The sequence below is a fragment of the Micromonospora sp. CPCC 206171 genome (genome assembly GCF_036906755.1).
Classification (GTDB): Bacteria; Actinomycetota; Actinomycetes; order Mycobacteriales; family Micromonosporaceae; genus Micromonospora; species Micromonospora purpureochromogenes.
On sequence record NZ_JBAKHT010000002.1, the window covers coordinates 113,516 to 168,685 of the forward strand.

Annotated in this window: 55 protein-coding genes and 2 pseudogenes (1 of these 57 running past the window's edge); 27 read left to right on the top strand and 30 right to left on the bottom strand. The window is 73.9% G+C overall.

Going from position 1 to position 55,170, the window contains the following annotated elements; all coding sequences use genetic code 11:
* The 6 genes from V6U89_RS03235 to V6U89_RS03260 all read right to left on the bottom strand — a co-directional run.
* Positions 1-1,230: the 5' portion of a sensor histidine kinase gene (locus tag V6U89_RS03235; protein WP_334569090.1), read on the bottom strand. 324 nt of this gene lie to the left of the window's left edge; the window shows 1,230 of its 1,554 coding nt (coding positions 1-1,230); it begins with the start codon at positions 1,228-1,230; its stop codon lies off the left edge, out of view.
* Complete coding sequence (locus V6U89_RS03240) at positions 1,227-1,928, bottom strand: response regulator transcription factor (protein ID WP_334569091.1); 702 nt, start codon at positions 1,926-1,928, stop codon at positions 1,227-1,229. Before V6U89_RS03240 ends, V6U89_RS03235 begins: the two co-directional genes overlap by 4 nt.
* A gap of 68 nt (positions 1,929-1,996) precedes the next feature.
* Positions 1,997-2,599, bottom strand: a complete 603-nt coding sequence (locus V6U89_RS03245) for a PadR family transcriptional regulator (protein WP_334569093.1) — start codon at positions 2,597-2,599, stop codon at positions 1,997-1,999.
* Positions 2,596-3,432 carry a DUF4097 family beta strand repeat-containing protein gene (locus V6U89_RS03250; protein ID WP_334569094.1) on the bottom strand — a complete coding sequence of 279 codons (837 nt, stop codon included), beginning with the start codon at positions 3,430-3,432 and terminating at the stop codon, positions 2,596-2,598. The genes V6U89_RS03245 and V6U89_RS03250 overlap by 4 nt, the downstream gene beginning before the upstream one ends.
* A gap of 101 nt (positions 3,433-3,533) precedes the next feature.
* On the bottom strand, positions 3,534-4,469 hold the full coding sequence (locus tag V6U89_RS03255; RefSeq protein ID WP_334569095.1) for a lysophospholipid acyltransferase family protein: 936 nt from the start codon (positions 4,467-4,469) through the stop codon (positions 3,534-3,536).
* Positions 4,466-5,245 carry a GNAT family N-acetyltransferase gene (locus tag V6U89_RS03260; protein ID WP_334569096.1) on the bottom strand — a complete coding sequence of 260 codons (780 nt, stop codon included), beginning with the start codon at positions 5,243-5,245 and terminating at the stop codon, positions 4,466-4,468. The genes V6U89_RS03255 and V6U89_RS03260 overlap by 4 nt, the downstream gene beginning before the upstream one ends.
* 181 nt (positions 5,246-5,426) lie before the next feature.
* Here V6U89_RS03260 and V6U89_RS03265 point away from each other — a divergent pair, with 181 nt between their 5' ends.
* The 7 genes from V6U89_RS03265 to V6U89_RS03295 all read left to right on the top strand — a co-directional run bounded on the left by V6U89_RS03265 (position 5,427) and on the right by V6U89_RS03295 (position 15,522).
* The gene (locus V6U89_RS03265) at positions 5,427-6,098 is read left to right on the top strand and encodes a hypothetical protein (protein ID WP_334569097.1); all 672 of its coding nucleotides are present in this window, start codon (positions 5,427-5,429) and stop codon (positions 6,096-6,098) included.
* Between the two features lie 151 nt (positions 6,099-6,249).
* Positions 6,250-7,188, top strand: coding sequence for an ABC transporter ATP-binding protein (locus V6U89_RS03270; RefSeq protein ID WP_210774495.1), 939 nt, complete (start codon positions 6,250-6,252; stop codon positions 7,186-7,188).
* Entirely contained in the window at positions 7,185-8,018 is an 834-nt protein-coding gene (locus V6U89_RS03275; protein ID WP_334569100.1) for an ABC transporter permease subunit, read from the top strand. The genes V6U89_RS03270 and V6U89_RS03275 overlap by 4 nt, the downstream gene beginning before the upstream one ends.
* Before the next feature lie 257 nt (positions 8,019-8,275).
* Positions 8,276-11,986: a multifunctional oxoglutarate decarboxylase/oxoglutarate dehydrogenase thiamine pyrophosphate-binding subunit/dihydrolipoyllysine-residue succinyltransferase subunit gene (locus V6U89_RS03280; RefSeq protein WP_334569101.1), complete on the top strand. Its 3,711-nt coding sequence runs from the start codon at positions 8,276-8,278 to the stop codon at positions 11,984-11,986.
* A gap of 89 nt (positions 11,987-12,075) precedes the next feature.
* Complete coding sequence (locus V6U89_RS03285) at positions 12,076-12,255, top strand: DUF6104 family protein (RefSeq protein ID WP_088960493.1); 180 nt, start codon at positions 12,076-12,078, stop codon at positions 12,253-12,255.
* An 82-nt stretch (positions 12,256-12,337) separates the two neighbouring features.
* Positions 12,338-14,404, top strand: a complete 2,067-nt coding sequence (gene pta, locus V6U89_RS03290) for a phosphate acetyltransferase (protein WP_334569103.1) — start codon at positions 12,338-12,340, stop codon at positions 14,402-14,404.
* Complete coding sequence (locus V6U89_RS03295; protein WP_334569104.1) at positions 14,401-15,522, top strand: acetate/propionate family kinase; 1,122 nt, start codon at positions 14,401-14,403, stop codon at positions 15,520-15,522. The genes pta and V6U89_RS03295 overlap by 4 nt, the downstream gene beginning before the upstream one ends.
* A gap of 22 nt (positions 15,523-15,544) precedes the next feature.
* On the opposite strand, the gene V6U89_RS03300 is transcribed toward V6U89_RS03295, so the two are convergent.
* Positions 15,545-15,715, bottom strand: coding sequence for a hypothetical protein (locus V6U89_RS03300; RefSeq protein ID WP_334569105.1), 171 nt, complete (start codon positions 15,713-15,715; stop codon positions 15,545-15,547).
* Positions 15,716-15,873: 158 nt separating this feature from the next.
* On the opposite strand from V6U89_RS03300, the gene V6U89_RS03305 reads away from it, so the two are divergent.
* Both V6U89_RS03305 and V6U89_RS03310 read left to right on the top strand, forming a co-directional pair.
* Complete coding sequence (locus V6U89_RS03305; RefSeq protein ID WP_334569106.1) at positions 15,874-16,761, top strand: alpha/beta hydrolase family protein; 888 nt, start codon at positions 15,874-15,876, stop codon at positions 16,759-16,761.
* Between the two features lie 99 nt (positions 16,762-16,860).
* A complete protein-coding gene (locus tag V6U89_RS03310; protein ID WP_334569107.1) occupies positions 16,861-17,829 on the top strand; it encodes an alpha/beta hydrolase family protein in 969 nt (322 codons plus the stop codon).
* Positions 17,830-17,907: 78 nt separating this feature from the next.
* Here the strand turns inward: V6U89_RS03310 and V6U89_RS03315 are convergent, their stop codons facing one another.
* The 3 genes from V6U89_RS03315 to V6U89_RS03325 all read right to left on the bottom strand — a co-directional run bounded on the left by V6U89_RS03315 (position 17,908) and on the right by V6U89_RS03325 (position 20,714).
* Positions 17,908-18,870, bottom strand: a complete 963-nt coding sequence (locus V6U89_RS03315) for a zinc-binding dehydrogenase (RefSeq protein ID WP_334569108.1) — start codon at positions 18,868-18,870, stop codon at positions 17,908-17,910.
* Between the two features lie 173 nt (positions 18,871-19,043).
* Positions 19,044-20,222, bottom strand: a complete 1,179-nt coding sequence (locus tag V6U89_RS03320; protein WP_334569109.1) for an NAD(P)-dependent malic enzyme — start codon at positions 20,220-20,222, stop codon at positions 19,044-19,046.
* 141 nt (positions 20,223-20,363) lie between these two features.
* A complete protein-coding gene (locus V6U89_RS03325; protein ID WP_334569110.1) occupies positions 20,364-20,714 on the bottom strand; it encodes a S26 family signal peptidase in 351 nt (116 codons plus the stop codon).
* An 84-nt stretch (positions 20,715-20,798) separates the two neighbouring features.
* On the opposite strand from V6U89_RS03325, the gene sodN reads away from it, so the two are divergent.
* The 3 genes from sodN to V6U89_RS03340 all read left to right on the top strand — a co-directional run bounded on the left by sodN (position 20,799) and on the right by V6U89_RS03340 (position 22,218).
* Positions 20,799-21,203 carry a superoxide dismutase, Ni gene (gene sodN / locus V6U89_RS03330; protein ID WP_334569111.1) on the top strand — a complete coding sequence of 135 codons (405 nt, stop codon included), beginning with the start codon at positions 20,799-20,801 and terminating at the stop codon, positions 21,201-21,203.
* A 65-nt stretch (positions 21,204-21,268) separates the two neighbouring features.
* On the top strand, positions 21,269-21,778 hold the full coding sequence (locus tag V6U89_RS03335; RefSeq protein ID WP_334569406.1) for a GNAT family N-acetyltransferase: 510 nt from the start codon (positions 21,269-21,271) through the stop codon (positions 21,776-21,778).
* Between the two features lie 32 nt (positions 21,779-21,810).
* A complete protein-coding gene (locus tag V6U89_RS03340) occupies positions 21,811-22,218 on the top strand; it encodes an ATP-binding protein (protein ID WP_154942188.1) in 408 nt (135 codons plus the stop codon).
* Between the two features lie 43 nt (positions 22,219-22,261).
* Here the strand turns inward: V6U89_RS03340 and V6U89_RS03345 are convergent, their stop codons facing one another.
* Positions 22,262-22,651: a hypothetical protein gene (locus V6U89_RS03345; protein WP_334569112.1), complete on the bottom strand. Its 390-nt coding sequence runs from the start codon at positions 22,649-22,651 to the stop codon at positions 22,262-22,264.
* Positions 22,652-22,694: 43 nt separating this feature from the next.
* Between V6U89_RS03345 and V6U89_RS03350 the strand changes: the two genes are divergently transcribed.
* Entirely contained in the window at positions 22,695-23,645 is a 951-nt protein-coding gene (locus V6U89_RS03350; protein ID WP_334569113.1) for a diacylglycerol/lipid kinase family protein, read from the top strand.
* Between the two features lie 441 nt (positions 23,646-24,086).
* A complete protein-coding gene (locus V6U89_RS03355; protein WP_088960482.1) occupies positions 24,087-24,344 on the top strand; it encodes a WhiB family transcriptional regulator in 258 nt (85 codons plus the stop codon).
* A gap of 127 nt (positions 24,345-24,471) precedes the next feature.
* Here the strand turns inward: V6U89_RS03355 and V6U89_RS03360 are convergent, their stop codons facing one another.
* From V6U89_RS03360 to V6U89_RS03375, 4 genes are all read right to left on the bottom strand, one after another.
* A complete protein-coding gene (locus V6U89_RS03360; protein ID WP_334569407.1) occupies positions 24,472-25,230 on the bottom strand; it encodes a sirohydrochlorin chelatase in 759 nt (252 codons plus the stop codon).
* Positions 25,231-25,319: 89 nt separating this feature from the next.
* On the bottom strand, positions 25,320-26,081 hold the full coding sequence (locus tag V6U89_RS03365; RefSeq protein WP_334569114.1) for a phosphoadenylyl-sulfate reductase: 762 nt from the start codon (positions 26,079-26,081) through the stop codon (positions 25,320-25,322).
* Positions 26,078-26,239, bottom strand: a complete 162-nt coding sequence (locus V6U89_RS03370; protein WP_170285433.1) for a hypothetical protein — start codon at positions 26,237-26,239, stop codon at positions 26,078-26,080. Before V6U89_RS03370 ends, V6U89_RS03365 begins: the two co-directional genes overlap by 4 nt.
* Positions 26,236-27,948: a nitrite/sulfite reductase gene (locus tag V6U89_RS03375; RefSeq protein WP_334569115.1), complete on the bottom strand. Its 1,713-nt coding sequence runs from the start codon at positions 27,946-27,948 to the stop codon at positions 26,236-26,238. Before V6U89_RS03375 ends, V6U89_RS03370 begins: the two co-directional genes overlap by 4 nt.
* A 977-nt stretch (positions 27,949-28,925) precedes the next feature.
* Here V6U89_RS03375 and V6U89_RS03380 point away from each other — a divergent pair.
* Positions 28,926-30,566: a glycosyltransferase family 39 protein gene (locus V6U89_RS03380; RefSeq protein ID WP_334569408.1), complete on the top strand. Its 1,641-nt coding sequence runs from the start codon at positions 28,926-28,928 to the stop codon at positions 30,564-30,566.
* Here the strand turns inward: V6U89_RS03380 and V6U89_RS03385 are convergent.
* Positions 30,563-32,098: a histidine kinase N-terminal domain-containing protein gene (locus tag V6U89_RS03385; protein ID WP_334569116.1), complete on the bottom strand. Its 1,536-nt coding sequence runs from the start codon at positions 32,096-32,098 to the stop codon at positions 30,563-30,565. The two genes, V6U89_RS03380 and V6U89_RS03385, sit on opposite strands and share 4 nt — an antisense overlap.
* A gap of 25 nt (positions 32,099-32,123) precedes the next feature.
* Positions 32,124-33,155, bottom strand: coding sequence for an SIS domain-containing protein (locus V6U89_RS03390; protein WP_334569410.1), 1,032 nt, complete (start codon positions 33,153-33,155; stop codon positions 32,124-32,126).
* A gap of 183 nt (positions 33,156-33,338) precedes the next feature.
* Between V6U89_RS03390 and V6U89_RS03395 the strand changes: the two genes are divergently transcribed.
* Complete coding sequence (locus V6U89_RS03395; RefSeq protein ID WP_334569117.1) at positions 33,339-35,174, top strand: tetratricopeptide repeat protein; 1,836 nt, start codon at positions 33,339-33,341, stop codon at positions 35,172-35,174.
* A gap of 112 nt (positions 35,175-35,286) precedes the next feature.
* On the opposite strand, the gene V6U89_RS03400 is transcribed toward V6U89_RS03395, so the two are convergent.
* Positions 35,287-36,873 (bottom strand): MDR family MFS transporter, encoded by a 1,587-nt coding sequence (locus tag V6U89_RS03400; RefSeq protein WP_334569118.1) that lies wholly within the window; start codon positions 36,871-36,873, stop codon positions 35,287-35,289.
* A 106-nt stretch (positions 36,874-36,979) separates the two neighbouring features.
* On the opposite strand from V6U89_RS03400, the gene V6U89_RS03405 reads away from it, so the two are divergent.
* The gene (locus V6U89_RS03405; protein ID WP_334569412.1) at positions 36,980-37,573 is read left to right on the top strand and encodes a TetR/AcrR family transcriptional regulator; all 594 of its coding nucleotides are present in this window, start codon (positions 36,980-36,982) and stop codon (positions 37,571-37,573) included.
* On the opposite strand, the gene V6U89_RS03410 is transcribed toward V6U89_RS03405, so the two are convergent.
* Together V6U89_RS03410 and V6U89_RS03415 are read right to left on the bottom strand one after the other, a co-directional pair.
* Positions 37,564-38,076, bottom strand: a complete 513-nt coding sequence (locus tag V6U89_RS03410; RefSeq protein ID WP_334569119.1) for a GNAT family N-acetyltransferase — start codon at positions 38,074-38,076, stop codon at positions 37,564-37,566. The genes V6U89_RS03405 and V6U89_RS03410 overlap by 10 nt on opposite strands.
* Positions 38,073-38,288: a biotin/lipoyl-binding carrier protein gene (locus V6U89_RS03415; RefSeq protein WP_088973021.1), complete on the bottom strand. Its 216-nt coding sequence runs from the start codon at positions 38,286-38,288 to the stop codon at positions 38,073-38,075. The genes V6U89_RS03410 and V6U89_RS03415 overlap by 4 nt, the downstream gene beginning before the upstream one ends.
* 248 nt (positions 38,289-38,536) lie before the next feature.
* On the opposite strand from V6U89_RS03415, the gene V6U89_RS30155 reads away from it, so the two are divergent.
* On the top strand, positions 38,537-38,611 hold the full coding sequence (locus tag V6U89_RS30155; protein WP_369700219.1) for a 50S ribosomal protein bL37: 75 nt from the start codon (positions 38,537-38,539) through the stop codon (positions 38,609-38,611).
* A gap of 113 nt (positions 38,612-38,724) precedes the next feature.
* Here the strand turns inward: V6U89_RS30155 and rsrA are convergent, their stop codons facing one another.
* From rsrA to V6U89_RS03440, 5 genes are all read right to left on the bottom strand, one after another.
* Positions 38,725-39,012, bottom strand: coding sequence for a mycothiol system anti-sigma-R factor (gene rsrA, locus V6U89_RS03420; protein ID WP_334569120.1), 288 nt, complete (start codon positions 39,010-39,012; stop codon positions 38,725-38,727).
* Between the two features lies 1 nt (position 39,013).
* The gene (locus V6U89_RS03425) at positions 39,014-39,832 is read right to left on the bottom strand and encodes a sigma-70 family RNA polymerase sigma factor (RefSeq protein WP_154942176.1); all 819 of its coding nucleotides are present in this window, start codon (positions 39,830-39,832) and stop codon (positions 39,014-39,016) included.
* A gap of 457 nt (positions 39,833-40,289) precedes the next feature.
* Complete coding sequence (locus tag V6U89_RS03430) at positions 40,290-40,904, bottom strand: alpha/beta hydrolase family protein (protein WP_334569121.1); 615 nt, start codon at positions 40,902-40,904, stop codon at positions 40,290-40,292.
* A gap of 118 nt (positions 40,905-41,022) precedes the next feature.
* A complete protein-coding gene (locus V6U89_RS03435; RefSeq protein WP_088979381.1) occupies positions 41,023-41,415 on the bottom strand; it encodes a WhiB family transcriptional regulator in 393 nt (130 codons plus the stop codon).
* A 200-nt stretch (positions 41,416-41,615) separates the two neighbouring features.
* Positions 41,616-42,314, bottom strand: a complete 699-nt coding sequence (locus V6U89_RS03440) for an SOS response-associated peptidase (RefSeq protein ID WP_334569122.1) — start codon at positions 42,312-42,314, stop codon at positions 41,616-41,618.
* A gap of 103 nt (positions 42,315-42,417) precedes the next feature.
* Between V6U89_RS03440 and aroA the strand changes: the two genes are divergently transcribed.
* From aroA to V6U89_RS03460, 4 genes are read left to right on the top strand one after another with little or no spacing between them, the layout of a single operon-like run.
* Entirely contained in the window at positions 42,418-43,719 is a 1,302-nt protein-coding gene (gene aroA, locus V6U89_RS03445; RefSeq protein WP_334569123.1) for a 3-phosphoshikimate 1-carboxyvinyltransferase, read from the top strand.
* Between the two features lie 18 nt (positions 43,720-43,737).
* Entirely contained in the window at positions 43,738-44,823 is a 1,086-nt protein-coding gene (rsgA, locus tag V6U89_RS03450) for a ribosome small subunit-dependent GTPase A (protein WP_334569414.1), read from the top strand.
* 25 nt (positions 44,824-44,848) lie between these two features.
* The gene (hisN, locus tag V6U89_RS03455; RefSeq protein ID WP_334569124.1) at positions 44,849-45,667 is read left to right on the top strand and encodes a histidinol-phosphatase; all 819 of its coding nucleotides are present in this window, start codon (positions 44,849-44,851) and stop codon (positions 45,665-45,667) included.
* Between the two features lie 60 nt (positions 45,668-45,727).
* Positions 45,728-46,642 carry a hypothetical protein gene (locus V6U89_RS03460; RefSeq protein ID WP_334569415.1) on the top strand — a complete coding sequence of 305 codons (915 nt, stop codon included), beginning with the start codon at positions 45,728-45,730 and terminating at the stop codon, positions 46,640-46,642.
* Here the strand turns inward: V6U89_RS03460 and V6U89_RS03465 are convergent.
* On the bottom strand, positions 46,600-47,799 hold the full coding sequence (locus V6U89_RS03465; protein WP_334569126.1) for a glycosyltransferase: 1,200 nt from the start codon (positions 47,797-47,799) through the stop codon (positions 46,600-46,602). The two genes, V6U89_RS03460 and V6U89_RS03465, sit on opposite strands and share 43 nt — an antisense overlap.
* A 475-nt stretch (positions 47,800-48,274) precedes the next feature.
* Here V6U89_RS03465 and V6U89_RS03470 point away from each other — a divergent pair, with 475 nt between their 5' ends.
* From V6U89_RS03470 to V6U89_RS03480, 3 genes are all read left to right on the top strand, one after another.
* Positions 48,275-49,276, top strand: coding sequence for an SDR family oxidoreductase (locus V6U89_RS03470; protein WP_334569127.1), 1,002 nt, complete (start codon positions 48,275-48,277; stop codon positions 49,274-49,276).
* Complete coding sequence (locus tag V6U89_RS03475; protein WP_334569128.1) at positions 49,273-50,073, top strand: ATP-binding protein; 801 nt, start codon at positions 49,273-49,275, stop codon at positions 50,071-50,073. Before V6U89_RS03470 ends, V6U89_RS03475 begins: the two co-directional genes overlap by 4 nt.
* 72 nt (positions 50,074-50,145) lie before the next feature.
* The gene (locus V6U89_RS03480; RefSeq protein ID WP_334569129.1) at positions 50,146-50,718 is read left to right on the top strand and encodes a DUF5709 domain-containing protein; all 573 of its coding nucleotides are present in this window, start codon (positions 50,146-50,148) and stop codon (positions 50,716-50,718) included.
* A gap of 12 nt (positions 50,719-50,730) precedes the next feature.
* On the opposite strand, the gene V6U89_RS03485 is transcribed toward V6U89_RS03480, so the two are convergent.
* Both V6U89_RS03485 and macS read right to left on the bottom strand, forming a co-directional pair.
* Positions 50,731-51,378 carry a response regulator transcription factor gene (locus tag V6U89_RS03485; RefSeq protein ID WP_334569416.1) on the bottom strand — a complete coding sequence of 216 codons (648 nt, stop codon included), beginning with the start codon at positions 51,376-51,378 and terminating at the stop codon, positions 50,731-50,733.
* A 14-nt stretch (positions 51,379-51,392) separates the two neighbouring features.
* Complete coding sequence (gene macS, locus V6U89_RS03490) at positions 51,393-52,523, bottom strand: MacS family sensor histidine kinase (protein ID WP_334569130.1); 1,131 nt, start codon at positions 52,521-52,523, stop codon at positions 51,393-51,395.
* A 119-nt stretch (positions 52,524-52,642) separates the two neighbouring features.
* On the opposite strand from macS, the gene V6U89_RS03495 reads away from it, so the two are divergent.
* Complete coding sequence (locus tag V6U89_RS03495) at positions 52,643-53,110, top strand: ATP-binding protein (protein WP_334569131.1); 468 nt, start codon at positions 52,643-52,645, stop codon at positions 53,108-53,110.
* 12 nt (positions 53,111-53,122) lie between these two features.
* Here the strand turns inward: V6U89_RS03495 and V6U89_RS03500 are convergent.
* Both V6U89_RS03500 and V6U89_RS03505 read right to left on the bottom strand, forming a co-directional pair.
* Positions 53,123-53,644: pseudogene (locus V6U89_RS03500) on the bottom strand (ribose-phosphate diphosphokinase); the annotation flags it as partial.
* Positions 53,645-53,688: 44 nt separating this feature from the next.
* On the bottom strand, positions 53,689-54,855 hold the full coding sequence (locus V6U89_RS03505; RefSeq protein ID WP_334569132.1) for an RNA-guided endonuclease InsQ/TnpB family protein: 1,167 nt from the start codon (positions 54,853-54,855) through the stop codon (positions 53,689-53,691).
* A gap of 52 nt (positions 54,856-54,907) precedes the next feature.
* Between V6U89_RS03505 and V6U89_RS03510 the strand changes: the two are divergent.
* Positions 54,908-55,087, top strand: a pseudogene (locus tag V6U89_RS03510) (FGGY-family carbohydrate kinase); the annotation flags it as partial.
* Positions 55,088-55,170 lie beyond the last annotated feature (83 nt).

Sequence of the window (55,170 nt, forward strand, 5' to 3'; positions counted from 1 at the left end):
CGCGTTGGTCATCAGGTTGCCGATGACCTGCCGCAACCGGGCGTCGTCGCCGTGCACCACCAGCGGCCCCGAGCCGGGCTCGATCTCCAGCTCGATCCGCCGGTCGGGGGCGACCACCCGGGCGGCCTGCACGGCGTCGGAGGCGAGGACCGGCAGCTCGATCGGGGCCAGCGAGAGGGGCCGTTCCCGGTCCAGCCGGGCGAGCAGCAGCAGGTCCTCCACCAGCAGCCCCATCCGGGCCGCCTCGTCCTCGATGCGACGGAGCAGGTCGGCGGTCTGCTCGGGCGCGCGGGCCGCGCCCTGCCGGTACAGCTCGGCGAAGCCCCGGATGGTGGTCAGCGGGGTACGCAACTCGTGTGAGGCGTCCGCGACGAACTGCCGCATCCGCTCCTCCGAGCGGCGGGCCCGCGCCTCGGAGATCTGCGCGGCGTGTGCCGCGTCCCGGGCGCCGGCCTCGGCCGAGCGGGCGGCGGTCTCCGACGCGGCCCGGGCGGTGAAGGCGGCCTCGATCTGCGCCAGCATCGCGTTCAGCGCGCGGGAGAGCCGGCCCAGCTCGGAGGTCGCGCACTCCTGCCCCTCCTCCGGGTCGGGCACCCGTCTGGTGAGGTCGCCCCCGGCGATCGCGGCGGCGGTGCGCTCGATCTCCACCAGCGGCTTGAGGCTGGTCCGCACGATCGCCGCGCCGATCGAGGCGAGCAGGATCAGCACCGCCCCGCCGACCAGGAGGTCTATCCAGACCAGCCGCTTGACGGCCAGGTCGACGTCGGTGAGGTGCTGCCCGACCGCCAGCACGCTGCCGTCCGGCAGTTCGCGGTAGAGCATCCGCCAGCGGTCGTGGCCGTCCTGGGCCCGGACGGTGAAGGGCTCACCCTCCTCGGCCCGGAAGCCGGCCACGTCGGCCGGGATCGGCGGCAGGTCGTCGCGCTCCAGCACCGGGTCGTACCCGATGATCTCGCCGCCGTCGGCGTTGGCCAGGGCGACCACGTAGTCGGTGGGCAGCGACGCGCGCACCCGCCCGGACTGCAGGTCGGGCAGGACCCGGCCGACCTGGACGCTGGCCGCCTGGAGTTCGGCGTCCACCTGGCCGACCAGGTAGTTGCGGAGGAAGTACGTGGTCAGCGAGCTGATCACGACCAGCGCGGCGGCGACCAGCGCCAGCACCGACGCGACCAGCTTGATCCGCAACGGGACGCTGCGGAGCTTTCCCTTGGCGTCGTGGAGGACGCTCACGCTGCCGGCTTGCGCAGCACGTAGCCCACCCCGCGCAGGGTGTGGATGAGCCGGGGCTGGGTGTTGTCCACCTTGCGGCGCAGGTACGAGATGTAGGACTCGACGATGTTGTCGTCGCCCCGGAAGTCGTAGTTCCAGACGTGGTCGAGGATCTGCGCCTTGCTGAGCACCCGGTTGGCGTTCAGCATCAGGTAGCGCAGCAGCTTGAACTCGGTCGGCGAGAGCTGCACCCGCTGGCCGGCCCGGTGCACCTCGTGGGTCTCCTCGTCCAGCTCCAGGTCGGCGAAGGTGAGCCGGGAGGGGGCGTGCTCGCCGGTGGCCGTACGCCGCAGCACCGCGCGGATCCGGGCGGTCAGCTCCTCCAGGCTGAACGGCTTGGTGACGTAGTCGTCGCCGCCCAGGGTGAGCCCACGGATCTTGTCGTCGGTGGCGTCCCGCGCCGTCAGGAACACCACCGGGGTACGGGTGCCGCCCTCGCGGAGCATCCGGATCACCTCGAAGCCGTCCAGGTCGGGCAGCATCACGTCGAGGACCACGAGGTCGGGACGGTGGTCCTTCGCGGTGCTCAACGCCGCGCTGCCGCTGGTGGCGGTCGCCACGTCGAAGCCGGCGAAGCGCAGGCTGGCGGAGAGCAGTTCGAGGATGTTGGGATCGTCCTCGACGACGAGCAGTCGCGCCTCGGTCTGGGTAGCGGCCATGCCCGCCATCATCCGCGACGCGGCTGCGCCGGCGCTGGACGCTTCCTGAAAAGACCCTGTGAGCCGCGTCAGCGCAGCAGCCGGCGCAGCCCGTCGAGCGCGCCGTCGAGGACCCGGATCGCGGTTCGCAACTGGTTGTCGGAGAGTCGGTGCGCCCGGACCAGCCCGCCGACCTCCATGGTGAAGGCGGCCAGCCGCTGGTCGAACTCGGTCAGCAGCGGTGAGGCCGCGGCGGCGGGAGCCGGCGGCGGCACCGGCCGGTCCCAGCGGGCCTGCCGGGTCTGCCGGGCCGCCTCGCGCAGCTCGCGCTTGAGGTCCCGGACCGAGCCGCGAACCTCGGTCTGGATCTCCCCGGCGAGGGTGGAGAGGTCCTGCACCGAGGTGTTGATGTCGGCCTCCAGGGTGGCCAGCTCGTCGGCGCGCTGCCGCAGCTCCGCCCGGCCGGCCTCGGTGATCTCGTAGACCTTGCGGCCGCCGGCCGCGGTGTGGGTGACCAGCCCCTCCACCTCCAGCCGTTGCAGGCGGGGATAGATGGTGCCGGCGCTCGGGGCGTACAGGCCGAGGAAGCGGTCCTCCAGCAGCCGGATCAGCTCGTAGCCGTGCTTCGGGCCGTCGTCGAGCAGCTTGAGCAGGTAGAGCCGGAGCCGCCCGTGACTGAACACGGCGGTCACGGCTGCTCCTCCTGGTCGTCGTCCACCGGACGGGCGAGCAGCGCGATGCTGCCCGACGTGGCGGAGGCCCAGAGCTTACCTTCGCCCGCCCCGAGGACTCCCTCGCTGTCGCGCACCGCGGCGAGCCCTCGGCTGGCCAGCACCTGGGGGAAGCCGCTGGTGATGCGGCCGGAGGCGGTGTGCAGCCGGACGGCGAGGTCGCTGTCCTCCCGGACCCGGACGGTGATGCTGCCGGAGATGGTGCTCAGCCGGATCTCGCTGCGGCGGGGGTTGTCGAAGTCGCAGGTGATCGCGCCGGAGACGGTGTGCGCGCGGACCTGGCCCGGCGCGCTGTCGGCCAGGATGACCTCGCCGGAGACGGTCTCCAGGGTGACCTCGCCGGCCACCCCGAGCGCCTCCACCGGCCCGGAGACGATCTTCGCGGCGGTGGTGCCACGCAGCCCCATCAGGGTGATCTGGCCGGAGGTCACGTCGGCCCGGGTCCGCCCGCGCAGCCCGGAGGCGACCAGCGAGCCGTCGATCAGGTGGAGGGTGGCCGCCACGTGGGCGGGGACCGCGACGGAGACGTCGACCCGGGGCCAGCGGGCCAGTGGGCCGACCCACCGGAACACCTCCGACCAGCGGAACTTCCGTTCCTGGACGATGCTGAGCCGCCCGTCGCGGTGCTCGACGTGGATCGGCCGACCTTCGCCGCCGGCCTGGGTGATGTCGACCCGGGCCGGGCCGTCGGTGGCGACCACGTTGAGCCGACCGCTGATCAGCCGCACGTCGAGCTCGGTGACCGGGTCGTCCAGGGTGAAGCGGCGCGGCTGCTCGACAGTCCAGCTCGTCATGGCGTCCTCCCCTCGATGCGCCCGGCCGGCGGCCCGCGCTCGGGAGGAGCGTAACGCGATACATCGCGATAGAGCAAGACACGTCGCGAGTCGGGTGGACGTCACGCTGCCAGGTCGAGCTCCCGGCCGACCGCGGGCGCGCGGGTCGGGGCGACCGCGTCGACGAAACCGCCGACTGCCGGCGCGGTCACCGGCCGGAGCCCGACGGGTCGGGCCGGCACCAGGTGGACCGCCGACTCGGCGGCCCGGGCCAGCGCCCGCCGGTCCGCGTCCGGGGCCGGGTGCAGGGCCGCGGCGACCCGGACGGTGACCACCAGGTCGCGGGCGGCGAGCACCCGGCGTACCGACCGCCAGAGGGTGTCGTCGCCGAGGAAGGCGGCCGCCGTGGTGGCCTCGCCGGTCGCGGCGCAGCGGTAGCCGACACGCAACGGCACCACCGGCGCCCCGGCCTCGATCGCCGCCTGGAACACGGCCGGCCGGAACCCCCGCCCCGGCCGGCAGTCGCCGGCAATCAGGGTGCCGCACCAGGTCGTACCCTCCGGGAAGACCGCGACCGGGTCACCGGCCCGCAGCGCCCCGGCGATCCGGGCGACGGTCGCCGGCAGCTCGCGAGGCCGGGCCCGGTCGACGAAGAGCGCGCCGCCCGCGCGGGCCAGCACCCCGACCAGCGGCCAGGCCCGGACCTCCCGCTTGGCCAGCATCCGGGCCGGTGCGACGGCCAGCACCGCCAGCGCGTCCAGCCAGGAGACGTGGTTGGCGACCAGCAGCGCGCGCCGGCGCGGCGGCCGGCCCCGCACCTCCAGCCGCGCCCCGAGGGCGCGCGCCGTCGCCCGCGCCCAGCCGCGCAGCGCGGCCGCGCGCGACGCCGCCGGCAGCACCGGCAGCAGCCCGGCCAGGCCGGCCCCCACCAGCAGCATCCCGAGTACGCCCAGCAGCCGGGCCACCCGCCGGGCGACGGGTACGGCGGGCACCTGCCCGGGCACCGGCAGGCAGTCCGGGCCGCAGCCTGAGGTGGGCCGCCACAGCTCGGCGCTCATTCCGGCGCCCCGCCCAGGAAGTGCCGCAGGTAGCGCGGGTTCATCCGGTCCAGGGAGAAGAGCACGTAGAAGTCGGCCACCCGGAAGTCCGGGTCGTACGCCGGCTCCCCGGCGACCCAGGCGCCCAGCCGGAGGTAGCCGCGCAGCAGCGGCGGGATCAGCGCCTGCCCGGCGGCGCCGCCCTCGGCGGTGTCCAGCGGGACCGCCCCCGGCTCGGCGAACCAGGGCCGCAACGGACGGACCCGCAGCAGCGGCGGGGCCAGGTGCCGGGCGCGCGCCCGGGCCCACACCTCGGCGGCGGCCCGGCCCCCGTCGCCGACCGGCACCGAGGCGCAGCCACCCAGCCAGCGGGAGCCGCGCAGGTGCAGGTAGCGGGTGATGCCTGCCCACATCAGGTTGATCACGGCGCCCGAGCGGTGGTCGGGGTGGACGCAGGAACGGCCGGCCTCCACCAGGACGTCGCGCAGCGGGTCCAGGGCGGTCAGGTCGAACTCGCTCTCGGCGTACCGGCGGTCGGTGCGTCCCGGCGGCAGCAGCCGGTACGTGCCGACCACCGCTCCGGTGCGCTCCTCGCGCACGATCAGGTGGTCGCAGTGGGTGTCGAGGTCGTCGACGTCCAGCCCGGCCCCGCCCGGGCGCAGGGTCGCGCCCAACTCGGTGGCGAATACCTCGTGGCGCAGGCGTTGCGCGGCCGCGACCTGGGTGGGGTCGTCGGCGATCAGCAGGGTGTATCCGCTGGTCGTCAGAGGTGCGCCAGCGGCGTGCAGAACGGCCATGGGACCTGTGTAGGTGGCCGGGGTTGCCGGCCGCCCCGGCGAAGGATGTCGATCCGGTGAACGGCTGTCGGCGGTCCGCCCCGAACCGCCGACACCGGGCTACCTGACCGTCCGCCGGGTCGGCGTGGCAGGCTGCCCGGGCGGACCCGGCGGCGGCGCCGGGCACGACGGAGGTGCGTCGATGATCATCGAGTCCCGGTTCAACGGGCCGCCCGGCTCGGGCAACGGCGGGTGGAGCGCCGGGGTCTTCGCCGAGGCGTACGGGGGCGACCGGCCGGTCGAGGTGACGCTGCGCCGCCCGCCCCCGCTGGCGACCCCGCTGACGCTGGCCGACGGCGACGTCCTCGGCCCGGACGGACAACTCGTCGCCCAGGTCCGCCCGACCGACGACCCGCCCACGGCGGTCGCCCCGGTCGACCCGGCGACGGCGGCGGCCGCCTCGGCGGCGTACCCCGGCCTGCGGGACCACCCCTTCCCCGGCTGCTACGTCTGCGGCCCGGACCGCCCGGACGGGCTGCGGATCTTCCCCGGTCGGCTGCCGGACGGCCGGACCGCCGCGCCGTTCCGCGCCCCCAACCGGGTGGTGCCCGCCACGGTCTGGGCGGCGCTGGACTGCCCGGGCGGCTGGGCCGTCATCGCCCCGGGCCGGCCGTACGTCCTCGGCCGGGTCGCCGCGGTCGTCGACGCGCTGCCCCGGCCCGGCGACGAGTGCGTGGTGACCGGCGAGCTGGTCAGCGGCGAGGGGCGCAAGGCGGTCGTGCGCACCAGCCTGTACGGCCCGACCGGCGTGCTGCTCGGCCGGGCCCGGGCCACCTGGATCGCGCTGCCCTCGGAACCCGCCTCTCGTCCCTGAGGACGACCGCCTCCTGCGTGAGGTGGAGGCCGGACTACGGACCGCGCCCGATTGACCGGGTTGCACGCCCTTGCCAGGCTGTGCCCCGGCGCTCTCCGCAACGGCGCCGCACACCGCGGCGCGTGACGCGCCGCCGCACGGAAGGAGCACGATGTCCGACGGGCAGTGGAGCCCCAGCACCGGGACCGGCCAGATCGTGGTGTCCGGACTGACGAAGCACTACAAGAACGTCCGGGCGGTGGACAACCTGTCCTTCACCGTCGAACCGGGGCGGGTGACCGGCTTCCTCGGCCCGAACGGCGCCGGCAAGACCACCACCCTGCGCATGCTGCTGAACCTGGTCACTCCGACGAGCGGCGACGCCACCGTGGACGGGGTCCGCTACGCCGACCTGACCGACCCGCTGCGGCACGTGGGCGCGGTGCTGGAGGCGTCCAGCGCGCACAAGGGCCGGACCGGCCTCAACCACCTCCGGGTGATCTGCGCCGCGGCCGGGCTGCCCCGGCAGCGCGCCGACGAGGCGCTGGCCCTGGTCGGGTTGACCCCGGCCGCCCGGCGCAAGTTCAAGGGCTACTCGCTGGGCATGAAGCAGCGGCTCGGCATCGCCGCCGCGATGCTCGGTGACCCGCGGGTTCTGATCCTGGACGAGCCGGCCAACGGGTTGGACCCGGAGGGCATCCGGTGGATGCGCGGGTTCCTCAAGAGCCTGGCCCAGGAGGGCCGCACCGTGCTGGTCTCCAGCCACCTGCTCTCCGAGATGCAGCTGCTCGCCGACGACGTGGTGATCATCGCCGCCGGCCAGCTGGTCCGGCAGGGGCCGGTCGAGCAGGTGATCGGCTCGATGGCCCAGGGCGTGCGGGTGCGGGTACGCACCCCGCAGGCCGACGAGCTCGTCGCCGCGCTGAAGGCGCAGTCGGCCACCGTCACCCCGGACGAGCACGGCGTCCTGCTGGTGGACGGGGCGGACGCCCCGACCGTCGGCCGGGTCGCCCTGGCCGCCGGGGTGGAACTGCACGAACTCACCACGGAACGACCCGACCTGGAACGGGTCTTCCTGGAGCTGACGGCCGGGAAGGCGGGCATCCGATGAACCTGGTCCGAGCCGAACTGCTCAAGATCCGTACGACCAACACGTGGTGGCTGTTCGGCCTCGGCGCGCTGGTCACCCTGGCCCTGGCGTTCCTGGTCAACGCGCTCAACGCGAACCTCACCCTCAGCGGCCCGCAGGACGTGGAGGGCCTGCCGCGGGAGCAGGCCGAGCAGGTCCTCGCCTCGGCCGACGAGGTCTACCAGGCGGCGAACCTGTTCACCTCGGGGCAGTACTTCGGGCTGCTCTTCGTGCTGCTGCTCGGCATCATCGTGGTGACGAACGAGTTCTACCACCAGACCGCGACGACCACCTTCCTCACCACCCCGCACCGCACGGTGGTGGTCACCGCCAAGTTGGTCGCGGCGGCGCTGATCGGCGCGGTCTTCTGGCTGGTCACCACCGTGCTGACCGTGCCGGCGACGCTGATCTTCTTCGCGGCCAAGGGGTGGGACGCGCACCTGGGCGACTGGGACATCACCCGCGCGATCCTGCTCAACCTGCTGGCGTACGTGCTCTGGGGCGTCTTCGGCGTCGGCTTCGGCGTGCTGATCCGCAGCCAGATCGGGGCGACCATCACCGCCGTGGTGCTCTACCTGGTCGGTACGACCGCGGCGAACCTGGTCTTCTTCCTGCTTCAGCAGTGGCTGGAGCAGGACTGGATCAGCAAGCTGGCGGTGATCGTGCCGTCCACCGCGTCCTCGCTGATGATCAGCGGCACCGAACTGCCGGGCAACCCGCCGCAGTGGGTGGGCGCGGTGGTCCTGATCGCGTACGCCGTGGTGACCTCGGCGGCCGGCAGCCTCATCATGCGGCGCCGCGACATCGCCTGAGGCGGACCCGGGCGGACGGCCCCGGCGGTGGCGGCGACGTCACCGTCCGGGGCCGTCGTGCCTACCAGGAGTCGACGCGACACGCAGGGTTTGGCGAACTTCTGGCATCTTCTGTGAAACGGGCCACCCGTCGGAGGCGGAAATGCCTGCGGCATTCCTACGGCGTAGCCTGGGAGCCGTCTCCCGTGCGCCCGTAACCGGGCACGGGTGCCGACCGCGTGACATACGAACCCGCGTGAAAGAGGCGATTACCGGCCGTGTCGACCCAGCAGACTTCGCAGGAGAACCCACTGGCGGGTTTCGGCCCGAACGAGTGGATCGTCGAGGAGATGTACCAGCGCTACCTCGCCGACCCGTCGAGCGTCGACTCGGCCTGGCACGACTTCTTCGCCGACTACCGGCCGGCCCCGGGCGCCGCGACCCCGCGCCCCGCCGAGGAGAAGGCCCCGGCCAAGGCCGCCCCCGCCGAGCCGGCCGGGCAGCAGGAGGCCGCCGCGACCGTGACCCAGCCGGCCGCGCCCGCCAAGCCGGCCCCCGCCGCCAAGGCCCCCGCCAAGCCGGCGCCGGCCAAGGCCGCCCCGGCCAAGCCGGCCGCCAAGGCGCCGGCCGTGAGCGGCGCGGGCACCACCCCGCTGCGCGGCGTGGCCGCCAAGATCGTGCAGAACATGGACGCCTCGCTGGCCGTGCCGACCGCGACCAGCGTGCGCGCCGTCCCGGCCAAGCTGCTGGTGGACAACCGCATCGTGATCAACAACCACCTCGCCCGCGGGCGCGGTGGCAAGGTCAGTTTCACCCACCTGATCGGGTACGCGCTGGTCCGGGCGCTGGTCGAGCACCCCGAGATGAACAACTCCTTCGCCGAGGTCGACGGCAAGCCGGCGATGGTCCGCCCGGAGCACGTCAACCTGGGCATCGCCATCGACCTGGCCAAGCCGGACGGCTCCCGCAACCTGGTGGTGCCGTCCATCAAGGCCTGCGAGCAGATGGACTTCCGGCAGTTCTGGCAGGCGTACGAGGACGTGGTCCGGCGCGCCCGCCGCAGCGAGCTGACCATGGAGGACTACGCCGGCACCACCATCTCGCTGACCAACCCGGGCGGCATCGGCACGGTGCACTCGATCCCCCGCCTGATGCAGGGGCAGAGCGCGATCATCGGCGTCGGCGCGATGGAGTACCCGGCGCCGTACCAGGGCATGAGCGAGACCACCCTGGCCGAGCTGGCGGTCAGCAAGATCATCACGTTGACCAGCACGTACGACCACCGGATCATCCAGGGCGCGCAGTCCGGCGAGTTCCTCAAGGTGATGCACGAGCTGCTGCTCGGCGAGCGCGGCTTCTACGACCAGATCTTCACCTCGCTGCGCATCCCGTACGAGCCGGTGCGCTGGATGCGGGACGTCGCGGTCGACTCCGAGGGCCAGATCAACAAGACCGCGCGGGTGCACGAGCTGATCCACGCGTACCGGGTGCGCGGCCACCTGATGGCCGACACCGACCCGCTGGAGTTCAAGATCCGGAAGCACCCGGACCTGGACGTCCTCCAGCACGGGCTGACCCTGTGGGACCTCGACCGGGTCTTCCCGGTCAACGGCTTCGCCGGCCGGCAGCGGATGAAGCTGCGCGAGATCCTCGGCGTGCTGCGCGACTCGTACTGCCGCCGGGTCGGCATCGAGTACATGCACATCCAGGACCCGGAGGAGCGGCGCTGGATCCAGGAGCGGATCGAGCGCAAGTACGAGAAGCCCGCCGCCGACGAGCAGAAGCACGTGCTCAACCGGCTCAACGCCGCCGAGGCGTTCGAGACCTTCCTGCAGACCAAGTACGTCGGGCAGAAGCGCTTCTCGCTGGAGGGTGGCGAGTCGCTGATCCCGCTGCTCGGCGAGGTGCTGGAGGCCTCCGCCGAGGGCGGGCTGGACGAGGTCGTCATCGGCATGGCCCACCGTGGTCGGCTGAACGTGCTGGCCAACATCGTCGGCAAGCCGTACGAGAAGATCTTCTCGGAGTTCGAGGGCCACCTGGACCCGCGGTCGACCCAGGGCTCCGGCGACGTGAAGTACCACCTGGGTCAGAACGGCAAGTTCACCACCCCGGACGGCGACCACGCGGTCAAGGTCTCGCTGGTGGCGAACCCGTCGCACCTGGAGGCCGTGGACCCGGTGCTGGAGGGCATCGTCCGGGCCAAGCAGGACCGGATCGACCTGAAGCTGGAGGGCTACACCGTGCTGCCGCTGGCGGTGCACGGTGACGCCGCCTTCGCCGGCCAGGGCGTGGTCGCCGAGACGCTCAACCTCTCCCAGCTGCGCGGCTACCGCACCGGCGGCACCGTGCACGTGGTGGTCAACAACCAGGTCGGCTTCACCACCGCCCCGGAGTACAGCCGCTCCAGCCTCTACAGCACCGACGTGGCCCGGATGATCCAGGCACCGATCTTCCACGTCAACGGCGACGACCCCGAGGCCGTGGTCCGGGTCGCCCGACTGGCCTTCGAGTACCGGCAGGCGTTCAACAAGGACGTCGTGATCGACATGGTCTGCTACCGCCGGCGCGGGCACAACGAGGGCGACGACCCCTCGATGTCCAACCCGGAGATGTACAAGATCATCGACTCGAAGCGCTCGGTCCGCAAGCTCTACACCGAGGAGCTGATCGGCCGGGGTGACATCACCGTGGAGGACGCGGAGGAGCTGCTGCGCGACTACCAGGGGCAGCTGGAGCGGGTCTTCAAGGCCACCCGCGACGCCGCCACCACCCCGCGCAAGCTCAGCCGGCCGCGCCGCGAGGAGGAGCCGGAGCCGCAGGTGGAGACCGCCACCGACGCCGCCGTGGTCAAGGCGATCGGCGAGGCGCACGTCAACCTCCCCGAGGGCTTCACCCCGCACAAGCGGATCCAGCAGCTGCTCGACCGGCGGGCCAAGATGTCCGTCGAGGGCAACATCGACTGGGGCTACGGCGAGATCATCGCGTTCGGCGCGCTGCTGCACGACGGGGTCACCGTCCGGCTCGCCGGGCAGGACTCCCGCCGCGGTACCTTCGTCCAGCGGCACGCCTCGATCGTGGACGCCAAGACCGGCGACGACTACCTGCCGCTGAAGTCGCTCACCGGCGACGGCGAGCGGTCCCGGTTCTTCGTGCACGACTCGCTGCTGTCCGAGTACGCCGCGATGGGCTTCGAGTACGGCTACTCGGTGGAGAACGTCAACGCGCTGGTCTGCTGGGAGGCCCAGTTCGGTGACTTCGTCAACGGCGCCCAGTCGGTGATCGACGAGTTCATCTCCTCCGGCGAGGTGAAGTGGGGCCAGCGCTCCGCGGTCACCCTGCTGCTGCCGCACGGCCACGAGGGCCAGGGCCCGGACCACACGTCGGGTCGCCCGGAGCGGTTCCTCCAGCTCTGCGCGGAGGACAACATGCGGGTGTCCATCCCGACCACCCCGGCGAACTACTTCCACCTGCTGCGTCGCCAGGCCCTGTCGCCGAAGCGCAAGCCGCTGGTGGTGTTCACGCCGAAGTCGCTGCTGCGGCACAAGCTCTGCGTCTCCTCGGTGGAGGACTTCACCACCGGCACCTTCCAGCCGGTGCTGGCCGACACCGCCGCCCCGGCGCCGGAGCAGGTGAAGCGGGTGCTGCTCTGCTCGGGCAAGGTCTACTACGACCTGTTCCAGGCCCGGGCCGAGCGCGGCGTCACCGACACCGTGATCCTGCGGATGGAGCAGCTCTACCCGCTGCCGACCGACGAGATCCGGGCCGCGCTGGCGCAGTACCCGAACGCCGAGGACTTCGCCTGGGTGCAGGAGGAGCCGGCCAACCAGGGTGCCTGGTCGTTCGTCGCGCTCAACCTGCTGGAGCACCTGACCGACGTCCGGCTGCGGCGGATCTCCCGCCCGGCCGCGGCGGCCCCGGCGGTCGGCTCGGCCAAGATGCACGAGGTCGAGCAGACCGCGCTGATCGAGGCGGCCCTCCCCCGCCCGTGACCTGACCGCACCGCCGAGACCCGGGGCAGCGCCGTCCGCCGACGGCACTGCCCCGGTTCCGTCGGCACCCTCCCGACAAGGACGTACGGATGTACTTCACCGACCGTGGCATCGAGGAACTCGTCGAGCGCCGGGCCGACGAGCAGGTCAGCATCGAGTGGCTCGCCGAGCGCCTGCGCGACTTCGTCGACCTGAACCCCGAGTTCGAGACCCCGATCGAACGCTTCGCCACCTACCTGGCCCGCCTCGACGACGAGGACGACGAGTAACCCCGGGACCATCGGCGTCCGGCCCGGGTGGGTGGGACGGAGGTCCCGGGCGCGGGAGCGCGTGATCTCCTAGGGTGGGGGCGTGGCCCGCAGCGTCTACCTGACCAGCGTGGGGTCCGGCGGGGGGAAGTCGACCATCGCCCTCGGCCTCGCGGAACTCCTCTCCCGACAGGTCGAGCGGATCGGCGCGTTCCGGCCGCTGGTCGCCGACACCGGCGCCGACCCGATCCTCGCCCTGCTGGTCGACCGCTACCGGGTGGACCTGCCGCAGCATGAGCTGACCGGCGCGACCTACGCCGAGGCGAGCGCGCTGGTCGCCGACGGCCGCCGGGAGGAGCTGATCTCCCGGATCGTCGAGCGCTACCGCAGCGTCGAGCGACGCTGCCCGGCCGTGGTCGTGGTGGGCAGCGACTTCGCCGACGGCGGCGACGGCGCGGGCCCCCGCGAGCTGGCCTTCAACGCCCGACTGGCCACCGAGTTCGGCAGCGTGGTGGTGCCGGTGATCGACGGCTTCGGGCAGGAGCCGGAGGCGATCGCGGCGGCGGCGCGTGGGGCGTACCACGATCTGGAGGACCTGGGCGCGACGGTGCTGGCGGTGATCGCCAACCGGGTGCCCGGACCGATGACCCTGCCGGAGCTGCCCGTCCCCGCGTACGCCATCCCGGAGGTGCCGACCGTTTCGGCGCCGACGGTGGCCGAGGTGGCGGCGGCGCTCGGCGCCACCCTGCTCGCCGGGGACGACGCCGCGCTGGACCGCGACGTGCTCGACTACGTGGTGGGCGCCGCGCACGTGCCCACCCTGCTCGACCATCTCACCGAGGGGGCGCTGGTGATCACCCCGGGCGACCGGGCGGACCTGCTGGTCGCGGCCAGCGCCGCGCACGTCGCCGGGCAGGTCTCGGTGGCCGGGTTGGTGCTCACCCTGGGCGAGCAGCCCGATCCCCGGGCGATGCGGCTGGTTGAGGGGCTCAACACCGGGCTGGCGGTGCTCTCGGTGTCCAGCGACAGCTACGACACGGTGGCCGCGTCCAGCCGGATCGAGGGGCGCCCGAGCCCGGCCAACCCGCGCAAGGTGGAGGCGGCGCTCGGCGCGTTCGAGGGCAACGTGGACACCGTCGACCTGGCCCGCCGGCTGCGGGTCAGCCGGTCCGAGCGGGTCACGCCGCTGATGTTCGAGTACGACCTGATCGACCGGGCCCGGGCCACCCGCCGCCGGCTGGTGCTGCCCGAGGGGGCGGAGGAGCGCATCCTGCGGGCGGCGGAGGTGCTGCTCCGGCGGGGCGTGGCCGACCTGACCCTGCTCGGCCGCCCGGACGACATCGCCCGCCGCACCCGGGAGCTCGGCATCGACATCACCGGCGCCGACGTCGTCGACCCCGTCACCAACGCGTGGCGCGACGAGTTCGCCGTCGAGTACGCGCGGCTGCGCGCCCACCGCGGCGTCACGGTCGAGCTGGCGCACGACGTCGTGGCCCGGCCCAACTACTTCGGCACGATGATGGTGGCCACCGGCCACGCCGACGGCATGGTCTCCGGGGCCACCCACACCACGGCGGCGACCATCCGCCCGGCGTTCGAGATCATCCGGACGGTGCCCGGGGTCTCGGTGGCCTCCAGCGTCTTCTTCATGCTGCTCGCCGACCGGGTGCTGGTCTACGGCGACTGCGCGGTCAACCCCGACCCGGACGCCGCCCAGCTCGCCGACATCGCCATGTCGTCGGCCGACACCGCCGCCCGGTTCGGCATCGAGCCCCGGGTGGCGATGCTGTCGTACTCCACCGGCGACTCGGGGGCCGGCGCGGACGTGGAGAAGGTCGCGGCGGCCACCAAGCTGGTCCGCGAGCGCCGCCCGGAGCTGCTGGTGGAGGGCCCGATCCAGTACGACGCGGCGATCGATCCGCAGGTCGCGGCGACGAAGCTGCCGCAGAGCACGGTGGCCGGCCGGGCGACGGTCTTCATCTTCCCGGACCTGAACACCGGCAACAACACGTACAAGGCGGTGCAGCGCTCGGCGGGCGCGGTCGCGGTCGGCCCGGTGATGCAGGGACTGCGCCGGCCGGTCAACGACCTGTCCCGGGGCGCGACGGTCGCCGACATCGTCAACACCGTGGCGATCACCGCCATCCAGGCCGCCGCGGAGGCGTCATGACCGACCGGGTACTGGTTCTCAACTGCGGTTCCTCGTCGGTGAAGTACCGGCTCTACGACGGCGAGACGGTCCGGGACTCCGGCACCGTGGAGCGGGTCGGCGAGCCCGGGGGCGGGCCGGTCGACCACGCCACCGCCGTCCGGCAGATCGTGGACCGACTCGAGCTGGCCGGGCTGGGCGCGGTCGGGCACCGGGTGGTGCACGGCGGCCGGCGGTTCAGCGAACCGGTGCTGATCGACGACGCGGTCCTCGCCGCGATCCGGGAGCTGGTGCCGCTCGCGCCGCTGCACAACCCGGCCAACCTGGCCGGGATCGAGGTGGCCCGGGAGGTGCTGCCCGACGTGCCCCAGGTCGCCGTCTTCGACACCGCCTTCCACCATTCGCTGCCCGAGGCCGCCGCCACCTACGCCATCGACCGGGACGTCGCCGAGCGCTACGGGGTCCGCCGGTACGGCTTCCACGGCACCTCGCACGCGTACGTCTCGCGGCGCACGGCGGAGCTGCTCGGCCGGCCGTACGAGGCGCTGCACACGATCACCCTGCACCTGGGCAACGGGGCCAGCGCCTGCGCGGTCTCCGGCGGGCGCAGCGTGGCCACCTCGATGGGGATGTCGCCGCTGGAGGGCCTGGTGATGGGCACCCGCAGCGGTGACCTGGACCCGACGGTCATCTTCCACCTGCGCCGGGAGGGCGGGTTGGGGGTGGACGAGATCGACGACCTGCTCAACCACCGCAGCGGCCTGCTCGGCCTGACCGGCGCGAACGACATGCGCGAGGTGCTCCACCGGCGGGCCGCCGGGGACTCGGCCGCCGCGCTGGCCTTCGACGTCTACTGCCGCCGGATCACCGGGTACGTCGGGGCCTACTACGCCCTGCTCGGCCGGGTCGACGCGGTCACCTTCACCGCCGGTGTGGGAGAGCACTCCGCCGACGTCCGGGCCGCGGCGCTGGCCGGGCTGGACCGGCTGGGCATCGCCGTGGACCCGGCGCGCAACGCCGGCGCCGGCGACCGGGTGATCTCGCCCGACGGCGCCGAGGTCAGCGTCTGCGTGATCGGCACCGACGAGGAGCGGGAGATCGCCCGGGAGGCCCGCGTGGTGGCGGCGACCGCCGGCTGAGGGGAACCGGGTCGGCGGCGGCTCAGCCCAGGGCCAGCCAGCCGGCGACGGCGACCAGCAGCACCGCGACCGCGGCCGCGCCGGCGATCAGCGGCAGGCGGGACGCCACCTCGACGGGCGCGGCGGCCTCCGAGTGGGCGAAGGCGCGGAACTGCTCGGTGTTGCCGCTGGGGTCCACGTACTCGTCAGACATGCCGCAGACCCTAGCGAAACCGCGCACCCCGCACGGTCCCGCCGAGCCCAGGGTGACGCTTGCGAACCGAGCGGTGGACGGGAACCGGCCGGGCGGCGGGCGGCCCCCGGTCCGGACGGTGGGGCCGGGGTGGGTCGCCGGCCCCCTACCGTCAAGGGATGGGGGTGCCGAGGTCGGTCGTCGCGCTGATCACGGCGCTGCTGGCGGGCTGCGCACCGGCCACCGCCGCGGTCGGCGGGCCGCCGCCGGCCGGGCACGCCCCGGACCGGCTCCACCCGGTCGCGGTACGCACCCTCACCATCGACCCGACCGGGCCCCGGCCGCTGCCCGTGACGCTCTGGTACCCGGCCGAGAACGGGCGGGTCGCCCCGGGACGGTTCCCGGTGGTGGTCTACAGCCACGGCCTGCGGAGCCTGCCCGAGCTGCACGCCGGGCTGACCACCCGCTGGGCGGCGGCCGGCTTCGTGGTGGCCGCGCCGACGTACCCGCACACCAACCTGCGGGCCCGGACGTTCACCCGGGCCGACGTCAGGAACCAGCCGGCGGACGGTTGGCGACTGGTGCGGCACCTGGCGCGGCTCGACGCGGGGCGGGCGGACCCGCTCGCCGGGCACCTGGACGTCGGCCGGGTCGCCGCCGCCGGCCACTCGGCGGGCGGCTTCACCACCGCCGGCATGTTCACCTCGGGACACTCCGCCCGGCTCCGCGCCGGAATCGTGATCGCCGGCGGCGGGCTGGCCGGCAGCTTCGCCGGGCCGGCAGCTCCCCTGCTCTTCGTGCACGGCACCGCGGACCCGGTGGTGCCGCTGGGCGTCGGTCGGGCCGCGTACGACCGGGCCGGCGCGCCGGCGGCCTTCCTGAGCGTGCTCGGGCAGGGGCACGGCGAGTACCTGACCCCGGGCCGCCCCGGCTTCGACCAGGTGCTCGCCACCACCACGGACTTCCTCCGCTGGACGCTCTACGACGACCGGGAGGCCGCCCGACGCCTGCCGGCCGACGCCCTCCGGCCGGGCGTCACCGCCCTCGACGACCGCCTGCGTCCCTGAGCGCCGGTGCCCGGTGGTCCGGCCACCGACGGTCCACCGCAGGTCACACTGCGTCCAACGGTGGCCGGACACCCTGGTGACCGGGGCACAATCGGATTCATGTCCCGTCGCCCCACCCCGGTCCTGCTCGCCACCGCGCTGCTCTCCGTCGGCCTCGCCGGCTGCTCGGCGGCGCCCGCCCCGACCGCCCGGCCGGCCGCCCCGCCGGCGCCGCCGAAGACCACCACCCCGGCACCTCGGGTACCCGCCGGCACCGCGCCGGCGCAGACCTTCGCCGTCGGCGTACGCCAGGTGAAGCTGAACCGGGACGGTGACCGCCCGCTGCCGGTGACCCTCTGGTACCCGGCCCGGGGTGCGACCGGTGGCGCGCCGGAGCGGGGGGCGGACGTGGCGGACGGGCGGTTCCCGGTGGTGATGTTCAGCCACGGCCTGAACGGCCGGCCGGACGACTACGCGGAGCTGCTCACCCGCTGGGCGGCGGCCGGGTTCGTGGTGGCCGCGCCGACCTTCCCGCACACCAGCCGGGGCGCCGACGGCAACGTGCTCGACGTGCTCAACCAACCCGCCGACGTCTCGTACGCGCTGGACAAGGTGCTCGCGCTGGACGGCAGGGCGGGCGACCCGCTGCGCGGCCGGCTCGCCACCGACCGGGTGGCCGCGGCCGGGCACTCGGCCGGCGGGGTGACCACCATCGGCCTCTTCACCGCCGGCCGGGACGAGCGCCTCGACGCCGGGGTGGTCTTCGCCGGGACCGCGCTCGGGGTCGGCACCGCCTTCGCCGGGGCCGCCGCGCCGCAGCTCTTCGTGCACGGCGAGGCCGACGAGGTGGTCGACTACGCCGCCGGCAAGGCGGTGTACGACGCGGTCCCCTGGCCGAAGGCGATGCTGAGCCTGCCGAAGGGCGACCACGGCCGGGCCCTGCTCAGCGACGGCGCGGCGCTGCGGGTGGTCTCCGACACGACGCTGGAGTTCCTCCGCTGGACCCTCTACGGCGACCCGGCGGCCCGTAACCGCCTCCCCGCCGACGCCGCCCGCGGCAACCTCGCCACCCTCGACGACCACCTCTGAGGCACTTTCAGAGAAAGAGTGGCCATCCGACGCGGAATGGCCACTCTTTCTCGGAAAGTGCCGAAAGCTTTGGGGGGGTCAGGCGGTGTGGTCGATGACGACCTTGCCGAAGACGTCGCCGGAGTGCAGGCGGGCGAAGGCGTCCTCGACCTTGCTGAACGGCACCACGCTGTCCACCACCGGGCGCACCTCGTGCTCGGCGCAGAAGGCCAGCAGGTCGGTCAGCTCGTCCGGAGTGCCCATGGAGGTGCCGAGGATCTCCAGCTGCATGGCGAAGACGCGGCGCAGGTTGATCTTCGGCTCGTGCCCGGCGGTCGCCCCGGAGACCACGATCCGGGCCAGCGGGGCGGCGGACTTCAGCGAGTGGTCGAAGGTGGCCGCGCCGACCGTCTCGATCACCACGTCGACCCGCTCGGGCAGGCGTGCGCCGGGTTCCAGCGCGGTCGCCCCGAGCGCCGCGATCCGCTCCCGCTTGCCGGCGTCCCGGCTGGTCGCGTACACCCGTTTGCCGTGCCCCACGGCGAGCGCGACGGCCGCGGTGGCCACGCCACCGCCCGCGCCCTGGACCAGCACCGACTCGGCGTCGTCGATCCGGCCCTTGGTGGTCAGCATCCGCCACGCGGTCAGCCAGGCCGTCGGCAGGCAGGCCGCGTCGGTCGCCGACAGCCCCGTCGGCAGCGGGATCAGGTTCACCCGGGGTACGGCCACCCGCTCGGCGAGGGTGCCGGCGAAGTGCTCGGAGAGGATGGAGACGCCGCGCGGGTCACCGGGGGTGGGCACCACCGGGTAGATGACCACCTCGTTGCCGTCCGGGTCCGCGCCGACCGCGTCGCAGCCCAGGATCATCGGCAGCTGGTCGGGGCCCAGGCCCACCCCGCGCAGGGACCACAGGTCGTGGTGGTTGAGCGAGCTGGCCCGCACCTGCACGGTCACCCAGTCTTCCTCCGGGTGGGTCGGCTCGGGACGCTCGCCGACGGTCAACGCGGCGAGCGGATTGTCGGTGTCGAAGCTCGAGGCATAGGCGGCACGCATGGTCGGCACCGTAACAAGGAGAACCACCCCCGACCCAGGACCTACCCCACAACCCGGCCCCCCGGTCACGCCCCCGGCGCACATTCCGAGAAGGCGCACATTCAGAGAAAGAGTCGCCTCCCGGCGTCGGGAGGCCACTCTTTCTCGGAAACTGCGTGTCCCGCCCGGTGGGCGGAGCGCGGTCAGGCGCGGGTGACGCCGTCGCGGCGGGCCGCCTCGGCGACGGCCGCCGCCACGGCGGGAGCCACCCGGGGGTCGAGCGGGGAGGGCACGATCGCGTCGGCGGTGAGCGACTCGGCCACCACCCCGGCGATCGCGTCCGCCGCGGCCACCTTCATCCCCTCGGTGATCCGGGTGGCCCGGGCGTCCAGCGCGCCCCGGAACACGCCGGGGAAGGCCAGCACGTTGTTGATCTGGTTGGGGTAGTCGCTGCGGCCGGTCGCCACCACCGCGACGTGCCGGGCGGCCACCTCGGGGTGCACCTCGGGGGTGGGATTGGCCAGCGCGAAGACGATGCCGCCGGGCGCCATGCCGGCGATCGCCGCCTCGGGGATCTGCCCACCGGAGACGCCGACCAGCACGTCCGCGCCGCGCAGCGCCTCGGTGATGTCACCCTGGCGGCCCTCGGCGTTGGTGGACTCCGCCAGCTCCGCCTTGGTCCCGGTCAGCCCGTCGCGGTGCCGGCCGATGATGCCCTTGGAGTCGCAGACCACCACCTGGTCGGGGTTCACGCCGCCGGCGACCAGCATCTTCGTCACCGCCACCCCGGCCGCACCGGCGCCGCTGACCGCCACCCGCAGGTCGCCCAGCTTGCGGTTGAGTAGCGCCGCCGCGTTGCGCAGCGCGGCCAGCACGACGATCGCGGTGCCGTGCTGGTCGTCGTGGAAGACCGGGATGGCCAGCGCCTCGTCCAGCCGGCGCTCCACCTCGAAGCAGCGGGGGGCGCTGATGTCCTCCAGGTTGATCCCGCCGAAGGAGGGGGCGAGCGCCGTCACCGTCGCCACGATCTCGTCCACGTCCTGGGTGTCCAGGCAGATCGGTACCGCGTCCACGCCGGCGAACTGCTTGAACAGCACCGCCTTGCCCTCCATCACCGGCAACGCGGCGCGCGGGCCGATGTTGCCGAGGCCGAGTACGGCCGAGCCGTCGGTGACGACCGCGACGGTGTGCGACACCCACGTGTAGTCGTCGGCCAGGGCCGGGTTGGCGGCGATCGCCTCGCAGACCCGGGCGACGCCCGGGGTGTAGGCGAGGGAGAGGTCCTCCCGGCTGGTCAGCGGGACCGTCGAGGTGACGGCCATCTTGCCGCCGACGTGCAACCGGAAGACGGGATCAGCGGGATCCACGGTGGACGCAGACATGGTGACTCCAGGATCTGTCGAGCAGACGGAGCGGCCGGCGCGGGCGCGAGGTGAGGCGCCTGGCGGCGGCACGCGGTGCGGGGGGTCACCCGGGCACTTTCCGAGCATAGTCACGCCGGGGGTGCACCGATGTGAGCAGGGTCATAACGGGTCGCGTGGCAGCCGGCCGGGGCGGGGCCAGTACCGGCACACCACCCGCCCGAGCACGTCGGCCACCCCGTACGCCCGGGAGTCGTCGGTGACGAGTTCGTTGTCGCCGCGTACCCACCAGCCGCCGTCCTGCCGACGGACCGCGCGCTTGACCACCAGCAGCTCCGGCCGGGTCCGGAAGACCGCGACCACGACGTCGCCCGGCCGGACCGGCCGGCCGCCCCGACGGACCAGTACGGCGTCCCCGTGCCGCAACGTGGGCGCCATGGACGGACCGCTCACGCCGACGGCGGTGAGCCACCGGCGCAGCCGCGCCGGCGGATCGACCCGCTCGACCGTCACCAGGTTTCCCCTCCGTCCCTGCCGGGGACGCCCCCAGGAGTAATGTCGGCTTGGATCATCGCAAACATCCCGTGGAGGACCCAGATGCGACTTCCCCGCATCCTTACGCCCCGTCTGACCGCCAGCGCCCACTGCGACCTGCCGTGCGGCGTCTACGACCCGGCGCAGGCCCGGATCGAGGCCGAGTCGGTCAAAATGATCTGCGAGAAGTACCAGGCGAACACCGACCCGGAGTTCCGCACCCGGGCCATCATCATCAAGGAGCAGCGCGCCGAGCTGGTCAAGCACCACCTCTGGGTGCTGTGGACCGACTACTTCAAGCCGGCCCATTTCGAGAAGTACCCGCACCTGCACCAGCTCTTCAACGAGGCCACCAAGATGGCCGGCGCGGCCGGCGCCAAGGGCGGGACCGACCCGAGCAAGGCCGACGAGCTGCTGCAGAAGATCGACGAGATCTCGAAGATCTTCTGGGAGACCAAGAAGGCGTGACCCTGGCCTCCCCGGCACCGACGATCCGGCCGGCGCGTCCCGAGGACGTGCCGGCCGTCGTCGCGATGGTGCACGAACTCGCCGACTACGAGCGCGCCGCCGACCAGTGTCGGCTGACCGAGGAACAGCTCACCGCCGCCCTGTTTGCGACTGCTCCAGGTCGCGGCGCGGCGTCAGACGCGCCGAGCTGGAGTAGTCGTAGCCCCGCGCCGGCGCTGTTCGGGCACGTCGCGGTGGACGACCGGGACGAGCCGGTCGGGTTCGCGCTCTGGTTCCTCAACTTCTCCACCTGGGCCGGCGTGCACGGCGTCTACCTGGAGGACCTGTACGTCCGCCCCGAGCACCGGGGCACCGGCGCGGGCCGGCTGCTGCTCGCCGCGCTCGCCGCGATCTGCGTGGAGCGGGGCTACGAGCGGCTGGAGTGGTGGATGATCAACTGGAATCCGGCGGCCCGCTTCTACGCCTCCATCGGCGCGGTGCAGCTCGACGAGTGGGTGCCGTACCGGCTCAGCGGGCCGGCGCTGCACGGGCTCGCCGCCCAGTCGACCTCGGCCCCCGCCCGGCCGGAGGCCTGAGGGGGTAGAGTCCCCGACCGGGGGGATGAGGCGTGACTCAACTGACCGGCCAGCCGACGACCGACGACGACGTCGTGCACCTCACGGTGCCCGCCGACGGCGGCTACCTCGGCGTGCTGCGCACCGCCACGGCGGGGCTCGCGGCCCGCCTCCAGTTCGCCCTCGACGAGATCGAGGATCTGCGCATCGCCGTCGACGAGGCCTGCGCCATGCTGCTCGCCATCGCCACCCGCGACGCCGAGCTGGAGTGCCGCTTCTCGGTCACCGAGGACGCGCTCACCGTCGAGGTGACCGTGCCGACCGTGCGGGGCGCCACGCTGCCGTCGGAGTCCTCGTTCGCCTGGAAGGTGCTCACCGCGCTGACCACCGCCGCCTTCGCGGACGCGGCCGACGGCCGGGCCACCATCTCGCTGCTGACCCGCCGCTCCTCCGGCTACTGAGCCGCCGGGCGGCGCCGGCCACCCGCCGGACGGCCCGCAGCGGTCACTGGAAGCCCAGGGCGCGCGTCGTGGGCGGGCTGACCAGCAGCGCGCAGACACCGACCCCGAGGACCATCAGCGGTACGCCGAGCCATCCCAGGCCGCCGGAGATCATGAACCAGCCGACCGGCAGCAGCATCAACTGGAGCACCATCGCCGGCGCCCTGGCACCGGCCCGACGACGGGCCAGCGCCGCGCCGAGCGCCCAGAGGGCGGCGGCGCCGGCGAACGCGAACCCGGTCACGAAGAGTGCCGACACCAGATCGGTCTTGGTGGCGGTCAGGTCCGCCCAGATCAGCCAGACGGCCAGCAGCGCCAGCGCGACCGCCTCGCCGCGCAGCAGCCGTACCGCCCAGCGCAGCGTGTCGGGCACCGGGCCGGAGTCGATGGTCACGCGCGCCACGATACCCGTGACGGATCGGGGTACAGTGCCGCCCATGCGGGCCGTCCTGGTGGTCAATCCGAAGGCCACCACCACCAGCGAGCGCAGCCGGGACGTCCTGGTCCGGGCCCTGCGCAGCGAAGTAGACCTGTCGGTGCGGTACACCCGGCGACGGGGTCACGCGATGGACATCGCCCGGGAGGCGGTCGCCGAAGGGGTCGACGTCGTCGTCACGCTGGGTGGCGACGGGACGGTCAACGAGGTGGTGAACGGCCTGATGACGGCCGCGCCGCCGGCCACCCGCCCCGGCGGTACGCCCGCCGAGCGACTGCCCGCGCTGGCCACCGTGCCGGGCGGCTCGACAAACGTCTTCGCCCGCGCCCTGGGGCTGCCCCGGGAGTGGCCGGAGGGCGCCAGCATGATCCTCGAAGGGCTGCGGCTGGGCCGCTCGCGCACGATCGGGCTGGGCCGCGCCGACGACCGCTACTTCACCTTCTGCGCCGGCTTCGGAGTGGACGCGGCGGTGATCCACCGGGTGGAGCAGGCCCGCAAACGCGGTCGCGTCTCCACCCCGGCGCTCTACTTCCGCTCCACGCTCAGTCAGTACTTCCTCGGCTCCGACCGGCGGCACCCGGCGATCATCCTGGAGCGCCCCGGTGAGGCGGCCGAGGCCGAGCTGGCGACGGTGATAATCCAGAACTGCGCCCCGTGGACGTACCTGGGCGAGCGGGAGATCAACCCGAATCCGGAGGCCTCGTTCGACCTGGGGCTCGACGTGATGGCACTGCGTCAGCTCCGGGTGGCCAGCACGACACGCACCGTGACGCAGTTTCTGTCCCGGCACCCCGATCCGCGCGGCAAGCAGGTGCTCCGGCTGCACGACGTGCCCGAGTTCACGCTGATCAGCGCTCGCCCGCAGGCGTTCCAGCTCGACGGCGACTACCTTGGCGAACGGGAGAAAGTTAGATTCACATCCGTTCCCGACGCACTGAGAGTAATCTGCTAGGTCTCGGGTAACGCCCTAGGTTGACGGTCGTTACACCGCACGACGCGGTGGCCGCCACAACGAGGGGTTGGTGCCGGAAATGTCAGCAATGTCACGCGCAGTGTACTATATTGATCCTCGACTGTGGTACGCCGGGTAACCAGGGACGCCTAAAATCCGGACAAAGGGGTCGTGAGCTTGCTCACCGTGCGGAGTTTTTCCTCGCGGCACCCTTGACATCGACAGCGTTCGTGAAAGTATTCACAAGCGAACTTGAGTTACCGGGACATTGCCTGGATATGCTCGGCAGGTTGAGCTGTTCCAGCAGGTCCAGGGACTGCACAAGCCTGCTCACGCACTGCCGAATAGTCGGACGCGAACCGTCACGACCGGCACTGCGGACGCATATAGAAAAGCACCAGCGTTATCTGCCACCCATCCAGAATGAGGAGTGTTGCCGCCATGGACTGGCGCCACGATGCCGTCTGCCGCGACGAGGACCCGGAGCTGTTCTTCCCGATCGGGACGTCCGGTCCGGCCCTCCTGCAGGTGGAGCAGGCCAAGGCCGTCTGCCGGCGCTGCCCGGTGACCGACCACTGCCTGCAGTGGGCGCTGGAGTCCGGTCAGGACGCCGGCGTCTGGGGCGGGATGAGCGAAGAGGAGCGCCGCGCGGTGAAGCGCCGCGGCGGCATCCGGGTGCTGCGCGCTCACTCCGCCTGACCGATCACACAGCCGTACGCCCCGGCCGGGTTCCACCGGCCGGGGCGTTCTGCTGTCCGGACGCCGCACGGCTGCCCCGGTACCCGGACGGCGCCCGGTTCGATCATCAACGGACCGGTGAACCCGATCACCACCGCTGCACCGCGTCGACCCGCCGCAGCACCAGCTCGGCCAGCTCGGGCGCGTCGGTCAGCGGCCCGCTGACCGCCACCGCGCCGGCCCGGCGGGCCGCCGTCACCACCCCGTCGTGGAAGAGCCCCGGCGCCAGGAAGTACGCCGCCACGGCCACCCGCCGGGCGCCGGCGGCGCGCAGCCGGGCCACCGCCACGTCGGTCGTCGGCGGCGCCGCCGAGGCGTACGAGACGGTGCAGGGGACCCGCAGTTCGGCGGCGAGTGCCGCGGCGACCCGACCCACCGAGCCGCGCGCCCGGGCGTCCCGGGTGCCCGCCGCGGCCAGCACCAGGGCGTCGAAGCCGTCCGGCTCCGCCTCCGCCAACCGCCGCCGCAGCCCGGCCAGCAGCCCGGCGTCGACCGTGCCGTCGGCGGGGCCGAGCACGTCGGTGACGCGTACGGCCAGCTCCGGCGCCGTGTCGCGGGCCGCCACCACCGCCGCCGGGATGTCCACCCGCCGGTGGTAGGCGGCGGTGAGCAGCAGCGGCACCAGCACCGCCCGGGTGTGCCCCGCCACGGCCAGCCCGCGCAGCACCACCGTCGGGTCCGGTGCGGTGTGGTCCAGCCAGCTCGGCAGGACGGCCGTGCCGGGCCGGACCGCCTCGACCGCCCGGGCCAGCGCCCGGGTCGCCTCCGCCGCCCGGGGATCCCGGCTGCCGTGCGCCACCAGCACCACCGGCGGGCGGCCGCCGCCCGGCGCCGGGCCGGTCCGGATCCCCCGCGCCGACCCCGAATGGTCGTCGACCGGCACGGCCGGTCCGCCGGTTCCCGGCGCGGTCCGCCCCGCGCCGGGAACCGGTCCGGTCAGACGTGCAGGCCGCACTCGGTCTTCTCGAACATGGCCCAGCGGCCGGCCCGCGGGTCCTCGCCCGCCCTGGTGCGGCGGGTGCACGGCCAGCAGCCGATCGAGCCGTAGCCGCGGCTGAACAGCTCGTTGACCGGGATGTCGTACCGGGAGATGTAGGAGTCCACGTCGGCCTGGGTCCAGGCCGCGATCGGGTTGACCTTCACCTTGCCGCGCCGGGCGTCGAAGGTCACCACCGGCGTGTTCGCCCGGGTGGGCGACTCGTCCCGGCGCAGCCCGGCGGCCCAGGCGTCGTACCCGGCCAGGGCCCGCTCCAGCGGCTCCACCTTGCGCAACTGGCAGCAGTCGTCGGGCGAGCGGTTGAACAGCCGGGGGCCGTACTCGCCGTCCTGCTGGCCCACGGTCAGCCGGGGGCGGATCGAGCGGACGTTGACCGGCAGCCGGCGGGCCACCTCGTCGCGCACCTTCAGCGTCTCCGGGAAGTGCAGCCCGGTGTCGAGGAAGACCACGTCCACCCCGGGGGCGACCCGGGACACCAGGTGCGCCAGCACCCCGTCGGCCATCGAGCTGGTCACGCAGAACCGGTCGCCGAAGGTCTCGGCCGCCCAGCGGGCGATCTCCAGCGCCGGGGCGCCCTCCAGCTCCCGGCCGGCCCGCTCGGCCAGCGCGCGCAGCTCCTCCGGGTCACGCCCGGCCGGTTCGGCCGGCTTCGGGCCGCCGACGCCGACCAGGCCCAGGTTCGCGGCGGACACCAGGCTCATCGGGCCACCACCTTGGCGAGCAGGCCGGTGAACCGCACCGTGAAGACGCGGGCGCAGGCGTGGCACTCCCAGGCGCCGTGCCCGGCCTCGTTCGGCCGCAGGTCCTCCTCGCCGCAGTACGGGCAGTACAGCGGCGCGGAACGGGTTTCGCTACTCATCGAAGCTCCTCCTCGTCGACCCTGATCACCCAGTTGGCGAACGTCTCGCCCTCGCTCCGGCCGGCCAGGTAGCGGCGGGCCAGTCGTTCCACGTACTCCGGAAGCTCCTCGGCGGTGGTCTTCAGGCCGCGCAGCTTGCGCCCGAAGCCGGCGGTCTGCCCCTGGGCCATGCCCAGCCCGCCGCCGAGGTGCACCTGGAAGCCCTCCACCTGCCGGCCGTCCGGGCCGACCACCAGCTGCCCCTTGAGACCGATGTCGGCGACCTGGGTGCGGGCGCAGGCGTTCGGGCAGCCGTTGAGGTGGATGGAGATGTCGGCGTCGAAGTCGCGCAGCCGCTCCTCCAGCCGGGCCACCAGCTCCTCGCCGCGGCGCTTGGTCTCGACGATGGCCAGCTTGCAGAACTCGATGCCGGTGCAGGCCATGGTGCCGCGCCGCCAGGCCGACGGCCGGGCCTCCAGGCCGATCCCGCGCAGCGCGTCGACCAGGGACTCCGTCCGCTCCGGCGGCACGTCGAGCACCAGCAGCTTCTGGTACGGGGTGAGCCGTACCCGGTCGCTGCCGTGCGCCTCGACCGTGTCGGCCAGCTGGGCGAGCTGACTGCCGGAGACCCGCCCGACCACCGGGGCGGCCCCGACGTAGTTGCGGCCGTCGCGCTGGCGGTGCACGCCGATGTGGTCGACCGGCTTGTCGGGCAGCTCCGGGGCCGGGCCGTCGAGCAGGGTCCGGCCCAGGTACTCCTTCTCCAGCACCTCGCGGAACTTCTCCACGCCCCAGTCTGCGACCAGGAACTTCAGCCGGGCCCGGTTGCGCAGCCGGCGGTACCCGTAGTCGCGGAAGATGCCGACCACGCCGGCCCACACGTCCGGCACCTCGTTCAGCGGCACCCAGACGCCCAGCCGCTTGGCCAACATCGGGTTGGTGGAGAGGCCGCCGCCGACCCAGACGTCGAAGCCGGGGCCGTGCTCCGGATGGTCGACCCCGAGGAAGGCGACGTCGTTCGCCTCGTACGGGGTGTCGACCAGCCAGGAGATCGTCGTCTTGAACTTGCGCGGCAGGTTCGAGTACGCCTTGTCGCCGACGTACCGGCGGACGATCTCGTCGATCGCCGGGGTCGGGTCGAGCACCTCGTCCCGGGCCACCCCGGCGACCGGACTCCCGAGCACGATGCGCGGGCAGTCACCGCACGCCTCGGTGGTCTGCAGGCCGACGGACTCCAGCCGACGCCAGATCTCCGGCATGTCCTCGACCCGGATCCAGTGGTACTGGATGTTCTGCCGGTCGGTGATGTCGGCGGTGTCGCGGGCGAACTCCCGGGAGATGTCGGCGATCACCCGGAGCTGGGCCAGGTTGAGCTGGCCACCGTCGACCCGCACCCGGAGCATGAAGAACTCGTCCTCCAGCTCGTGCGGCTCCAGCACCGCGGTGCGGCCGCCGTCGATGCCGGCCTTGCGCTGGGTGTAGAGGCCCCACCAGCGGAACCGGCCACGCAGGTCCTGCGGGTCGATGGCGGCGAAGCCGCGGTGGGCGTAGATGTTCTCGATCCGGGCCCGGACGTTCAGCGGGTCGTCGTCCTTCTTGATCCGCTCGTTGGCGTTGAGCGGCTCGCGGTGGCCGAGCGCCCACTGCCCCTCGCCGCGCGGACGACGGGCTGCCCGGGCGGCGGGCGCCGCCGGGGTCTCCGGGCGGGCCGGGGTGCTGCTGACCGCCATCGCGGCGTCCTCCGTTGTCTGCTGTGCCTCGGTGGGTACGCGGGCGCGGCGGCCGACCCGTGGGACGGGCCGAGGACAACGGTGTCGGAACGGCCGGCGCGCACTACGCGCCCGAGACGGATGGGTCGGGCGTCGTCAGTGGGCCGGACAGATCGCGCTGCGCACGCGGCCGTAGTCGACGTGGCGGCGGGCCACGAAGCGGCGGACGACAGCGGCGGTCATGGGGCCATGCTGCCACACCCCCGGGGGGCCGGCCAACGAGCGCGTGCGCCATCCCACATCACGGGCCGCGCCCCCGCCGGCACCGCCCCTCGCGCTGTGACCTCCTTCCGCCGACCCTTCGGCCTCCGCGAATGGGTTGCCCGGTCAGGGCCCACAGCTGCCCGGTGTTCCCGCACGCCCGGTGCCTCTTCACGCCCGACGGTCCTTCAGGCCTGGTGCCTCAGGCCCGGCGGTCCTTCCCGCCCGGTCCCTCAGGCCCAGTGGTCCTTCCGGCCCGGTGGTTCTTCGGGCTCCGGTGGTCTCGCACGGCCCCTGCTGATCGACACGGCCTCCCGCACTCCTCGGGCGGCCCCTGGTCGGCTCAGACCCCTGCCACCACCTGCCCTGCGCCGGCCCTTTCGAGCTGATGTCGTGAACGAATCAACGGCCGCCCGCCGGGCCCCTGCGGTCACGTCATCGCACCGGCGAGCGGGGCCGGACGGGGGCGGAGAAAGAGCGGCGGCAGGCTGTTCGCCGCACTGGTGAATCGTCTACGACATCAGCTCGATAGGGCCCGCACGAGGCATCCAGCCACGCTTCCCAGCGCCAGCACCAGGCGCCCGGCCAAACTCTTAGGCCCGCACCAGGCGTCCGGTCGAGCTGTGCGGGACAGCGGTACGGCTCTGGCCGCGTGCTCGGGGATGGGCAGCGCGGCGGCCTGGGCCGCTGTGGCAGCGTGGCCCGGCGGGGTGTGGGACGCTCGGCGCGTGGGCAGTATGTCCGGAAAGCGGCATGCGGTGGAGGGGTGGGCGCGGCTCGTCTGGGTGCCGCCCCTGCTGGCCACGCTGATCGTCGGGCGCTACGGCATCGGCCACGCCCAGCCCTGGCGGGACGAGCTGGCCACCTGGAGTGCCGCCACCCGCCCGCTGGGCGACCTGCTCCGGCTCACCGGCACCGTGGACGCCGCCAACGGGCCGTACTACCTGCTCATGCACGGCTGGGTGCGGCTCTTCGGGGACTCGGCGACGGCGCTGCGGCTGCCCTCGGCGCTGGCCATGGCCGGGGCGGCCGGGCTCACCGCCGTACTCGGCAGGTGGCTGCTGGGGACGCGGGCCGGCCTGCTCGCCGGCCTGCTCTTCGCGGTCCTTCCCGGCACCTCCCGGTACGCCCAGGAGGCCCGCCCGTACGCGTTGGCCAGCCTCTTCGCGGTGCTGGCCACCCTGCTGCTGGTCGCGGCGCTGCGCCGGCCCTCGTGGACCCGCTGGGCCGGGTACGCGGTCGCCGTCGCCGCGCTCGGCCTGACCCACCTGCTGGCGCTCACCCTGCTGGCCGCGCACGCCGCGGTGGTGCTGGTCGCCTGGTGGCGCGGCCGCGCGGCGGCTGGCCTCGCCCCGTCGCCCGCACCGGCGGACGATCGGGACGGGCGGTTGCCGGTGCGCTGGCTGCTCGCCGTGCTGCCGGCGCTCGCCCTGCTCACCCCGCTGCTGCTCACCGCCCGGGGGCAGCGCTCCCGCCAGCTCGACTGGGTCGAACCGGCGCGGCTGGCCGACCTGGCGGCGCTGCCCGGCGGGGTAGCGCAGAGTTCGGTGGTGGGCGGCCTGCTGGTCGGGCTGGCCGCCCTCGGCGCGGTCCTGATGGGTCGCCGGGCGCTGCTGCCCGGCCTCTGCGTGCTCCTGCCGGTGCTGCTGGTCTTCGTCGGCGCGCTGGTGGTGGCCCTCTGGGTGCCCCGGTACCTGGTCTTCACGGTGCCCTTCGCGAGCGTGCTCGCGGGCGCGGCGCTGGCCGGCGCGCCGACGGCCGACCCGCCGGCAGAGCAGCGCGGGCCGGATGCGTCGGCCCGGGCCACGGCCGCCGGCCCAGCGGCGCCGGCGCCGGCAGCGTCGGCGTCGGCAGCTCGGGCGTTGGTGCCGGCAGCTCGGGCGTTGGTGCCGGCGGCGTGGGCGTCGGTGTCGGGGGCGCTCGCGGTCGTGGTGCTCGCCGGGCTGCTCGGCCTGCCCGATCAGGCGGCGCTGCGGCAGACGCATGGCTGGCCGCGCAGTGCGACGGTCGACTACCGGGGTGCGGCGCGGGTCGTCGCGGCCGGCCAGCAGCCCGGCGACGCGGTCGTCGTCCACCCCCGGGACGGCTGGCTCTTCCTCGACCTCGGGCTGGCGTACCACCTGGACGCCAGGCCGCGCGACGTGCTGGTGGTCCGCGACCAGCGGCAGCGCGCGGACCTCTGGGCCACCGAGTGCGCCCGGCCGGCCGAGTGCCTGGCCGGGGTGCGGCGGGTGTGGCTGGTGGTCGCCGGCCGGCGACCCGATCCAGTGGCGGCGGTGCCCGGCGCCAAGGGCGACGCGCTGCGGGCGGGCTTCACCGTCGGTCAGGTGTGGCAGCGGCCCGGCGTCACCGTCGCCCTGCTCACCACCCGCGGCTAGCCGCGCTCCCCGCGCGCCAGGGGCACGACCAGCACGGCCTCGGTGCCGCCGGCCGCGCCGGGGCGCAGCTCGATGCTGCCGCGCAGCTCCCCGGTGACGAGCGCCCGGACGATCTGCAGGCCCAGCCGGCCACCGCGCTCGGCGTCGAACTCGGCCGGCAGGCCACGCCCGTTGTCGGCGACCGAGACGTGCAACTGCTTGCGGAACCGGTGCGCGGTGACCACCACCTGCGGCGCTTCGCCGCCCTCCGGGCCGGCGGCGCCGCCCTCGCCGGCCGGCGGGAAGCCGTGCTCGACGGCGTTGAGCAGCAGCTCGTTGAGGACCATCACCAGCGAGGTGGCGATCTCGGCGGGCAGGACACCGAAGCTGCCCTTGCGACGCATGCCGACGCTCACCTCGGTCGCCGCGACCTCGGTCGCCGCGCTGGCCACCCGGTCGACGATCCCGTCGAACTCGACGGCCTCGTCGCTGGACATGGAGAGCGTCTCGTGCACGAGGGCGATCGAGGCGACCCGGCGTACCGACTCCTCCAGCGCCACCCGGGCCTCCGGCATGGACACCCGGCGGGCCTGGAGGCGCAGCAGCGCGGCGACGGTCTGCAGGTTGTTCTTCACCCGGTGGTGGATCTCCCGGATGGTGGCGTCCTTGGTGATCAGCGCCCGGTCGCGGCGGCGTACCTCGGTGATGTCGCGGACCAGCACCAGCGCGCCGATCGGCACGCCGGCCGGCATCAGCGGCAGCGACCGGGTGAGCATGGTGGCGCCCCGGGCGTCGATCTCCCGCCGGGGCGGGGCCTCGCCGCGCAGCGCGGCCAGCACGCCGTTGGCCGCGTCGGTCCCCTCCAGCGGGTCGCTGGCCAGCCGCCGGTGCAGCTTGGCCAGGTCCTCCCCCACCAGGTGGGAGGCGTAGCCCAGCCGTCGGTACGCCGACTGCGCGTTCGGGCTGGCGTAGGTGACCTTGCCGTTGGCGTCCAGCCGGACCAGGCCGTCGCCGACCCGGGGCGCCGAGGTGGTCTCGCCCGGGTGCCGGGGCGGCGGGAAGGTGCCGTCGGCGGTCATCTGGGCCAGGTCGTCGGCGGTGGTGAGGTAGTTCAGCTCCAGCTGGCTGGGCGTACGGGCCGTGGAGAGGTTGGTGTCCCGGCCCACCACGGCGACCACCTCACCGGACTCGCCGTCGGCGGCGCGCAGCCGGACCGGGATCGCCTCGTGCCGGGCGGGCACGTCGCCGTACCAGACCGGGTCGCCCTCCCGCCAGATCCGGCCCTGCCGGTAGGCGACCTCCAGGTGCGCCACCTCCGGCCCGCCGACGATCCGCCCCACCTGGTCGTCGAGGTACGCGGTGGGGGCGGTCGTCGGGCGGACCTGGGCGACGCAGAGGAACGTCCCGTCGCCGTCCACCGGCACCCACAGCAGCAGGTCGGCGAAGGAGAGGTCGGACAGCAGCTGCCAGTCCCCCGCGATCCGGTGCAGGTGGTCGATGTCAGCCGGCCGGAGCTGGGTGTGCTCCTCGGCGAGGTCGCGCAGCGTGGACACGAGACACAGCGTGCCACGCCGGGCCTCACCTCGTCGCGGTGACCTTCTTCAGCCCGCGCGGGGCGTCCGGGTCCTCGCCCCGGGCCAGCGCCAGCGACAGTGCCAGCCGTTGCAGGGGCAGGATGTCCAGCAGCGGGGCGTACCGCTCGTCGACCTCGGGCACGGCCATCCGGGTGGCCCCCTCGACCTCGGCGGAGCCGACCACCACCACGTCGGCGCGGCGCTCGCCGAGCCGGGGCAGCACCTCCTCCATCGACCGGCCGCCGGGGCCGGAGCCGACCACGGCCAGCACCGGCACGTCCGGGTCGGTCATCGCCAGCGGGCCGTGCAGCAGGTCGGCGCCGGAGAAGGCGAGCGCGGGCAGGTAGGAGGTCTCCATCAGCTTCAGCGCGGCCTCCCGGGCGGTCGGGTACGCGTACCCCCGGCCGGTGGTGACGAGCTGGCCGGCGAAGCGGTAGCGGGGCGCGAGCTGGGCCGGGGTGGGGTCGGTCAGGGTGCGCTCGGCCAGCCCGGGCAGGGCGTCCAGCGCGGCCCGCTCGTCGGCCGGGAGCACCCCGTCGCCGGCCCGGACGCCCTCGACCAGCATCAGCAGGGCCAGCAGCTCGGCGGTGTACGTCTTGGTGGCGGCGACCGCCCGCTCGTGCCCGGCGGCGATGTCGACGGAGAGTTCGGCGGTCTCGGCCAGCGGCGAGCCGGGCGCGTTGGTGACCGCCAGGGTGAGCGCCCCGGCGTCGCGGGCGGCGCGCAGCACCTCGGTGAGGTCGGGCGACCCGCCGCTCTGGCTGACCCCGACGACCAGGGCGTCGGAGAGATCCGGGCGCGCCCCGTAGAGGGTGACGACGCTCGGCGAGGCCAGTCCGGCCGGCAGACCGAGCCGGATCTCGGTCAGGTACGCCCCGTAGAGCGCGGCGTGGTCGGAGGTGCCCCGGGCGGTGAAGACCACGTGCCGGGGCCGCCGCTGCGCGATCACCGCCGCGACGCGGGCGATCGCCCCGGCGTGCTCGGCGGTGAGCAACCGGGCGTAACCGGCCGGCTGCTCGTCGATGTCGGCGGCCATCCCGGCCCCTGGACGCGTCACGGAAGCTCCTCCCACTGCGCGATTGCCGCGCGTTTCGTGCTCAGTCTTGCACCATTGTTCGCGTCTGAGCAATCGTACGAGCAGCAATGCGCAGTGGATCACCAGATCGGCGTGTCATCCCCTAGGCTTGCCCAGCCCTGGAACTGCGAGCGAGAGGCCGACGTGTCGGAGGGACCTGACGAACCCGTGCTGTCCGCCGCGGAGGAGCTCGCGCTCGCCCGGCTGGCGCTCGACGAGGGCGACCTGCCGCACGCCGCCGGCCACCTCGCCGCTGCCATCGTCCAGGCCCCGACCCTGCCCGAGGTGCACGAGACGCTGGCCCGCATCGCGGCGGCCTCCGGCGGCGACCTGGAGCTCTTCCCGCTCGGCCAGCGGGTCTTCGTCGGCGCGGTGGTGGCCCGCGCCCACCTGCTCGCCGCGGCCGGGCGCCCGGCCGAGGGGCTCGACCTGCTGGTCGCCGCCACCGGACACGCACCCGGGGTCGACTGGGCCGGCGTGCCCTGGGTGATCGCCCCCGAGCTGGCGCGCCGACTCGACCCGGAACGCGCCGCCCGGATCCTGATGCAGGTCTGCGCCGCCGTGCCCGACCCGGTGCCCCGGGCCGGCCGGCCGCCGCTGCTGCCGTACCTCACCCTCGCCCGCAACGCGGTGGCCGCGCATCCGCGCCACGCGCTGCTGCTGGGCGCGGCGTCCGCGCTGGCCCGGCGCCTCGGCGAGGTCGCCCTCGCCGTCACCTGGGCCAGCCGGGGGGTACGCGCCGAGCCGACCAAACTCGGCGAGGTCTGGCTCGGATACGCGTACCGCAGCGCGGGCCGGACCCGCGACGCCCTGGCCGCCCTGGAACGGGCCGTTGACCACGACCCCGACGACCTCGCCGTGTACGCGGACATCGCCGGCACCCTGGCCGACACCGGCCGCCTGGACGCGGCGCTGGAGTGGATCGACCGGGCGCTGGCCCGCGACCCGACGTTCGACTGTGCCGTGCACACCGCACACCGGCTGCGCTACCTGCGCGACGGGGACGTGGCGCACCTGGTCGCCCTCGCCGACTTCGTCCGCGACCATCCCGACGACAGCCACGAGCACGGCGACCTGGCCGAGTGCTGCCGGGGCCGGCCCTGGCTCGGGCAGGTCACCCCGGCGGCCGGGGCGTTGGTCGACGCGCTCCGCCGCGCCCTGGCCGCCGACGGCACGCCCGGTCCCTCGGTACGGCTGGCCACCGTCGAGCCGCCGAGCGCGATGCGTACCGTGGCGGCGGCCGTGCCGGGCCTCGACGTCGAGGTCACCGGCGTGGCCGACCCGGACCCGCGGGAGCCCCGCCGGGCCACCACCTGTCAGCTCTGGCGCTACGACGGCAGCATCGCCGCGCCCACCCTGCCGGTCCCCTCCGCCGACGCGGCGGACCGGGTCCGCAACCTGGCGCATCCCGCCTGGCCCCACCCGCCGGCCGCGTACGACGCCGCGGTGGGGCTGGCCACTCTGGAGCTGGGCGACCTGCTGGGGCTGCTGGTGCATCCGCCCGAGGCGCCCGCGACCGCGCTGGGGCGGGTGCTGACCGGGCAGGACCCGTCGCTCTGGGTGCGGTGCGTGCAGGTCTGGGCCTGCCTCGGCCTGCTGCACCACCGCACCGACGAGCCGTGGGCGGACTCGACGCGGCGCCGGGTGCTCGTCGAGCTGGTCTGGGGTGTCGAGGACTGGATCACCGAGGCGGCACTGTTCGCCCTGGTCACCGCCGCCTGGGTCGACCCCGCGGTCCGCCCCGACGTGGCCGGGATCGTCGCCGAGCGGCTCGCGGACGCGGCGGACGTGGCCCGGGACCGGCCCGTGCCGATCGCCACCTCGCTGGCCCACCTGGCGCTGGCCACCCCGGCTCTGGACGAGGCGACCCTCGCGCTCGCCGACCGGCTCGTCGCCGCCGCAGCGGCGCCACCGGCGCGCCGCCCGGGGTTGCTGGCCCGCCTCCGCGCCCGCCTGGCCCGCGCCCTCCGCCGCCCCTGACCCGTCCGACTGACCGCCATCCCCGCTCGCGGTTGGCCGACTGAGGCCGGAAAAGCGGCGCGGCCGCGTCGTACCCCGGGACGGGGACGACGCGGCCGCGACGGAGCGGGGGTCAGGCCACCGGGGCCTTGCCGAGGGCGGTCTCGGCCTGCTCCTCGGGGGTCGCCGCCGGCGGGGCGTCGTTGGACGAGCGCAGCGGGACCTCCTTGATGAACCAGGCGAGCACCGGCACCACGACGGTGAAGAGCACCGCCCACAGGAACACGTGGGAGATCGCGCCGGAGAGGCCACCGAGCACCAGCTCGCGCGCCTGGGCCGGCAGGTCCTTGAGCTTCTCCAGGTCCATCCCCCGACCCTCGCCGGTGCCGCCGCTGAACGCGCTGCCGGCAGCCGAGTCGGCGAGCCGGTTGGCGAAGATGGCGCCGAAGAGGGAGATGCCGAACGAGCCGCCGATGGAGCGGAAGAAGGTGGCCGCGCCGCTGGCCGCGCCGAGGTCCTTCTGCTCGACGCTGTTCTGCGCGATCAGCATCGAGGTCTGCATCAGGAAGCCCATGCCGACGCCGAGCACGACCATGTAGAGCGAGGACTCGGCCTTGCCGGTGTCCACGTCGAGGCGGCTGAGCAGCAGCATGCCGGCGGTCATCACCACGCCGCCGACGATCGGGAACATCCGGTACCGGCCGGTCTTGGTGATCGCCCGGCCGACCACCAGCGAGACCACCAGCATCCCGAACATCAGCGGGAGCAGCAGCAGGCCGCTGTTGGTGGCCGAGGCGCCCTGCACGGTCTGCTGGTAGAGCGGCAGGAAGTTCATCGCGCCGAACATCGCGAAGCCGAGCAGGAAGCCGACCAGCGAGATCAGCGCGAAGTTGCGGTTGGCGAAGAGCCCCAGCGGCAGGATCGGCTCGGGAACCCGGCGCTCGACGAGGCCGAAGGCGGCCAGCGCCACCACGGCGAGCACCGCCAGGCCGAGGATCTGCGGGGAGACCCAGTCGTACTCGTTGCCACCCCAGGTGGTGACCAGGACGATCGCGGTGATGCCGACCGAGAGCAGGGCGGCGCCGAGCCAGTCGATCTTGTGCTCGGTCCGGTACTTCGGCAGGTGCATGGTGGTGGCCAGCACCAGCAGCGCGACCCCACCCAGCGGCAGGTTGACGTAGAACGCCCAGCGCCAGGAGAGGTTGTCGGTGATGAAACCGCCGACCAGCGGACCGGCCACCATGGCGATGGCCATGATGCCGGCGATCATGCCCTGGTAGCGGCCGCGCTCGCGGGGTGGCACCAGGTCACCGATGATCGCCATCACGCCGACCATCAGGCCACCCGCGCCCAGGCCCTGCACCGCACGGAACGCGATCAGCTCGACCATGCCGTCGCCGGGGCCGCCGAGCAGGTCCGAGCCGGCCATCCCGCAGAGCGCCGAGCCGACCAGGAAGACGACCACCGAGGTCAGGAAGACCGCCTTGCGCCCGTACAGGTCGCCGAGCTTGCCCCAGATCGGGGTGGAGACCGTCGTGCCCAGGACGTACGCGGTGACGACCCAGGTGAAGTGGTCGACGCCGCCGAACTCGCCGACGATCCGCGGCAGCGCGGTGCTGACGATCATGTTGTCGAGCATCGCGAGCATCATCGCGATCATCAGGCCGAACAGCACGACCCTGACGTTGGGTCTCGCCGCCGTCTGGCTTTCCTGACTCATGGGTAAGCTCCCCCGGAGAAGTGACGCACTTACTTGCCGCCCGGCTAGTTACCTTACTAGCCGCACGGTAAGTTGGACAGCGAGAGACCGTCAAGCGAGTTGGGTGGTGCAGGTGAGGGAGAGCACAGGCGGCACGCGTGAGCGTATCCAGGCCGTCGCGCTGGAGCTCTTCACCGAGCAGGGGTACGAGCGGACCTCGCTGCGCGAGATCGCCGAGCGGCTCAACGTCACCAAGGCGGCGCTGTACTACCACTTCAAGAGCAAGGACGAGATCGTCAACAGCCTGGTCGAGGACCGGGTACGGCGGATCGACGAGCTGATCGCGTGGGCTCGGTCGCAGCCGCCCACCCGGGCCACCCGGCGGGCGCTGCTGAACAGGTACGCCGACATGATGTTCGCCAGCGAGCAGCCCTCGGTGATGCGGTTCTTCGAGCAGAACCAGACCGTGCTGAAGAGCCTCTCCGCCGGGATGCAGATGCGCGAGCGGATGCTGGGCCTCGCCGACCAGCTGTGTCAGGGCGACAAGTCACCCGCCGCGCAGCTGCGCGCGGCCCTGACCCTCTTCGCGGTGCACAGCAGCTGGTTCGCGGTGCGCACCCCGCACATCACCGACCAGGAGCGCAAGAAGATCGCGCTGGAGGTCGCCGACGAGCTGCTCGCCGGGATCGGTGAGCCGGAGCCCGACGCGGCTCAGGACTGACCGGTCAGCTCCAGCCGCAGGCCGAGCAGGTCCACCCCGGGCACCGGCGACCAGTCCTTCTCGCGCAGCCGGACGAAGCCCATCCGCTCGTAGAGCCGGTGCGCCGGCGCGGCGAACCCACCGCGTACGCAGATCACCACCGCCGTGCAGCCCAGCGCGGCGGCCCGGTCGACGCAGGCCCGGGCCAGCGCCGCCCCGGCACCCCGACCCTGGGCCGCCGGGTCCACGGCGAGCATCCGGAACTCCGCCTCGCCGGGACCGGACAGCTCCGCGTACGGGCTGCCGGACAGCACGAAGGTCACCGAGCCGAGCACCTCGCCGGTCGCCTCGTCCACGGCCACGAGCACCTCGCCGTGGGTCGCCCGGTGCGTCACGTCGGCGAGCACCTCGGCGTACCCGTGTTCGCCCTTGAGCTGCCCGTCCGCCTCGTACGCGGCCACCGTCAGCCGGGCGACGGCGGCGAAGTCGGCCGAGGTCGCCGGGCGGACCAGCGGGCCGGTCAATCGATCACCGCGATCAGGTCACCGTCCTGCACGACGTCGCCCTCGTTGACGGCGAGCTGCTTGACCACGCCGTCGGACTCGGCGACGACGGGGATCTCCATCTTCATCGACTCCAGGATCACGAGCGTGTCCCCCTCGGACACGGTGTCCCCGGCCGACGCGACGACCTTCCAGACGTTGGCCACCATCTCGGCACGGATCTCCTCGGCCATCTCCCGGCCCTCCCTCTCGCGATTGCCTGCCGACGTATCCAATCATGCGGCGGCACGTGATGGGCGGGGAGCGGCCGGCGCCACGTCCACGACCGGAAACGCCGCGCGCTCTCCCCGCCCCGGCGGACGATGGCGGGTACCGGCCGCACTAGCATCAGCGGGTCGGACCCGGCGCCGGGAGGACCGGTGCGTGCACCGGCGCCGAGGGTCGCCGCAGCAGGGATCCGACCATCACGAGGAGGTTCACCATGGCGAAGAAGGCCCGCAAGAAGAAGGCCCGTAAGAAGAGCGGCGCGAACCACGGCAAGCGCCCCAACTCCTGATCCCGCCCGGCGGGCAGCCGCCGTCGCGATCAGCACCGCCGGCGCAGGCGGGGCCGGACAGACCGGTGGGCCGGGTCGGATCGTCCCGGGCCACCCTCGTGTTCCGCGTACGTTCAGTCGGCCAGTTCGCGCGACTCGGGCGCCTCGAAGACCACCAGCTCGGTCAGGCGGATCCGCAGCCGCTCGCGCAGCTGGTCGGGGGCGATCTCGTTGCCGCAGCAGCGGGCGACGAGCGCCTTCACCTCCTGCTCGATGCCGTACTCGCGCAGGCAGGGCCCGCACTCGTCGAGGTGGTGGCGGATCAGCGTGCGCCGTTCCTCCCCGCACTCCAGGTCGAGGTAGAGGTAGACCTCCGCGAGCACCTCACGGCAGTCCGTCTCGTGCGGCTCTCCACAGCTCACGTCACACCTCCCGGCCGGCAGCGGCGGTCGAGCCCTTCGAGGACTGCGCGGAGCTGAAACCGCGCTCCGCGGCGTAGCGCTCGAGCAGCTTCCGCAGATTACGTCGACCCCGGTGCAACCGGGACATCACGGTGCCGATCGGCGTGCCCATGATGTCGGCGACCTCCTTGTAGGAGAACCCCTCGACGTCGGTCAGGTAGACCGCCAGGCGGAACTCCTCCGGCAGTTGCTGGAGGGCCTCCTTGACGTCGCTGTCCGGCAGCCGGTCCAGCGCCTCGGTCTCGGCCGACCGCAGACCGCTGGAGGTGTGCGACTCGGCCTCGGCGAGCTGCCAGTCGGTGATCTCGTCGGTGGGCGCCTGGATGGGCTGGCGCTGCCGCTTGCGGTAGGAGTTGATGTAGGTGTTGGTCAGGATCCGGTAGAGCCAGGCCTTCAGGTTCGTGCCCTGCTCGAACTGGTGGAAGGCGGCGTACGCCTTCAGGTATGTCTCCTGGACCAGGTCCTCGGCATCCGCGGGGTTGCGTGTCATCCGCAACCCGGCAGCGTAGAGCTGGTCGACGAAGGGCATCGCGTCCCGCTCGAAGCGGGCCCTACGCTCGTCCGTCTTCTCGGTGGTCAACCGCACATCCCCTCGCGTCGGATGCTTCCCCGCCGAGGATACGCGTACGGACCTGCCGGCAGATTCGGTTCCGCCGGGTGTGCCCGCTCTCACCACCGCCGTGCCGCCCACCGTCGCGGGCCAGTCCGGTCCGCCCAGCAACTGCCGGAGCTGCCGCGCTTCCCGTTCGTCCCGTTCCCGGCTCCGTGTCTCGGTCGGCACCGGTCACCCCCCCTCGCCAGATGTGTCGCTCCGGTGGTGGTAACGCCCGGTCGGGGTCCGGACATTCCGCCGCCGCCCCCGTTCCTGGTCCCGGCCTCGGCGGAGACCGACGCTGGGACCAGGAAGGGCCTGGGAGGACGGTGCCGTCGCCCGGATCGGGCGGCCGGCACCATCCGTTGCAACGACCCTGCGCCGCGCCGGTCACGCTGGCCGGGGGTGGCGGATCACGCCGGCCACGCGGCGAGCCGGGCGCGCTGCTCATCGGTCAGCGGGCGGGCCGCCGGCCGGTCCGGGCCAGCGGGGTGGCCGCCGATCGGACGGCCCTGGCGGAAGACAACCTCATCAGCCTGATACCTCAGAGACATTTTGATACCTCTGAGGTATCACGCTCGTGGTCGCGTCCCACCCCCGGCAGATCACCGACAGTGACGGGCGAAGGCCGGCTACCCGCCGCGGCTCAGGGCAGCGCCCAGCCCCGCTCGCGGAGCCAGGCGAGCACGGCCGTGGCCACGGCCGCCGGGTCCTTGCGCAGGTCATGACGCTCACCGGGGCGGACAACCACGCGGACCGAGGCGTCGGGGTCGGGCACGCCGAAGGGATCGCGGTCGCCGTTGACCACCAGGGTGGGCAGCCCGGTCAGCAGCTCGGCCGCGCGGGACCGCTCCGGCCGGCCCGGCGGGTGCAGCGGGAAGGCCAGCGCGACCACCCCGGCCGCACCCACGGCCGCCGCCGTACGGCAGGCCACCCGGGCGCCGCTGGACCGCCCGCCGACCAGCAGCGGCACGTCCGGGTGCCGGGTACGCAGCCCGGCGACCACTGCCGTCCACGCCTCGTCGAGGTGCCCGGCCGGTGCCGGCGCCCGCCGCCCGGCCACCCGGTACGGCTGGGTCACCCGCGCCACCACCACCCCCGCGCCGACGGCCGCATCCCGGACCGCGAGCAGGTCGGGGGCGTCCACGTCGCCCCCCGCCCCGTGCCCGAGCACGAGCAGGGCGACCGGCGGGCCGGCCGGCAGGTCGGTCTCGACCCGGGCCGGGCCCCGTGGAGTCTCGATCTCGTCGCGGTGCGGCACCGGCCCATTCTGCGCCGCCCGGCCGCCGGACACGGCGACCAGGCCGGCCGGGACGCCCGACGGTGGGCGACCCGGCGGCTCAGGCGACGAACGGTGCCATGGCGGGGCGGGTGCCGGCTCAGCTCAGCGGCACCAGCGTGAGCAGGCGGTCGCGCACCGGCGGGCCGGCGTCGTCCGCGGCGTCCGGATCCGGCTGCACCTCGCTGCGCCAGGCGACCAGCATGGCCCGCCGCTCGCGCGGCGTGGTGCCACCCCAGACACCGTGGCAGTCGCCGACCTCCAGCGCCCAGGCCAGGCACGAGCCCTGCACGTCACAACTGCGGCAGAGCGCGACGGCGGCGTCGGCCGGTTCGTTCGGCGCCGGAAAGAACGTTTCCGGATCGACGCTCTGGCAGGTCCCTCTGGTCCGCCAGGCCTCGTCCTGGCGGCGTTCGCGCAACGCCCGCAACAGTCGCGGATCTCGTCGTGCGGCGGCCACCTCGTGCGGTCGGGGCATACGCGCCCGGGTCATCACACCCACCTCCCCCGTGGGACCGGCAAGATCGACGGGCATCGTTCGCACCGCGCGAAGACGCTCCCAGTGCCGGCGCTGTGTTCTATCGCACCGGTGGACGCGGAGACAAGAGGCTGTGCACAAAGATGACTGAAGATCCGAGCGAAATTTCGCCCGGAACTCTGGCAATTCGTACGCGACAATGTCGCGAATCGCGTTCAGAAAAGCGTCATTTCCCCCTCGACCCGCTCCTCGGGCAGCGGCACCCGCTCGATCAACCCCGGCCCGTCGTTGCGCACGTCGCCCACCGCCGGACCCACCGGGCGGATCTCCAGACCGGCGAGCCAGTCGACCGGCGGCGGGGCGAGCAGCGCGGCCGGGTCGTCGGCCGGCCCGAGCCAGGCCGCCCAGCGGTCGGCGGGCAGCAGCAGTGGCATCCGGTCGTGCACCTCGGCCAACTCCCCCACCGCCGCGGTGGTGAGCACGCTGAAGGTGAGCAGCGACTCCCAGCGCGACCAGATGCCGGCGAACGCCAGCACCGAGCCGTCGCGGGGGGTCATGTAGTAGGGCTGCTTGCCGCCGGCCGGGCGGCGCACCCACTCGTACCAGCCGTCGGCGGGGACCAGGCAGCGCCGGCGGGCGAACGGGTCGGCGTACGCGCGGCTGGTGGCGACCGTCTCTACCCGGGCGTTGATCATGCGGGCGGCGCCGGCCGCCGAGCGGGACCAGTGCGGCACCAGGCCCCAGCGCCCGGCCGACAGCACCCGCCCGGCCTCGGCGTCCATCCGCACGACCGGCACCGGGTCGGTCGGTGCGACGTTGTGGTCGGGCCCGAGCCGGCCGTCGGTGTCGTCGTACGACTCGAACAGGGCGCTCAGGTCACCGGCGCTCCGGGTCGTGGCGTACCTCCCGCACATGGCGCACACGCTAACGCCCCGCCGGCTTCCCGGCTGTCCCGCCAACCGGGAGTAGGACCGACGGCCGGCTCCACCCGGCCGGCGAGCTTGGCAGAATGTAACCGTGGGGAATCCGACCGCGACCCGGCCGCCGCAGCCGTGGACCGCACCGACCGCCAGCGATCCGGTTGCCGCGACGCTGCGCCTGCCCGGCTCCAAGTCGATGACCGCCCGGGCGTTGGTGCTCAGCGCCCTGGCCAGCGGTCCGTCGACCCTGCACGGGCCGCTGCGCGCGCGGGACACCGAGCTGATGGCCGGCGGGCTGCGGGCGATGGGCGCCCACATGTCGATCTCCGACGACGAGCGCTGGCTGGTCCGGCCGCACCGGCTGGTCGGTCCGGCCCACGTCGACGTCGGGCTGGCCGGCACGGTGATGCGCTTCGCGCCGCCGGTCGCCGGCCTGGCCGAGGGGCGGGTCACCTTCGACGGCGACCCGCAGGCCCGGGTCCGCCCGCTCGGTCCGCTGATCGGCGCGCTGCGCTCGCTCGGCGTACGCGTCGAGGCCCCGGCCGCCGGCAGCCTGCCGCTGACGGTGCAGGGCACCGGCCGGGTCGCCGGCGGTGAGGTGGTGATCGACGCCTCCGCCTCCAGCCAGCTCGTCTCCGGCCTGCTGCTCGCCGGCGCGCGCTTCGACCGGGGCGTGGTGGTGCGCCACCAGGGCCCGCCCGTCCCCTCCGCGCCACACCTGCGGATGACCGTGCAGATGCTGCGGGCGGCCGGCGCCGCGGTCGACGACAGCGTCCCGGACGTGTGGGTCGTCGAGCCCGGCCCGCTGGCCGGGCGCGGCTGGGAGATCGAGCCGGACCTCTCCGGCGCGGTCCCGTTCTTCGCCGCCGCGCTGGTCACCGGCGGTGAGGTGACCTTGCAGGGCTGGCCGCGCAGCAGCGCCCAGCCGGTCGAGCAGCTCCGCTCGCTGCTGCACCGGATGGGCGGCGAGGTGACGCTCGGCACCGCCGGCCTGACCGTGCGCGGCACCGGCACGGTGCACGGCCTGGCGGCCGACCTCTCCGACGTCAGCGAGCTGACCCCGGCGCTGACCGCGCTGGCCATGCTGGCCGACTCCCCGTCCCGGTTCACCGGCATCGCGCACATCCGCGGCCACGAGACCGACCGGATCGCCGCCCTGGCCCGCGAGTTCACCGCGCTCGGCGCCGACCTGACCGAGTCCTCCGACGGGCTGGAGATCCGGCCCCGCCCGCTGCGCGGCGGCACCTTCCGCACCTACGCCGACCACCGGATGGCGCACGCCGCCGCGGTGGCCGGGCTGGCCGTCCCCGGCATCGAGGTGGACGACGTGGCGTGTACCTCCAAGACCATGCCCGAGTTCCCGGCACTATGGTCGGCAATGGTGACCGGTAAGAGCTGAGGCGTAGAGGGGGCGGTCCTGGCGACCAGACGGCGGGAGTACGACGAGGACGACGTACGGGTCCGGCCCGGCAAGTCCTCCCGTCCACGCACCCGCACCCGGCCCCGGCACGCCGACGCGGTCGACGGCTTCGTGATCGCCGTCGACCGGGGCCGCTACACCTGCGTGCTGGCCGGCGCCGACGCCGACGACACGGTGACCGCGATGCGGGCCCGGGAGCTGGGGCGCAAGTCGGTGGTGGTCGGCGACCGGGTGGGCCTGGTCGGGGACACCTCCGGGGCGGCCGGCGCGCTGGCCCGGATCGTCCGGATCGCCGATCGGCGCTCGGTGCTGCGGCGCACCGCCGAGGACGACGCGACCACCGCCGAGGGGCGGCTGGAACGGGTTGTCGTGGCCAACGCCGACCAGTTGGTGATCGTCAGCGCGCTGGCCGACCCGCCGCCGCGCACCGGCTTCATCGACCGCTGCCTGGTGGCCGCGTACGACGCGGGCATCGAGCCGCTGCTCTGCCTGACCAAGGCCGACCTGGCCGGGCCCGAGCAGGTGCTCGGCTACTACACCGAGCTGGAACTGCCGTACGTGCTCATCCGCCCGGACTCCGACCTCGACGCGCTGCGGGCGCTGCTCGCCGGCCGGGTCTCGGTGATGGTCGGGCACTCCGGGGTGGGCAAGTCGACGCTGGTCAACCGCCTGGTGCCGGACGCCGCCCGGGCCGTCGGCGTGGTCAGCGCGATCGGCCGGGGCCGGCACACCTCGACCAGCGCCGTGGCGCTGCGGCTGCCGCCCGCGCCGGGCGTCGACGGCGACCCCGGCTGGATCATCGACACCCCCGGGGTACGCAGCTTCGGGCTCGCCCACGTCTCGGCGGAGAGCCTGCTGCACGGCTTCGCCGACCTGGTCGAGGCGACGGTCGACTGCCCGCCGAACTGCCCGCACACCGCGGACGCGCCCGACTGCGCGCTGGACGCCTGGGTGGCCGCCGGCAAGGCCGACCCGCGCCGGCTGGCGTCGTACCGTCGGCTGTTGTCCTCGCGGTCGGGGGAGGGTGACCCGCGCGGCGAGGCCGACCAGCGGAATCCGGGCGACCCGCTCGCCGGGTCCTGAACCCGGCGTGGCTACCGTTTCTCCCATGACCGGGTACGCCGACGACATCGCCCTCGCCCACCAGCTCGCGGACGCCGCCGACGCCATCTCCACGGCCCGCTTCCGCGCGCTCGACCTGCGGGTCGAGGCCAAGCCGGACCTCACCCCGGTCTCCGACGCGGACACCGCCGTGGAGCGGGAGATCCGCGCGCTGCTGGCCGACCGGCGCCCCGGCGACGGCCTGCTCGGCGAGGAGTACGGCGAGCAGCCCGCCGCCGGGCCGGGAGGTCGGCGCTGGGTGGTCGACCCGATCGACGGCACCAAGAACTTCGTCCGGGGCGTGCCGGTCTGGGCCACCCTGATCGCGCTGTTGGAGGGGGACCGTCCCGTGGTCGGGCTGGTCTCCGCCCCGGCGCTGGGCCGCCGCTGGTGGGGCGCGCTCGGCGAGGGCGCGTACGCCGGGCCGGACGCCGCCTCCGGCGCGCCGATCCGGGTCTCCGCCGTCGGCGACCTGGCCGACGCGAGCTTCTGCTACTCCTCGCTCAGCGGCTGGGAGGAGGCGGGCCGGCTGGACGCGATGCTCCAGCTCATGCGGGACACCTGGCGCAGCCGCGCGTACGGCGACTTCTACGGTTACATGCTGCTGGCCGAGGGTGCACTGGACGTCATGGTGGAGCCCGAGTTGTCGCTCTGGGACGTCGCCGCGCTGGTGCCGGTGGTGACCGAGGCCGGGGGCGTCCTCACCGATCTGTCCGGCCGTGGAGTCCCTGCTCGGGATGGTTCCGGGGAGCACAGCGCGGTGGCCAGCAACGGCCTGCTGCACGCCGACATCCTCGCCCGGCTGGGTCGGCCAACCGCGCGCTGACCCCCGGGCACCCTCTATCCTCGCCAGGTGGTGTCCTCCGGTTGGTGCTTCCTCGCGGCGATGATCGTCGCCTACGGCTTCGCCAACATGTTGCAGTCGGTCGCCGCCGCCCGGACGACCGTGCACCACACCTTCGATCCGGGGCTGCTGCTGAAGCTGGCCGTGCACCGCACCTACCTGGTCGGTCTGCTCTGCCAGGTGACCGGTTTCGTGCTGGCCTTCCTGGCCCGCCGGGACCTGCCGCTGTTCCTGGTGCAGGCCAGCGTCGCCGCCGGGCTGGGGGTCACCGCCGTGCTGGGCGTGGTGGTGCTCAAGTGGCGGCTGCCGAAGGCGGAGGTGGCCCTGCTGGTGCTGCTCTTCGGCGGGATCACCGCGCTGGTGCTCTCCGCCCAGCCGGCGCCGTCGAAGTCCCTCGGCACCGCCGGCCTCGTCGCCCTCGCCGTGGCGCTGGGCGGCATCGGGGTGCTCGGCTTCTTCGCCGTCCGCCTGCACGGGCCACCCGGGTCGGTGGCGCTCGGCTCGCTGGCCGGGATGGCGTTCTCCGCCGCCGCGGTGGCCGCCCGCCCGCTGGCCTCCGCGCCGACGGCCGAGGCGTTCGTCCAGGACCCGCTGCTCTACCTGCTGATCGCGCACTCGCTGGTCGGGCAGCTGCTGCTCGGGCTGGCGATGCAGCGCGGCTCCACCACGGCCGCCGTCGCCGCGATGGACGCCGCCGGGGCGGTGCCCGCCGCGATCGTCGGCCTGCTGCTGCTCAACGACCGGATCTGGCCGGGCCGGGAGTGGCTGGCCGCGGTCGGCTTCCTGGTCACCCTCGCCGCGGTCATCGGGCTCACCCGGTACGCCGAACCACAGCACCACCATGCCGTCGTCCGGCGGCGGGAACGCATCGCGGTCGGCGCCGGCTCCGGCCGACCACCGCTCCAGACCGGCGGTCAGGCCTCGACCGGCTTGCGCCGGAGCACCACCCGCTCGTAGAGCCGCTCCAGGGCGCTGGCGGTGCGCTCCCAGGTGTAGCTGCACCGCACCCGGTCCACCGCCGCGTGCCCGTACGCGAACCGCCCGGCGTTGTCGGCCAGCAGCCGGCGCAGCGTCACGCCCAGCGTGCGGACGTCGCCCGGGGGCACCAGCCGCCCGGTGACCTCGTCGACCACGGCGTCGGCGATGCCGCCCATCGCGTACCCGACCACCGGTACGCCGCAGGCCATCGCCTCCAGCGACACCCGGCCGGCGGAGGAGTAGTGCGGGGTGCAGGCGACCACGTCGGCCGAGCGGTACCAGGTGGCCATCTGGTCGTGCGGCACCGCCCCGACCAGCTTCACCTGGTCGGCGACCCCGGTCCGCTCGGCCAGCTCGCGCAGCCGGCGGGCCTCGGCGTGGTTGGCCAGCTCCTCGGCCGGCGGGCCGCCGGCGATGACCAGCTCGGCGTCGCCCACCAGGCGCATCGCCCGGATCAGGTCCTCCTGGCCGTGGCCGGGCGACAGCCCGCCGACGGAGAGGATGCGGGCCCGCTGGTCGCGCGGGGCCGCCTCGCCGTCGGGGTGGAACCGCTCGATGTCCACCCCGGCGGGGACCATCGCCACCGACGTGCGTTGCAGGCCCATCCGGGTCAGTTCGTCCACCTCGTCGTTGCACTGGGCGACCGCGATGTCCACCGCCCGGGTCAGCGCCCGCTCCAGCGGGATCCGCTCCCCCGGGCCGCCGTACTGCTGGCCGAGGTGGCGCAGCTGCTCGACACCGAGGGAGTGGAAGGTCTGCACGACCGGGATGTCCGTCTCGCGTACCGCGTGGGCGGCGGCGAGGCCGCCGATCCAGTAGTGCCCGTGCACCACCTCGGGGGTCCACTCCGCGGCCCAGCGGTCGGCCAGCCACCGGCCGAACTCCGACACGTACGGCACCAGCTCGGCGGTGGGCGTGATCCGGGCCGGCCCGACGGGCACCCGTTCGAGGCGGTAGCCGTCCACCTCCACGACCTCCGGGAGGGCGGGGTCGTCCCGGCGCTCGTAGACCCGTACGTCGTGGCCGCGCCCGGCCAGCTCGGCGGCGACCCGGGCGATGTGCTCGTGGGTGCCGACGGCGGGGGCGTCCGCATGCCGGGCCGAGCCGGCGTGCGCGCAGACGAGGCCGACGCGCATGGTGCACCTCCATGCGATTCGTGAGGGATGGTCCTCCGGTCAGAGGGTCCCATTAACCCGGCCCCGGCGAGCCGAAACCTGGCAGATCGGGAGCAGTCGGAACGCCGCCGGCCGACCGGTGCGGGCACCCGGCCAGGCAGCCGCCCGTAGGTCCCCGCCACCGGACTTTCCGCAGGTCCCACACGTCTTCGCGGTGGGTCTGGCCGGGCGGACGAAGGCCTATTTCCGGCCGGTCGGGGTGATCGGTTTACGCCACCGTCCAGCCGGGTGTCCGAAAGGCCGGACTGGCCCCGGGATCACCCCCGCCAGTGTCGGGGCGGGACCGCCCGACCGCGGGTTCCCGCCGACCGCCGGGGCGGCCGCCCCGGGTCCGGACCCCGGTCTCCCGTGGACCGCCGGCGCGGCCGCCCCAGACCGGTGCCGATCCGTGCCGACCCGGCCGCATGACCCACTCCGGTGGGGGTACCGACGAAGAATGCCGCTAACCCGCAGTCTCTCGGACGCCGTCGTGGTGGTCACCGGCGCCTCCAGCGGCATCGGTACCGCCACGGCCTACGCGCTGGCCCGCCGCGGCGCGGACATCGTCCTCGCCGCCCGCAGCGAGCCCGCCCTGGAGGACGTCGCCCGGCACTGCCGGGAGCTGGGCGGGCGGGCGCTGGCGGTGCCCACCGACGTGACCGACCCGGTGGCGGTCGAGGAACTGGCCGCCCGCGCCGCGGCCGAGTACGGCCGGATCGACGGCTGGGTGAACAACGCGGCGGTCAGCGCGGTCGGGCTCTTCGACGAGATCCCGGTGTCGGAGTTCCGCCGGGTGCTGGAGGTCAACCTGCTGGGCGCCGCCTATGGCATCCGCGCCGCGCTGCCCTGGTTGAGCCTCTCCGGCGGCGGGGTCGTGGTGAACAACGCCTCGGTGCTGGCCGAGGTGGCGATGCCCTACCAGTCGGCGTACAACGCCACCAAGCACGGCATCCGCGGGCTGGCCGACACGGTCCGGCAGGAGCTGCGGGTGACCGGCCGGGGCAACATCTCGATCTGCACCGTGCTGCCGGCCACCATCGACACCCCGTTCTTCCGGCACGCGGGCAACCACACCGGGCGGGAGCTGGTCCCGCCGCCGCCGGTGTACCCGCCCGAGACGGTGGCCGAGACCATCGTCCGGCTGCTGCGCCGCCCGCGCCGGGAGGCGTACGCCGGCGGCGCGGCCCGGCTGATCGGCCTGCAGTGGCGGCTCGCGCCGGCGCTGGCCGAGCGGGCCCTCGGCTGGTACGCCCACCGGACGCAGTTCGGGCCGGCGGGCGCGGCGGACAGCACCGGCAACGTCTTCCGTGCCGGCGCCGAGGCGCAGCGCGAGGGCGGCTGGCACGGCCGACGCCGGCAGGTGGTGCGGGTGACCGCCGCCTTCGGGCTGGCCGCCGCCGGCACCGCGGTCGGCACGATGGCCGCGATGACCCGCCGCTCCCGGGCGGAACGGCGATGACCGGCACCGAGCGGCCGGGTGCGCGCCCGGCCGCCGGCATGCACAATGGGACGATCATGCCGACGGACGCGCGATGCCTGGTGGAGGCGGACGAGTCGTCCGCGACCGTGCGGCTGACCGGTGTGCTGGAGCCCGCCGCCGAGGACCGGGTCCGCGACGCCCTGCTGACGCGACTGAGCGACCGGCCCGGCCCGATCGTGGTCGACGTGGCCCGGCTCCGTTCCACCGACGGCACCGCCGCGCAACTGCTGGCCGAGGTCCGCCGCGCGGTCGCCGACTGGCCCGCCGCCGACCTGCTGGTGCTCGACCCGGCCGGCACGGTCACCGGCGCCGACGCGACGGGGCTGCCGGTGTACCCGACCGCCGACGAGGCGACCGCCGCGCTGGCCCGTACCCCGATGGCGGCGCTGCTCGCCGCGGACCTCGCGCCCACGGTGGGGGCCGCCCGGCAGGCCCGGGCGATGATCGCCGACGGCTGCGCCCGCTGGGGCGTGCCGCAGCTGACCGAGCCGGCGTCCATCGCGGTGACCGAGATGGTCAACAACGTGGTGGCCCACGCGCGGACGCCGATGACGGTCCGGCTCGCGCCGCGGGACAGCTCGCTGCACCTCGCGGTCCGCGACCACTCCTCCCGACCGCCCGCGTACGCCGGCCTGGCTCCGCTCACCTCGACCGGCGGCCGTGGCCTGCTGCTGATCGACACGGTGGCCCGCCGCTGGGGCAGCACCCCGGTGCCGAACGGCAAGGTGGTCTGGTGCGTGCTCCACGCTGAGGACGAAGCCGCGCGCCAGGGCTGACTTTTCCCCTTTCGTCCTGATTGCGGGGTCCGGCTCCGGTTACCCGGGGCATGGCGTGGGTAGTGATCAGTCATGCGCGACGACGAGTACCCGACCCCCCTCTCCGACCCTGAGGCGGAGGGTCTGCCGCAGACCGCCGACGACGACTCCACCGCCAACGACGACGTCCTCACCGGCCGCGAGGCCGACGGCCCGGAGCCGGCCCAGCTGCCCGGCGACCGCACACCGGTCGCGGTCGACAGCTTCGGCACCACCGCCGAGGAGCAGCTCGACGGCGAGTCGCTGGACTACAAGCTCCAGCGGGAGCAGTACGAACGCCCCGCCGACGACCCGCTGGCCGGCCCGGTCGACCCGGACATCGCCGCCGAGGCGGACAGCGACGAGGCCGCCGCCGAGGCGCAGCTCGACGCCGACGTGATGAACCCCGGTCCCACCTCGGACCCGCACTCCCCGGTCTCCATCTACGACCACGGCAAGCTGGGCACCATCGCCGACTCGCAGGTGGGCCGGCTGGTCGAACCGGACGAGGGGGCGCACACCGACCAGGAGACCGACTCGGTCGCCTACGACGCGGGCTCGGCCGGCGGCGGGGCCACCGCCGAGGAGCTGGCGATCCACGAAACCCGGCCGCCGGAGTCGCACTGACCCGACAACCTCTCAGTCGTCGAGCCCGCGCTCGATCGCGTAGCGGGTCAGTTCGACCCGGTTGTGCAACTGCAGCTTGCCCAGCGTGTTCTGGACGTGGTTCTGCACGGTGCGGTGCGAGAGCCCCAGCCGCTCGGCGATCTGCCGGTACGACAGCCCCTTGGCGACCAGCCGCAGCACCTCGGTCTCCCGTTCGGTGAGCCGGGGTGCCGCGTCGTCCCGGCCCGACCGGGTCCCGCCGTCGGTGGCGCCGGCCAGCCGGCGGTACTCGCCGAGGACCAGTCCCGCCAGGCCGGGCGTGAAGACCGGCTCCCCGGCTGCGGTACGGCGCACCGCGTCCAGGAACTCGGCCGGCGCGGCGGACTTCATCAGGTAGCCGGTGGCGCCGGCCTTCACCGCGTCCAGGACGCTCTGCTGCTCGCCGCTGGCCGACAGCATCAGCACCCGCACCTCGGGCAGCACGGCCCGCAGGCCCCGGATCACCTCGACGCCGGAGATGTCGGGCAGTTGGAGGTCGAGCACCACCACGTCGGGCCGGGCCGCGGCGGCCACCCGGACCGCCTGCCGCCCCTCACCACTGGTCGCCACCACCCGGTGGCCGGCCTCGGTGAGGTCGCGGGCCACCCCCTCCCGCCACATCGGGTGGTCGTCGACCACCATCACCCGTACCCCGGTCACCCGTCCTCCCTCGGTACCACCAGCTCCACCTCGGTGCCCTCCCCCGGCGCGGAGACGATCCGCACCTCGCCGCCGAGGTCGGCGATCCGGCCCCGGATCGACTGGCTCATGCCCAGCCGCCCCTGCCGGGCGGCCTCGACCAGCCGGCCCGCTCCGATGCCCGGACCGGCGTCGCGCACCGACACCGTCACCGTCTCCCCCTCGTCCTCGACCAGCACCCAGGCGCGCCCGTCGGCGTGCCGCCGCACGTTGTCCAGCGCCGCCGCGGTGGCGGCGGCCAGTTCCCGGGCGACCGGGGCGGGCAACGGGACCGGGGTGGCCGGGGCGGAGACGGAGACCGTCGCCGAGGCGTACCGGCCGAGCAGGGCACGCAGGTCCAGGGTGCCGGTCGCCTCGTCGGCGGCGGGCGCCGGGTCGACCCCGGCGATCAGGGCGCGCAGCGCCGCCTCCTGCTCGCCGGCGAGCCGGGCCAGCTCACCGGCCTCGCCGTCGAGGTGGGCGCCGCGCCGCTGCACGAGGGCCAGCACCTGGAGCACCGAGTCGTGGATGCCCCGGGCCAGCCGCTCCCGCTCCCGGGTGGCCGCCTCCAGCTGCACCGCCCGGTGCAACCGCTCCTCGGCGGTCACCGCCAGCCGCGCGACGTGCCCGACGATCACCCCGGCGAGCAGCAGCAGGATCGCCCCGGTGAGCGAGGACGGACCGATCCGTCCCCGGCTGGCCAGGTCCGCCGCGCCGATCGCCAGGGCCGCGACCGCCCCGCGCCGCCGCCCGCCGGAGACCGCCCAGGCCAGCACCGGGCCGGCCAGCCAGACCACGGCCAGGGTCGGCACACCGGCGGCCAGCGCCGGGCGGCCGACCACCCACGGGGAGACGGCGAGGACGACCAGCACGACGCCCAGGTCGGCCAGGAGCAGCGGCCAGTGCCGGTTCGCCGGCCGGGCGTAGCCGGCGGCGGTCGCCCCGGACCAGGCCAGCATCGCCAGCAGGACGGCGCCGGCGGCGAGCGGGTGGGCGTACCGGTCGGCGTCGCGGAGCACCAGCAGGCAGACGTACCCCAGGGCGGCGAAGCGGAAGACGGCGATGGAACGCCACAGCGGCACCTCGAGACCACCCGGCGGCGACGGCATGGCCGTCACGATGCCACAGCCGCCGGCCGGCTCGGCGGCGCCGCCGGTCGCGGGACGAACAACCCTGACGTACGGTGGAAATGCCGCGAAACTCCGAGACCGGCTGTCGGGACAGGGCCATGACGAACGCAGATCCGCCCCCGCCGCGTACGGTTGTGCCCATCGAATCTTCCGTTCTCATCACCGAGGCCTTCGAGCAGGCACAGGTGACCGAGCTGCGACACTCGGTCACCTCCTGCGCGCACGCCGCAGGGCTGAACGGCCAGCGGCTGGACGACTTCGTCCTCGCCGTCAACGAGCTGATCACCAACGCGGTCCGACACGGCGGCGGCCGGGGCTGGCTGCGGCTGTGGCGGCGGGCCGACGAGCTGGTCTGCGAGGTCTCCGACCACGGCGCGGGAATCAGCGCGCAGCGGCTCGGCGACCACCGCCGCCCCGCGCCGGACACCGCCGGCGGGTGGGGGCTCTGGCTGGCCCGGGAGCTGAGCGACGCCATGGAGGTCGAGACCAGTCCGGCCGGCACCACGGTACGGATCAGTGCCCTGACCCGGACGCTGCGCCCCGCGGGCGGCCCGCCCGGCGACTGACCCGCCCCGACCTCAGCCGAAGAGCGCGCTGACCGACTCGCCGTTGTGGATCCGCCGCATCGCCTCGGCCAACGCCGGCGCCACCGAAAGGATCTCCAGCTTCGGCACCCGCTTCTCCGTCGGGATCGGGACGGTGTTGGTGCAGACGATCTCGAGCACGCCGTCCTCCCCGCTGAGCCGCTCCAGCGCGCCGCTGGAGAAGAGCCCGTGCGTGCAGGCGAGCCGGATCGAGCGCACCTTCCGCTCGCGCAGGTGCGCCATCAACTCGATCACCGTGCTGCCCTTGGCGATCTCGTCGTCGAGGACGATGACGTCCCGGTCGGCCACGTCGCCGATCACCGTACTGATCTCGACCCGGTCGTCGCTGAACCGCTGCTTCGCCCCGGCCGCCACCGGCGTGCCGAGCATCCGGGCGAAGGCGGCCGCCTCCTTGGCGTTGCCCAGGTCCGGCGAGACCACCACGGTGTCGGTCAGGTCGTAGCGCCGGAAGTGCGCGGCCAGCTCGCGCAGCGCGTGCAGGTGGTCGACGGGGACGGTCAACTACCCGCCATGAATGGCAGGCTTGCAGGTCAGTCCCCCTACTGGATGCAGGGTGCTGCCGCGTGCGGACCGTTGACTGCGCCCCAGCCCTCGACGCCGCGCTGGGCGATGTTGAGGGCCGCGTTGTGATCGGCGTGGGCAACGACCCCGCACGACCGACAGTGGAAGGTTTCCTGGTCCGGCCGGTTCCGCTTGTCACGGTGTCCGCAGCCGTGGCAGGTCTGGGAGGTGTACCGCGGGTCGACCTGGACCAGTGGTACACCTGCTCGGCGGGCCTTGTAGTCCAGGAAGCTGCCGAGCTGGTGGAACGACCACGAGTGCAGTGTGACCCGTTGGGGCTTGCGGAGCCGGACCCGTTCGCGGATCCCCGTCAGTTCTTCGGCGGCGATGCCGCGACCGGTGCGTACAGCCTCGGTCACGATGGTCTTGGCGATGCGGTGGTTGACGTTCGCGGCGTGCCGCGCTTCCTTCTTGTTACGCCGGGCCAGCAGCCGCCGGGCCGACTTGGTGTCCTTCTCCTGCAACCGCTTGCGCAGCCGCAGCTGCCGTCGGCGGTAGCCGTTGAGCTGGTCACCGGCGTAGCCGGTGCCGTCGGAGTCGTAGGCGATGTTGGCGATGCCCATGTCCACGCCGAGGAAGCCGGACGGGTCGATCAGTTCAGGTTCGGGCACCTCGACGGTGGCGTACAGGAACCACATGCCGTCCCGGAAGATCAGGTCCGACTCGCCGATCTTGCTGGTGGCGATCGCCTTGAGCTGGTCGGCGGACCCGGTATAGGCGACGTCCTTGAGCCGGCCGTGCGTGCTCCAGATGGACACGGTCCGGGCATCGGCCTGCCAGGACAGCATCCGGGCGTCATAGGGCTGGGCCGCGTTCCAGCGGAACGCGATCGGGTTGGTCTCGACCTTGCGGCGCCGCTTCGAGCCGGGCGTGCCGTAGTTCCCAGCCTGCAGGTTCGCCTTCAACGTGGCGTAGGCGTCGGAAACCTTCTTGATCACGTGCTGGGCCGCCTGGGCACCCAGGGCGTAGTCCGCCTTGATCCCGGCGTAGACCTGCTTACGCAGATCGTAGTTACGGTACGTCCCGGTCTCCCGGGCCACGGCCGCCACGTCGGACGCCGCCGTGTTGCACGCGCGCAGGGTCGCCTCCAACGCCGACGCCTGCTCGGACGTCGGCAGCAGCTTCACCTGCACGACCAGCTTCACACGACCACCGTAGCTTCGGCCTAGGTCACCCAGACGGACCCCAGGTGCGGATGTTCGCCGAGACGGCGGAATGACGGCCAACGGCCTGCTGATGCAGTTCCTGGCCGACGTGCTGGACGTGCCGGTGGTCCGCGCTCCCGGATCACCGAGACCACCTGCCTCGGCGCGGCGTACGCGGCCGGCCTGGCGGTCGGCTTCTGGCCGGACCTGGCGACCCTGCGCGCTCAGTGGAGCTCGGACGCGCAGTGGGAGTCGAAGATGGCACCCGAGCACCGGGAACGCGTGCTGCGGCAGTGGCGCAAGGCGGTGGCGCGC

What these genes read in the sequence shown, in the direction of transcription:
- V6U89_RS03240 (WP_334569091.1), bottom strand. Translation starts at nt 1,928, where the DNA reads ATGGCCGCTACCCAGACCGAGGCGCGACTGCTCGTCGTCGAGGACGAT.
- sodN (WP_334569111.1), top strand. Translation starts at nt 20,799, where the DNA reads ATGCGACTTCCCCGCATCCTTACGCCCCGTCTGACCGCCAGCGCCCAC.
- V6U89_RS03485 (WP_334569416.1), bottom strand. Translation starts at nt 51,378, where the DNA reads ATGGTGGTCGACGACCACCCGATGTGGCGGGAGGGGGTGGCCCGCGAC.
- V6U89_RS03270 (WP_210774495.1), top strand. Translation starts at nt 6,250, where the DNA reads ATGTCCGACGGGCAGTGGAGCCCCAGCACCGGGACCGGCCAGATCGTG.
- V6U89_RS03460 (WP_334569415.1), top strand. Translation starts at nt 45,728, where the DNA reads ATGATCGTCGCCTACGGCTTCGCCAACATGTTGCAGTCGGTCGCCGCC.
- V6U89_RS03415 (WP_088973021.1), bottom strand. Translation starts at nt 38,288, where the DNA reads ATGGCCGAGGAGATCCGTGCCGAGATGGTGGCCAACGTCTGGAAGGTC.
- V6U89_RS03495 (WP_334569131.1), top strand. Translation starts at nt 52,643, where the DNA reads ATGACGAACGCAGATCCGCCCCCGCCGCGTACGGTTGTGCCCATCGAA.
- V6U89_RS03365 (WP_334569114.1), bottom strand. Translation starts at nt 26,081, where the DNA reads ATGAGCCTGGTGTCCGCCGCGAACCTGGGCCTGGTCGGCGTCGGCGGC.
- V6U89_RS03480 (WP_334569129.1), top strand. Translation starts at nt 50,146, where the DNA reads ATGCGCGACGACGAGTACCCGACCCCCCTCTCCGACCCTGAGGCGGAG.
- V6U89_RS03400 (WP_334569118.1), bottom strand. Translation starts at nt 36,873, where the DNA reads ATGAGTCAGGAAAGCCAGACGGCGGCGAGACCCAACGTCAGGGTCGTG.
- V6U89_RS03335 (WP_334569406.1), top strand. Translation starts at nt 21,269, where the DNA reads ATGGTGCACGAACTCGCCGACTACGAGCGCGCCGCCGACCAGTGTCGG.
- V6U89_RS03300 (WP_334569105.1), bottom strand. Translation starts at nt 15,715, where the DNA reads ATGTCTGACGAGTACGTGGACCCCAGCGGCAACACCGAGCAGTTCCGC.
- V6U89_RS03475 (WP_334569128.1), top strand. Translation starts at nt 49,273, where the DNA reads ATGACCGGCACCGAGCGGCCGGGTGCGCGCCCGGCCGCCGGCATGCAC.
- V6U89_RS03320 (WP_334569109.1), bottom strand. Translation starts at nt 20,222, where the DNA reads ATGTCTGCGTCCACCGTGGATCCCGCTGATCCCGTCTTCCGGTTGCAC.
- V6U89_RS03465 (WP_334569126.1), bottom strand. Translation starts at nt 47,799, where the DNA reads ATGCGCGTCGGCCTCGTCTGCGCGCACGCCGGCTCGGCCCGGCATGCG.
- V6U89_RS03390 (WP_334569410.1), bottom strand. Translation starts at nt 33,155, where the DNA reads ATGGCCGCCGACATCGACGAGCAGCCGGCCGGTTACGCCCGGTTGCTC.
- V6U89_RS03260 (WP_334569096.1), bottom strand. Translation starts at nt 5,245, where the DNA reads ATGGCCGTTCTGCACGCCGCTGGCGCACCTCTGACGACCAGCGGATAC.
- V6U89_RS03470 (WP_334569127.1), top strand. Translation starts at nt 48,275, where the DNA reads ATGCCGCTAACCCGCAGTCTCTCGGACGCCGTCGTGGTGGTCACCGGC.
- V6U89_RS03285 (WP_088960493.1), top strand. Translation starts at nt 12,076, where the DNA reads ATGTACTTCACCGACCGTGGCATCGAGGAACTCGTCGAGCGCCGGGCC.
- V6U89_RS03310 (WP_334569107.1), top strand. Translation starts at nt 16,861, where the DNA reads ATGTCCCGTCGCCCCACCCCGGTCCTGCTCGCCACCGCGCTGCTCTCC.
- macS (WP_334569130.1), bottom strand. Translation starts at nt 52,523, where the DNA reads ATGCCGTCGCCGCCGGGTGGTCTCGAGGTGCCGCTGTGGCGTTCCATC.
- V6U89_RS03305 (WP_334569106.1), top strand. Translation starts at nt 15,874, where the DNA reads ATGGGGGTGCCGAGGTCGGTCGTCGCGCTGATCACGGCGCTGCTGGCG.
- V6U89_RS03250 (WP_334569094.1), bottom strand. Translation starts at nt 3,432, where the DNA reads ATGACGAGCTGGACTGTCGAGCAGCCGCGCCGCTTCACCCTGGACGAC.
- V6U89_RS03275 (WP_334569100.1), top strand. Translation starts at nt 7,185, where the DNA reads ATGAACCTGGTCCGAGCCGAACTGCTCAAGATCCGTACGACCAACACG.
- V6U89_RS03380 (WP_334569408.1), top strand. Translation starts at nt 28,926, where the DNA reads ATGTCCGGAAAGCGGCATGCGGTGGAGGGGTGGGCGCGGCTCGTCTGG.
- V6U89_RS03435 (WP_088979381.1), bottom strand. Translation starts at nt 41,415, where the DNA reads ATGACCCGGGCGCGTATGCCCCGACCGCACGAGGTGGCCGCCGCACGA.
- V6U89_RS03375 (WP_334569115.1), bottom strand. Translation starts at nt 27,948, where the DNA reads ATGGCGGTCAGCAGCACCCCGGCCCGCCCGGAGACCCCGGCGGCGCCC.
- V6U89_RS03355 (WP_088960482.1), top strand. Translation starts at nt 24,087, where the DNA reads ATGGACTGGCGCCACGATGCCGTCTGCCGCGACGAGGACCCGGAGCTG.
- V6U89_RS03265 (WP_334569097.1), top strand. Translation starts at nt 5,427, where the DNA reads ATGATCATCGAGTCCCGGTTCAACGGGCCGCCCGGCTCGGGCAACGGC.
- V6U89_RS03295 (WP_334569104.1), top strand. Translation starts at nt 14,401, where the DNA reads ATGACCGACCGGGTACTGGTTCTCAACTGCGGTTCCTCGTCGGTGAAG.
- V6U89_RS03350 (WP_334569113.1), top strand. Translation starts at nt 22,695, where the DNA reads ATGCGGGCCGTCCTGGTGGTCAATCCGAAGGCCACCACCACCAGCGAG.
- V6U89_RS03370 (WP_170285433.1), bottom strand. Translation starts at nt 26,239, where the DNA reads ATGAGTAGCGAAACCCGTTCCGCGCCGCTGTACTGCCCGTACTGCGGC.
- hisN (WP_334569124.1), top strand. Translation starts at nt 44,849, where the DNA reads ATGACCGGGTACGCCGACGACATCGCCCTCGCCCACCAGCTCGCGGAC.
- V6U89_RS03255 (WP_334569095.1), bottom strand. Translation starts at nt 4,469, where the DNA reads ATGAGCGCCGAGCTGTGGCGGCCCACCTCAGGCTGCGGCCCGGACTGC.
- V6U89_RS03440 (WP_334569122.1), bottom strand. Translation starts at nt 42,314, where the DNA reads ATGTGCGGGAGGTACGCCACGACCCGGAGCGCCGGTGACCTGAGCGCC.